We start from the raw sequence: 57,671 nt of genomic DNA, 5'->3' as shown, positions 1-57,671 counted from the left end.
GTGGATCTGCATCTATAAGCAATACCTTTTTCTCTAAAACGCCTAAAGAAGCTGCTAAATTAACTGAGGTTGTTGTTTTCCCAACACCTCCTTTTTGATTGGCAATGGCAATAATTTTACCCATTAAATGATTTGGTTTTATTAGTGAACTTAAAATAAAAAAGTCCAGCGTAAAAATACAACTATTTATGAGTTAATAAAACCGAAGTTGTTAACAGTTGGTTAAACTTTTTTAGTTGCATTTTTAAATTTACGTTAGTCTATATTTAAAAAATGTATTAAGGCATAAATATTGTAATGTTATATTAATGTATAATAGATTAAAGTTTTTATTCGCTATTTTTAAGAAAATTAAATAATATAATGAAGTATTTATCTCAATTAACACTTATGTCTTTTATTTTACTCTTTCTTACACAGTGTTCTGCACAAGATATGGTCACGGCAGATCAAGGAAGTTTTGGAGTTGATAAAAAAAATAAAATTATTGTTTGGCATCAACAGAATTTAGATGCCATACTCTCAAAAAATAAGAATATAGTAAGTATTAATTTTAATGAGGATTTTTCTTTAAAAAACACTTCTAAAAAGTTGTCTTATAACGAAGGTATTAACGTAACTAATGGCGATGATTACACGTTATATATTTCTAAAATACCATTAATTCATATTACCATAGATACAGAAAATATGACTAACGAGTCTAAAATCGCTGGTAATTTTACCTATTATAATAATAAGGAATTTATTGAAAGTGTAATGGGAGTGAGGTATCGAGGTAATTTGTCTTTAAGCTTTCCTAAAAAATCTTTTGATATAGAATTTTGGACAGATAAAACTTCTCAAGAAAAAAAAGATTTAAAATTTAAAGGTATGCGATCTGATGATGATTGGATTCTTGACGGGATGTATAACGAACCTTTGCGTTTACACTCGGATGTGGCGACTAATTTATGGTTAGATATACAAAAACCTTATTATTTAGATAAAGAACCAGAAGCTAAAAATGGTTTTGAAGTTAAGTATGTTGAACTTTTTAAAAATAACGAATATTATGGTATTTATCAATTCTCGGAATCTGTAGATAGAAAGCAATTACAAATTAAAAAAAGTGAGGGCAATGTAGTTAATGGAGAATTGTATAAGGCTAATTCTTACGATGGAGGACCAGATTTTACTAAAGCTCCAGAGAAATTTAATAATCTTTTTCCACATTGGAGTGGTTGGAGAACAGAGTATCCTTTTATAAACTATAAATCGCATTTTGAAAACTTATTCGAACTTCAACAACTTGTTGTTAAAGGTACAGATGAATCATTTTCTAATAATATTGCTAATAAGGTTAATATTGAAAATGTTATAAATTATTATTTATTTGTTAACGCAATGCGAGCAACAGATAATTTAGGTAAAAACTACTATTTAGGAAAGTATAATAAAAATGAACCTTACTTTTTTGTTGCTTGGGATTTAGATGGTGTTTTAGGAATTATACGAGATGGAGAAAGAGAGCATGTTTCAGATTTTGTTTTAGGAAATGGGCTTTTTAATCGTTTAATAAAGTTAAATCCAAACAATTTTAACCAGAAATTAAAAGACAGATGGATAGCATTAAGAGCAAACGAATTTAGTAATGATGCCTTACTATCTAGAATAGATAAAGTTTATAATAAATTTACAAAAGAAAAGATATATGAGAGAGAGCAATTGGTATGGATAAATAAACTTAATGAGAATACAAATAAGGAGCATTACGAGTATTTAAAGACATCTTTAGAAAATAGATTAACCTTTTTAGACAACCACTTTAAATCTTTATAATTAGTTTGCTAATGGTTTTTTTAAGCCAGCATCATCTATTATAAATTCTTGATTATTTTCTATTAATAATCCTTTTGTTTGTCCTGTAAATTTTATGTAACCATGATTAACGTCTGTAATAATAACTTTTCCGTTAAAACCTGTAGTAATAGAATCTACAGGAGTGTGGCCAATAATTATTTTTTTTGCATCGTAAAATTTTAAAACTCTATCAAGCTCTAATGGTGTAATTTTGTCGTATTGAAATCTCCTTTTTACAAGTCCGCGATACCAAAAAGGACCTTTTAAACTATAAAGAAAATTTACTTTTTCATCTATTAAATTTTCTGTGCCAGTAAAATGAGTGCGAACAAGTTTATTTATTTGTTCTAAACTTAATTTATAATCTAAAATTTCTGGGCTTATTCCGGCATGAACAAAAAGATAGTCTCCAATTTTTTCAATTACATTTTTTGTGGCTAACCATTTTCCTATTTCAGAACGTGTAGAATATAAATATTTAATAGCTTCTTTTTTATCTTCTAATTGACTAATTTCTTGTGCAGCTTTTATGTACTTGCCACGGTTATACCTATGGTCGCCAAAAAAATTAAGGATTTCATGATTGCCTAAAATAAAATGTACTTGTCCGTCTTGTTTTTTTGCTTGTTGTTCTAGTTTATAAATAAGCCAAAGTACTTGAGTAACATTTCTGCCTCTGTCCATAAAATCGCCACCTAAAACTAAATGGCCATTTCCAAAAATCCAATTATGGTTTTCATCTATAATTTTATTAGCATATAAAAATCCCGCAAAAGCATTGTATTTTCCTTCAATATCTGAAATAACCACCATTTTCTCAGGTAGATTGTAAACAGTTTCGGGAATATTGTACTCTTTTTGTAATGGCACAAAAAAGGTATCTTTTTCTATATTATCTACTTTAACACGAATTGAATCTCTATTAAAAAAAGGAGTAACTAAAAGTTTACTTTCTGAAGTTACACGATATAAAGTGTCGTTTATAATGTATGGGCCATCGTTACCGCTAAAACGAATTTGTCTTTTCTTTTTTTTTAAAAATGCCTTTTCAACTATACTTTCTTTTTTTTGTGCTTTTGGATATGTAATGTCTTGAGCAAAAACAATAACAGGAAAGGAAACAGTAAAACATAACAATAAACCAATGGCGAATAAGTTTGTATGTTTTAAATGAAAGTATTTCATGATCTACAATAAGTTATCAAATTTTGTTCCATTTGTAATGTACTAAAATGTTTTAAAATAGGTAACTTAACGTTACTTGAACACCGCTTACAGTATAATTTCATTGTTTTTTTAATTAATATGAATAATTAAAGAAATAAAGAATCTAAAGCCATTAAAATATCAGGATTTCCATAGAAAGTATATAGTTTGCCATCGGGTTTTATTATTATATGGTTAATATCGAAAATAGATTTAGAGAAAAAAGTATTTAAAATAAAATTTTCATTGTCTATATAAACCTTTCTTTTTTTCGATTTTACTTCTTTTGAATCTTTTGAGATTACTAAAAAAGATTGATATTTTTCATTGGTTGTATTTGTGTATTTAATATAATCCCAATATTGCTTATTATTTATCGCTTTTTTTAGCGCTTTTCTCTCTTTATTAAATGTATGGATTGCAATATTTTTTTTTGGATTAAATTCATTTCCAATCAAATTTTTTAATTTACTATGTATTATATTTAATTGATTGTTATTTAGCTGTGAGAATCCTAACCTAGGAGTAATTTTATTTGTTATAGTATTATCATTCTCAGTCTTTACAATATAATTTTTTACTTTATCATATTGTAGAAATGTTTCCTCAGAAATTTGAATTCCGTATTTGTCTTGATAGATAATATTTTTTTCTGTTTGCGAAAAACTCAAAAAAGAAAAAAGACAGGTACAAACTATTAAAAATGTTTTTTTCATTTAATCTATAAGTATTTCTAAAATAGTTATTGCTGCCTCACTAATTTTGGTTCCAGGTCCAAATACAGCAACGGCTCCTGCATCAAATAAATATTGATAATCTTGCTTTGGTATAACACCACCTACAATAACCATAATATCTTCTCTGCCATATTTTTTTAGCTCTGCAATTACTTGCGGAACCAATGTTTTATGTCCTGCGGCTAAACTAGAAACTCCTAAAATATGTACATCGTTTTCAACAGCTTGTTTTGCTGCTTCATGAGGTGTTTGAAATAGTGGGCCAATATCTACATCGAAACCAACATCTGCATAACCAGTGGCTACAACTTTAGCGCCACGGTCGTGCCCATCTTGTCCCATTTTAGCAATCATAATACGTGGTCTACGGCCATCTTGTTCTGCAAACTGGTCTGCTAATTGTTTTGCCTTTTCAAAACTTTTATCTTCTTTTATTTCTTTACTATACACACCAGAAAATGATTTTATTTGCGCTTTATACCTACCGTAAACAGCTTCTAAAGCATCACTAATTTCTCCTAAAGTAGCACGTTCTCTTGCTGCTATTACAGCTAAAGCTAATAAATTTTCTTTTTTAGATTGTGCTGCTTGTGTTAAATTTTCGAGAGCATCATTTACTTTTTTAGTGTCTCGATTTGCTTTTGTTTTTTCTAAACGCTCTATTTGTTGCTTTCTAACAGTTTGATTGTCGACTTCTAAAATATGAAGCGGATCTTCTTCGTCTAAAACATATTTATTAACACCAACAATAATATCTTGTCCAGAGTCTATTCTTGCTTGTTTTCTTGCTGCAGCTTCTTCAATCCTTAATTTAGGTATACCAGCTTCTATAGCTTTAGTCATGCCTCCAAGTTCTTCAACCTCTTCAATTAAAGACCATGCTTTTTGCGCGATATCATGTGTTAGTTTTTCTACATAATAACTTCCTGCCCAAGGATCTACAGATTTAGTAATATGTGTTTCTTCTTGTAGAAATATTTGAGTATTTCTTGCAATTCTTGCCGAGAAGTCTGTTGGTAATGCAATTGCTTCATCTAATGCATTGGTATGTAAACTTTGTGTGCCGCCAAAAGCAGCGGCAGCAGCTTCTATGGTAGTACGAGCTACATTGTTAAAAGGATCTTGTTCTGTTAAACTCCAGCCGCTTGTTTGGCAATGAGTACGTAATGCTAATGATTTTTGATTTTTAGGGTTAAATTGCTTTACTAATTTTGCCCATAACATCCTAGCTGCTCTCATTTTAGCAATTTCCATAAAATGATTCATGCCTATAGCCCAAAAGAATGATAGTCTTGGTGCAAAAGTATCTATATCCATACCTGCGGCTAATCCTTTTTTTATGTATTCTAAACCATCAGCTAATGTATATGCTAGTTCTATATCGCAAGTTGCTCCAGCTTCTTGCATGTGATAGCCAGAAATACTAATGCTATTGAATTTTGGCATATTTTTACTGGTGTACTCAAAAATATCCGAAATAATTTGCATTGATGGTGTGGGAGGATAGATGTATGTATTACGCACCATAAACTCCTTTAATATATCATTTTGTATGGTTCCTGCTAATTGTTCAGGTTTAACGCCTTGCTCTTCGGCAGCAACAATATAAAAAGCTAATATTGGTAAAACGGCACCATTCATAGTCATAGAAACGCTCATTTTATCTAGCGGAATCTTATCGAAAAGCACTTTCATGTCTTCTACACTATCTATGGCTACTCCAGCTTTACCAACATCTCCAACTACGCGTTCGTGATCACTATCGTAACCTCTATGTGTAGCTAAATCGAAAGCAACAGATAGACCTTTTTGTCCTGCCGCTAAATTTCTTCTGTAGAAAGCATTACTTTCTTCAGCTGTAGAAAATCCTGCATATTGTCTAATTGTCCAAGGTCTACGAACATACATTGTAGAGTATGGTCCACGTAAATTTGGTGCAATACCAGCTACAAATCCTAAATGCTCTAAATTTTCTAAATCAGACTTAGAATAATTAGATTTAATTAATATATCTTCAGCAGTAGTATAATTATTTACTGTTTTAGAATCCTGACTTTTAATTTCAGGTTTTATGGAAATATGTTGAATATCTTTTCTACTCATTAATCATGATTATGTCCTTCGTGACCTGGTCTTGTAGATGTTTTAACTGGAGCAGTTTTTGAAGGTGTTTTATTTAAGTCTATACCATTAAGAGCTGGTGTTGCTGGTTCAGCTGGAGTTTTTGGATTTGGATTGGTTAATTCTTCTAAATTTACATCAAGTAACTCTGAGTAGAAAAAAGCCATTGCAACATGTGTTTTTAAAGCTCCATCTACTTGAATATGTCTTGAGTTTCCACTTAAAAGAGGTAATATTAAACGCGGCTCAAAGCTGTTGGTAGACAATAGAGCATTATAAGTAGTGTTAATACTCTTGTCTTTTATATTTTTTGCAATACAGTTTATTAAGGTGTTTGAGTTGTTTAAAGAAGTGATGCCATTTTCTGTTACCCACAAATTAGTTTTTTCCTTTAATATTTTAGCAATATTTAAACTATGTTCGCTAGCGATAGTTTTAATGTTTAATCGACCTCTTTGTTTAAAATTTATAAAATTAGAGTATGATTTTGCAATATTTCTGTTTTGCATATCATAAGTATTAACAATATCATTTTCAAAAGAGTAAACAGCTTCTTTTAGTAAATTTTCATCAGGTAAATCGCAAGCTAATAGGTTTGGTTTTTCGGCATATTTGTAATCAATTTGGTTACTGTTATTGCAGTTAAAGCATGTAATTAATGTTACTAAAGTTAAAAGTTTAAAAATTGTTTTCATTTGTAAAATAATTATTCAGTTTTTAATCGATTTTGTTCAATAGTTTCTGCTAATCTTTTTTCTAAAATGGGTTCAATTAACGTTTTCCTTGTATTTGTTTTTAAAAAAGGATAGAGTTCTAGTTCGTTTTTCATTTTATCGTCTTTATTTGGGTGCTTATTTGTACCTAATAATGTAATCTCTCCACAATCAAAACTAGCTTGCTCTTTTGCTGCGCTTTCTTTTATTTTTTTTTGAATTTGCCCATCTTTTAGTTGTTTTAAAAAACCGCCGTTAAGTTCAATATCTTTAAATAGTGTTAAGGCTTTCTCTGCTAGTTGCTGCGTTAAACTTTCTATATAATAAGCACCATCGGATGCATTTTCTACAATATTAAAATAGCTTTCATGCTTTAAAACTAAAAGTTGGTTTCTAGAAATACGCTCGCCAAACTCATTGTTTTTATGATAAATAGCATCGTAAGGAAGGTTGCAAATGGTATTTGCTCCACCAAGAATAGCACTCATACATTCTGTAGTTGTGCGTAACATGTTTGTGTTGTAATCGTATACAGTTTTATTACGTTTTGTAGGAGTTGCTATTATATGGCATTCTTCTAAAACATTATATTCTGTTGCTAGAGTTTTCCATAATACGCGTAATGCGCGAAGCTTTGCTATTTCAAAAAAATAGTTAGTGCCAACCGAAACTTTAAAAGTAATTTTAGAGTTTAAGTTGTTTTTAAAATAATTTAAATATTCGTTAGCATGTGCTAAACTGTAAGCCAATTGCTGTATAATGGTTGCTCCTGCATTTTGGTATAAACTTAAATCTACGCTAAGCGAGTTGTTGTTTGTTGAAATAATATTGCTTAAAATACTAAAATCGTCTTGCAAATTATTAAACCAATTTCCTGATTTAGCAAGATTACCAACGGTGTCTGTTAAAACGGAAACACCTGAAATAGCAGTTAATTTTTTTGTGTATTCTAAATCTAAAAATTGTAACTCAAAGTATAATGGAGTAGTAGAGGAGTCTATGTCTTTTATTAAAAGTTCTATAGATACTTCTCTATTTGGTACAATAAAATATATACTTTCTGCTCCTTTTTTAATTGCATTTAGAGCTTTTTTATTGGATTTTTCGACATCGAAAACAAAAATAGTTTCACAAATAGACCATGTATTTGATGCTACTTCTAAAAAAGGTTGGTCTTCAAAATCATTTATATGATAAAATGGTTTAACATTAATATCTTCACTTGTGTTCCAAATTAAAGTATCGTTATAGTCTGCACCTTTTAAATCTACTTGTATTTTTTGTTTCCAAGCTTTATCAGAAACAGTATCAAATTCATTAAATAACTTTTTACTCATCTGTTTTAAAATTTAAACTGTCTTGATATTCAATAATATAAATGTCTTCATTATCACGCTTCATGTAATACTCTTCGCGAGCAAATTTCTCTAAACCTTCTTCTTTTTTTAGCTCTTTAATTGCCTTGTTGTCTTTAATAATTTCTTTTCTGTAATAATTCTTTTCATTTTCTAACTTCTCAATATCGCTATTAAGTTCATTATGGATTAATAAAGAATTACTGTCCCAAAAAAGCATCCACAAAGCGAATCCTATAAAAATAATTAAAAATTTATTTTTAAAATATTTAAGCATTAATTTAGTTTTTCGTTAATTATTGTACGTACAATATCAACAGCAACAGTATTATATTTATTGTTTGGTATTATTAAGTCTGCATACTCTTTCATTGGCTCAATAAATTGTTGATGCATTGGTTTTAATGTTGTTTGGTAACGTGTTAAAACCTCGTCTATATCTCTACCTCGCTCAGCAATATCTCTTTTTACACGTCTAATTAAACGCTCATCGCTATCTGCATGAACAAATATTTTAATATCGAACATATCTCTAATTTTAGGTTTGCTAAGAATTAGAATACCTTCAACAATCATTACATGTTTTGGGTGTGTAGTAATTGTTTCTTTTGTTCTATTATGATCTACAAAAGAATATACAGGTTGTTCTATACTATTACCAGCTTTTAAGGTGGTAAGATGTTGTCTCAATAACTTAAAATCTATAGACTTTGGGTGGTCAAAATTAATTTTAACACGCTCCTCGTAAGACAAATCTGAAGTGTCTTTGTAATATGAGTCTTGAGATATTATACCAACTTCTCCTTCTGGAAGTTCATTCATTATTTGCTCTACCACAGTGGTTTTACCACATCCAGTACCACCAGCAATTCCTATTATAAGCATGTTTTGTTTTGTTAGATTTAATCAAACAAATTTAGGAATTTGAAACAAAATATTAGCGCTCAATCTTCGAAACTTCTTCTTCAGTTATTAACGAGTTGTTTTTGTTTCCCCAACTGTTTGTAATATAATTCATTACGCTAGCTATTTCTTTATCACTTAAACCTTGTGCAGCCATAGTTGTGTTATACTTTACGCCATTAACTGTAATTTCACCAGAAAGGCCGTATTTAATAGCTTTTATACTTTTTATTCTATTGTTTTTAAGATAATCCGAATTAGCTAAAGGCGGAAAAGTTTTTGGTACACCTTCTCCATTTGGCATGTGACATTGTATACAAAAGTCGTTGTAAATTTCTTTGCCTTCAGAAAAATCTTGTCTAACTGAAATTAAATTTTCTGCGATTTTTTTATCTGAAGAATTGCAAGAGCAAATAAAAATTAAAAGACATAAAATGAAGCTGAAGTTTTTCATACTTAACTTCTTATTAATTTAACTATTCCTAAATTTTCTACACCAACATAAATAAAACCATCAGGTCCTTGTTCTATAGAACGTACTCTACCAATATCGTCAAGAAGTCTTTCCTCTTTAATAACCTTCCCGTTTTTTAATGTGCAACGATCTAAATAGCTAAATTTTAAGGAGCCAACTAAAAGGCTACCTTTCCAATCTCCATATTTATCTGAAGAAATAAAAGCCATACCACTTGGTGCAATAGATGGATCCCAATAATGTAACGGTTGCTCCATTCCTTCTTTTTCTGTTTCGTCTGTTATTGAGGTTCCAGAATAATTTTTACCATAAGTTATAACTGGCCAGCCGTAATTTTTACCTTTTTCAATAATATTTATTTCATCTCCACCTTTAGGACCGTGTTCGTGAGACCAAATAGCTTTAGTTTCAGGATGCAATTCCATACCTTGTGGATTGCGATGTCCATAAGACCAAATGGCTGTTTTAGCATTTTCTGAGTTTACAAACGGATTATCTTCAGGTATTGTGCCATCATCATTCAAGCGGTAAATTTTACCGCCATCTTTAGTAATATCTTGCGGATTTTCATCTCTATTTCCACGCTCACCAATAGAGAAAAATAAATAGCCGTCTTTATCAAAAACAATACGAGATCCAAAATGTTGACCTCTTGTGGTATTTGGTTCTGCTTTGTAGAATAGTTGTTTTTCAATTAAAGAATCGTTTTTAATTTTTGCTCTCATAATCGCAGTATTTCCTCCTTTTTCTTCACCTTTTGGTGAAGCATAAGAAAAATAAACCCAACCGTTATTTTTATAATCTGGATGAATGTTAATATCTAATAAACCTCCTTGGCCTCGAACATAAATATTAGGTAATCCTTTAATTTCTTTTTTTATTTTGTTTTTAAAATGAATAATCTTTCCCTCTTTTTCTGTAATTAAAATAGATGCATCTGGAAGAAACACAAATCCCCAAGGATTAATTAAATCTGGTACAATAATTTCGTGAGAGTTTTTATTATTAACAGGATTTTTGTCTTGAGCACACGAGGAAAGTGAAATAAAAAAAAGTAATATGTAAGTTAATTTTCTTGTTTTCATTTTTTAATTTAAAAGTTTTCTACAATTTACAATAAAAATAGTTTGTTATTTAAATAAGTAAAGTATATTTGCACTTCTAAAATTTAATATTTTAGTTTAATAAATATTTTCGGGGTGTAGCGTAGCCCGGTTATCGCGCCACGTTTGGGACGTGGAGGCCGCAGGTTCGAATCCTGCCACCCCGACAAAAAAAGCTTTGCAATATTGCAAAGCTTTTTTTATTTTAATTTTTTAATGGAATAAAATTACAGTTTTACTTCATTAAAAATTAAGGATTGGTAGACCATAAAGCAGCACTTTTAAGCATTGCTCTTCGAGGAAGTTTTAAACCAGCAACTATTAATTCTGCAAAATCTTCAGGTTGTAAAACACTATCTTCAGAATTTTTATCTGCGATGCCTAAATTTATAGACATGTCTGAGGCTATTGTGCTTGGTGTTAATGTGCAAACTCTAATGTTGTTTTTGCGAACCTCTTTCATTAAAGATTCAGACATTCCTATTACTGCAAATTTAGATGCAGAATATGCCGATGTGCTTGCATTACCATTTAATCCTGCTGTTGAAGAAATGTTTATAATGTCTCCTTGGTTTTTATCTATTAAATAAGGAAGAACTTCTTTTGTAACATAATACATTCCCATAAGATTGGTTTGTATTATTTGGCTCCATTGGTTAACATCCATGTCGTTAAGTGTTCCAAAAGCAGCAATACCTGCATTGTTTACTAGAATATCTATAGTGCCAAGCTCTTTTATTATGGTTTTAATGTTAGATTTCACTTCATCATAATTACTAACATCAAAAACTGAATAAATGGCATTAACTCCATAAGTTTTTAATTCTGTAACGGTTTCTATTAAGACAGCTTCATTTCTTCCTGTTATAGCGATATCAATACCTTCTTTTGCGAAAGCGATAGCTGTAGCTTTGCCTAAACCTCTGCTTCCTCCTGTAATTATTGCTTTTTTGTTTTTTAATGTATTCATTCCTACTTTATAATTGTAATTAGTTATGTTTTTTATTTATTTTATTATATATCTTAATGGTTATTATTGAATGCAGAAGAACTTAATTAAAAGCTTCACGTAATGCTGCTATAAAATCTTCAACACTTTTTATTTTGTTAAATACTTTATCATCAACTTTTAAAAGAGGTATTCGATTTTCGAATAAATTTTCTTTGTCTGCTCTAAACTCTTTAATTATTTTAAGGTAATTTATACTGTCTTTATCTATATTGTATTCTGTAAAAGCAATTTTGTTATTAGTTAAAATACGTTTTGTATCTGGACAAATTAAACAATCATCTTTAGTGAAAATTGTGACCTTTTTGTCTTTAATGGCTTTATCTAGTTTAAAATCAATAGCTTCATGGTCTTTGTTAAATTCTAAAGCATAGGCGACTTCGTTTACAACAAAAACAGAATCATAATTACCTTCTGTTCCATTTAATTGTATTAATGTCATTAATTTAATTTTACTATTTGCAGCAATATTTCTAATAATAGGTCTGTTACTGCTTCTTCTAAAATCTTTAGTATCTACTTTTAAAAAAACATCGTAAGAAATAGAATCTGTATTTGTTGCATAGAGTGTTATGCGTTTACCTTTTTTCTCCTCTGAAAGCTTTACATATTTATGGTTATTTTGTCCAAAACTATTTAATAATATAGATAGGAATATAATAAGCGTAAGGTATGTCTTCATATTTATAATTGATATCAAAGTAAAAATAATATAATACGTCTATATTTGCATAAATCGTACCATAATTTGGTGCTAAATTACAAATATAGATGCAATTAAATCTTACAAAACCAGTTTGCTTTTTCGATTTAGAAACCACAGGAGTTAATATTTCTAAGGATCGAGTAGTTGAAATTTCAATTTTAAAAGTATTTCCAAACGGAAATAAAGAAAGTAAAACTTGGTTGGTAAATCCAGAAATGCCAATTCCTCCCGAGGTTTCAAATATTCACGGAATTACAGATGAGCGTGTAGCAAACGAGCCAACATTTGCGGCCTTAGCAAAAGAAATTAATACTATGATAAAGGATAGTGATCTTGCAGGATTTAATTCAAACCGTTTTGATATACCTTTATTAGCAGAAGAAATGTTAAGGGCAGAGGTAGATTTTGATATGAAAGGACGAGTTGCAATTGATGTGCAGACTATCTTCCATAAAATGGAAAAGCGTACATTAAGTGCTGCTTATAAGTTTTATTGCGATAAGAATTTAGAAAATGCTCACTCTGCTGAAGCAGATACATTGGCAACCTACGAAGTTTTAAAAGCACAATTAGACCGTTACGACGATTTAGAAAATGATACTAAATTTTTAGCAGAATTTAGCGCTCATAAAAAGTTTGCAGATTTTGCAGGATTTATAAATTATAATAAAGAAGGAGAAGAGTGTTTTAGTTTTGGAAAACATAAAAACAAAAGAGTTTTAGATGTTTTAGAAAAAGAACCTGGTTATTTTGGATGGCTTTTAAACGCAGACTTTCCATTGTATACTAAAAAAGTACTTACAGCAATTAAGTTAAGGACCTTTAATAATAAAATATAAAACTTATTATACAATAATAAAGAATACAATTATAAAAATGAAACTAATTTGTATAGGTAGAAACTACACAGATCATATTAAGGAGTTGGAAAATGAAAAACCATTAGATCCTGTAGTTTTTTTAAAACCAGACACAGCTATTTTATTAAAAAAGCAACCTTTTTTTATACCAGAATTTTCTCAAGATGTACACCATGAAGTAGAAGTTTTGGTTAAAATAAATAGAGTTGGTAAGTATATTGATAAAAAATTTGCAAATAAGTATTACAATGAAATTGGTTTAGGTATCGACTTTACAGCAAGAGATTTACAAGCAAAGTTAAAAGAAAAAGGTTTATCGTGGGAAAAAGCAAAATCCTTTGATGGAGCAGCAGTAATAGGTGATTGGTTGCCAAAAACAGAGTTTAAAGATTTAAATAATTTAAATTTTAGTTTAAAAAAGAACGATAAAACTGTCCAGCAAGGAAATACCAATTTAATGTTGTGGAAAATTGATGAAATTATAGAATATGTGTCGAAATATTTTACTTTAAAGATTGGAGACATTATATTTACGGGAACACCAGCTGGTGTTGGCAAGGTAATTGCCAACGATAAACTAAAAGGATACATTGAAGATAAACAACTATTCTCTATAACAGTAAAATAAATGGAACAACATTACAAGCTACATAGATTACGTGAACTCGCAGATAATGATCAAGATTTTATAATAGCTTTAGCAGAAACTTTTCTGGAAGAAGTACCTGCAGATGCTAAAATATTAAAAGAAGCAGTAGAGAATGTAAATTTTCTTCAAAGCTATCAAACAGCTCATAAAATGAAACCAACAATTGATGTTTTCGAACTTGGTGTTTTAGATAAACTAATAGAAATTCAAGATTGGGGAAAATTTGAAATGGCAGACAAAAACGTTTCTTCTCAATTAGCAGACGTTTTAGCTGCAATAGAAAACGCTTCAAACGAAATTAAGTCAGATTTTAATTTATAAGCTATTACATGCAAGCCGAAATCATTACCATTGGAGATGAGATTCTAATTGGGCAAGTTGTAGATACAAACTCGGCATTTATAGGTAAATTATTAAATACCATTGGTATATCCGTTTACCAGATAACTTCCGTTCAAGACGAAAAACAACACATTTTAAAAGCTTTCGCAGAAGCAGAAGAAAATGCAGATATTATTATTGTTACAGGAGGTTTAGGCCCAACAAAAGATGATATTACAAAACATACTATTGCCGAATATTTTAATGATAATCTAGTTAGAAATACTGAGGTTACAAAAAATATAGAGAGACTATGGCGAGACTATGTTAAAAAACCTATACAACAAGTAAATTTAGACCAAGCACTTATACCATCAAAAGCAAAAGTTTTAATGAATATGGTTGGTAGTGCTCCAGGAATGTGGATTGAAAAAGACGAAAAAGTTTTTATATCCATGCCAGGTGTTCCATTCGAAATGATGGCACTAATGCAAGAAGAGGTAATCCCGAAGTTAAAAATAAAATACAAACGACCATATATTGTACATAAAACACTTATTACTTATGGAATAGGAGAAAGTATGCTAGCTGCAAAAATTGAAAGTTGGGAAAACAATTTACCTCACCATATAAAATTAGCATATTTACCCAATTTAGGCAAAGTAAGATTAAGATTATCTGGAAAAGGATTAGATGAAACAGTTTTAAACAACCAAATAAAACAACAAATAGAATACCTTTTACCATTAATAAAAGATGAATTTGTAGGTTTCGAAGAGGACGGAGATATAGAAGTGTTAATAGCAAAAGCATTAACTCAAGACAATAAAACCCTATCTATTGCAGAAAGTTGTACAGGAGGAAAGCTAGCAGAAACATTTACACAACACGCAGGAGCATCCTCTTTTTTTAAAGGTGGTACAGTTACCTATGCAACACAAAGTAAAATAGATATTTTAGGCGTTTCTAAATCTTTAATAAATAAACATTCTGTAGTTAGCGCACAAGTAGCAGAAGCTATGGCAACACAGTGTAGAGTTTTATATAAAAGTGATTATGCAATCTCAACAACCGGAAATGCAGGGCCAAATAAAGGAGACGCAGACGCAGAAATTGGGACTGTTTATATTGCTTTAGCAACAAAAAACAATGTTTTTTCACAAAAACTTGAGTTAGGTAATGATAGGAAAAGAGTAATAAACAAGGCTATAAATAAGGCTTTAGAGCTCTTAAAAAAAGAAATTTTTAAAAATTGATAAAAAACAGATTGTCAATACTAAAAGATTTCATATATTTGCACCTCGAATTTTAATAACAATTTAAAGTTATAAGTAATGTCAAGAGTTTGTGAACTTACAGGAAAGAAAGCAATGGTTGGAAACAACGTTTCGCATGCAAAAAATAAAACAAAGCGTACATTTGGTGCTAATTTAATAAAAAAGCGTTTCTTTATACCTGGAGAAGATAAGTGGGTAACTTTAAAAGTATCTACTTCTGCATTAAAAACAATTAATAAGGTTGGTATTGCAGCAATGTTAAAAGATGCAAAAGCTAAAGGATTTTATAAATAATAGCCAAGCTATAAAGTAATAATAAAATGGCAAAAAAAGGAAACAGAGTACAAGTAATATTAGAGTGCACAGAGCACAAAGAATCTGGACAACCAGGAACTTCTCGTTATATTACAACTAAGAATAAAAAGAACACACCAGATAGAATGGAGATTAAGAAATTTAATCCAATCTTGAAGAAAATGACTGTTCATAAAGAAATTAAATAATTACATAATACTTTATAAGTTATGGCTAAAAAATCAGTAGCATCGTTACAAACAGGATCTAAGAGATTGTCTAAAGCAATCCGTATGGAAAAATCTCCAAAAACTGGAGCTTACATGTTTGTTGAAAAAATTATGTCACCAGACTTAGTAAACGATTTCTTAGACAAGAAATAAACTTTACTTTTAATAATATATTTAAGCTGCTTTCTTAATAGAAAGCGGCTTTTGTTTTATATTTACATTTCATTTTAATGACAAAGTAGCAGTAATACAAAAAAGGCTTGACTATTGTTATTAAAATTTGGGCGTTACCTAAAGGTCGGGCTTTCCGCTATACCTTTTTGCAGAAAAAGCAAAAAGGATGCCGCTGCAATCCCTAACGCACATTATGTAAGGTTTAAGCCTTACAACTCAACAATAAATAACAAGATAGTAATGAGTTTTTTTAAAAAAATATTTTCTTCAGAAAAAAAGGAAACTTTAGACAAAGGTTTAGAGAAAACAAGTACAAGCTTTTTAGGAAAGTTAAGTAAAGCAGTAGCAGGAAAATCAAAAGTCGATGATGACGTTTTAGACAATCTTGAAGAAGTTTTAGTATCTAGTGATGTGGGTGTAAATACAACATTAAAAGTAATTACACGTATAGAAGAACGCGTTGCAAAAGATAAATACTTAGGAACCGATGAGCTTAACAGAATTCTTCGCGAAGAAATTGCAGGCTTATTAAGTGAAACCAATACAGGTAACGAAACAGATTACACTATCCCAAAATTAGAACCACAATCTAACGGCACAAAAACACCTTATGTTTTAATGGTAGTTGGTGTAAATGGTGTTGGTAAAACAACAACAATAGGGAAATTAGCTTACCAATTTAAAAAACAAGGCTTAAATGTAGTATTAGGCGCTGCAGATACCTTTAGAGCTGCTGCAATAGATCAATTACAAGTTTGGGCAGATAGAGTAGATGTGCCAATGATAAGACAAGACATGGGTAGTGATCCTGCAAGTGTAGCCTTCGATGCTTTAGAATCTGGAGTAAAACAAAATGCAGATGTTATTATTATAGATACAGCTGGACGTTTACATAATAAAATTAACTTAATGAATGAGTTAACAAAAGTGAAACGTGTTATGCAAAAAGTAATTGGAGATGCGCCACACGATGTATTGTTAGTTTTAGATGGTTCAACTGGACAAAACGCATTTGAACAAGCCAAACAATTTACTGCAGCAACAGAAGTAACATCTTTAGCGGTTACAAAACTTGATGGAACTGCAAAAGGAGGTGTTGTTATAGGTATTAGTGACCAGTTTCAAATTCCAGTAAAGTATATTGGTGTAGGAGAAGGTATTGAAGATCTGCAGGTTTTTAATAAATATGAATTTGTAGACAGTTTTTTTAAGTAGAAATCATTAGATAAATTTAGAAATAAAAAAATCCTTTAGAAGTTAATTCTAAAGGATTTTTTTATGTTTGTTTAATAAGTTTTTATTGAGCAGTAACCGTTACTGGTCCAACCCAATCACTTAATCCATCTGCTGTACCACAATTAGAGCGTATGTAAAAATCATAAGCTTGACCAGAAGTTACACCATTATAACTTAATCTAACAGGCTGAAAAGATGTAGCTGTTACAATATTAGTATTAAAAGCCGTTCCAACTGGTACTACAGCAATTTCCCAGCTGTTTTGCGAAGCTTCATGATCCCATGAAAAATCAAAGTATTTGCTACCATCAGTATTTGTTCCGGTACCTTGAGAAACAAAATTATATGGATCCACACAATTAGGATTGGCTGGTTCATTTAATGTTGTAATAGTAATTGGTCCAACCCATGCACTGTAACCAGAATTTTCACAAATATTTCTAACGTAAAAGTCGTAAGCAGTACCGGCATTTAAATTTTCAATACGAGTAGAACTTGGATAAATATTATCTGTTACATTTTTTATAGAACCAGAACCTATTGTAAAACCTTGTAAGCCATACTGTATTTGAGAACCATCAAAAGCTCCTTCACTCCATGATAAATCTACATGGTTATGAGTTACAGAATCTGGATAAAATTCTTGAGAAAAACTAGAAGGATCATTACAATAAGGGTTGTCTGCTAATGTTACAAACGAAAAATTAGCCCAATCGCTATAAGTTTGTGTACTGTTGCAAAATACTCTTGTGTAAAAAGTATATTGAGTAGATGGTTGTAAATCTTCAATACTTGTAAACTCATCTGGGACATTTAATTGTGTACCATTACCTTGAGAAAAACCAAACTCACCATACTCAACTTGAAATAAAGCAGCGTTTCCGATTACATTCCAGTTTAGTGTAGCAGTTGTATTAGTTAAATTGTTTACACTTAAATTTATTGGAGATGCACAAGCATTAACAATAGGTAATTCATTAGTGCTATCGTCTTTAGAGCATCCAATAATAAATAAAGACAATGTAAATAATAAAATAATTTTTTTCATAATATAATAACTGTTGGTTTGTTAGTGTGCGAATATATCTAAAGTTATTATAATTTTGAAATAGAAAAAGATCTTTATTGATTATATTTTTATGTGATATTTAGTTAATTATTAAATTAATTTTTTCCCACAATTCGTTATCAAAAGTTGAAAGTGCAAAGTTAGAATCGTCAGCAGCTTCACCCATTCTTATAATTACTAAATCTCTACTAGGAATAATGTATATTTTCTGGTCGTTTTTACCAAGAGCAGCATACATATCATTTGGCGCATTTGGAATTAGTTCTCCATTAAATTCGAATTGACTTTGTGGTAAATGAAAAGAGTTTTTACCATTTAGCCACCATAAATATCCGTAGGATTCATTAATATTTTGAGACGTATTAATTGCATCGTTTATAAAACTTTCCGAAACAATTTGTGTGTCCTCCCATTTTCCATTGTTAGATATCAACAGTCCAAAGCGAGCCATACTTCTAGTGTTACTAAAATACACGTTTAAATCATCTAACATAATCCAAGCTCCAGACATGCCAATTTTATCTTTTAATTTAGTATTAAAATAATTGGTCCATGTTTGGTTACTTGCTTGTGCAACTACATCTTGAAGTTTCACATAAACATTATGGTATGCCCATCTTTGTCCTGCATCTTCAATATATTGTAAATTTTCTGGAGATACAGATTCTCCTAAACTATCATCAAGACCAGAAGTCATGGTAAGTAAATTTTTGCAAGAAATTAAATCTTCCTTTGCTAATGGAGCACTTGTCCAACCTGTGCCTAAATAATTAGAAACTTTATTGTTTATATTAATTAATCCGTCATCTTGTGCAATTCCGGTAAGAGTTGTTGTTAATGTTTTTCCTGCGCTTGCCCAATACCAATTTGTATTTTCAGCATGGCCATTAAAGTAGTGTTCTATTACAATTTTTCCTCTATGTAATACAATAAAACTTTTTGTATTTTTTTCATTTAGGAAATCTAATAACGATTGAACATTGTTTTCGTTCCAGTTTAAATTTGAAATTTCTTTAGTATCCCAAGAAGAAGAATTTAAGGGAGGAAAATACAAATCTGTCTCGTTAGCTGTTGCTTGTGTAGTATTGTTAGTGCTGTTAGAAGAACAACTAAGGATTGTTATTAAAAAAAATATATATAAGTTTTTCATAATATTAAATAAGACAAGCTAAAGATAAAAAGGTTTAATTAAGATTGTATCTTTGCAGTCCAAAATTAAGATATGCGTACTAAATCACTTAAAAAAAACAAAATAAACGTAATAACACTAGGTTGTAGTAAAAATGTTTACGACAGTGAGGTGTTAATGGGACAATTAAAAGCCAACGGTAAAGAGGTTGTACATGAAGAAGAAGGTAATGTTGTAGTAATTAACACATGTGGTTTTATTAATAATGCCAAAGAAGAAAGTGTTAATACTATTCTGGAATACATGAAGAAGAAGGAGGAAGGAGATGTAGATAAAGTTTTTGTTACTGGTTGTCTTTCTGAAAGATATAAACCAGATTTACAAAAAGAAATACCAAACGTAGATCAGTATTTTGGAACTACAGAACTACCAGGGCTTTTAAAAGCTTTAGGAGCCGACTATAAACACGAATTAATTGGTGAACGTTTAACAACAACACCAAAAAATTACGCTTATTTAAAAATTGCCGAAGGTTGCGACAGGCCATGTAGTTTTTGTGCAATTCCTTTAATGCGTGGGAAACACAAAAGTACACCTATTGAAGATTTGGTAACCGAAGCTGAAAAATTAGCAGCAAATGGTGTTAAAGAGTTAATTTTAATAGCTCAAGATTTAACATATTATGGTTTAGATTTATATAAAAAAAGAAACTTAGCAGAGTTACTTGAAAACTTAGTTAAAGTTGAAGGTATCGAGTGGATTAGATTACATTATGCCTTTCCTTCTGGTTTTCCTATGGATGTTCTTGGTGTTATGAATCGAGAACCAAAAATTTGTAATTATTTAGATATCCCTTTACAACATATAAACGACGATATTTTAAAAAGTATGCGTCGTGGAACTACACATAAAAAAACAACTAAATTACTTAAAGAATTTAGAAACGCAGTTCCAGAAATGGCTATTCGTACAACTTTAATTGTTGGATATCCTGGAGAAACACAAGAACAATTTGAGGAATTAAGAGAATGGGTTCGCGAAATGCGTTTTGAACGTTTAGGATGTTTTACTTATTCACACGAAGAAAACACACATGCTTTTAATTTAGAGGATGATGTGCCACAAGAAATAAAACAAGAACGAGCTAACGAAATTATGGAAATTCAGTCTCAAATTTCTTGGGAATTAAATCAAGAAAAAATAGGACAAGAATTTAAAGTGGTTATCGATAGAAAAGAAGGAGAATATTTTGTTGGACGTACCGAATTCGACTCTCCAGATGTAGATAATGAAGTTTTAATTAACGCAACAACAACCTATTTAAAAACTGGAGAATATGCAACTGTAAAAGTTATTGAAGCTGCAGATTTCGATTTATATGCAGAAGTTGTAACTAAATAAAAAAAATAAAAATTATAGCGAAGCTAGAGCACTATAAGCATCTATACTAGAAAAATTACTTTCAGTAGGAAAAACATTATACTCTAATACCTCTACAACTTTTATTAGCTTATCAAATTCTTTTTTCTTGTAAATGTGCTTAAGGTTTTCATCTACTTTAAAATACATTTGAGTTGTATTTGTAACAGGATCTTTGCCAAAGAAAAATAAAATTTCATTTTTCTTTGGTTTAAAATACGTGTAATCTTCAGTAATATTACCTTCTTTTAAATAATAAATTTTAAGATTTATTTTTTTTGCGCTAACATCATTTTGAATGTTTAATTCTTTTGGATGTAATTTGTATCTCGTAACTTTTAGTGAGTTACTGTTGTTGTTTTGTGCAAAAATAATAGAGGTAAATAGAAAACATAGGAGTACAAGGGAATACTTCATTTAAGGGATATCGTTAAGGGTTGCTATTAATCTCTGCTAATTAAATAATAATTGTTGAATTAATCTAATTTTTATTTAAATTTTTAATTAAAAAATTGTCAAAAATAATTTTAGTAGTTTATTTTTTCAATATTTATTTCTAACTAATTATTTATTGTAAGTTATTAACTTTTCAATTAAATTTAAATTCAAAAATTAAAATTTTTATGGCACGAACAGAATCTAATAGTTTCGAAAACGGAACTTTGGCACCAGAATTTTCTTTAGAAGATGTTGTTACAGGCAAAACAATGAATTTGCAACAATTAAAAGGAAAAAATGGAACCGTTATTATGTTTATTTGTAACCACTGTCCTTTTGTTGTTCATGTAAATAAACAGCTAGTTGAAATAGCTAATAATTACTTAAAAAAAGGAATTAGTTTTATTGCAATAAGTAGTAATGATGCTAAAGCATACCCTCAAGATAGACCAGAATTAATGAAACAGGTTGCGGCAAATTTAAAATATCCTTTTCCTTATTTATACGATGAAACACAAGAAGTAGCTAAAGCTTATGATGCCGCTTGTACTCCAGATTTTTATGTATTTAATGCAGACTTAAAAGCAACTTATCATGGCCAATTAGATAACTCTAGACCAGAAAATGGTATTACTGTAAACGGAGAAGATTTAAGAAAAGCTATAGATGCTATTTTAAATAACGAACCGCCTTTAGAGAACCAAAAACCTAGCCTTGGCTGTAATATAAAATGGAAGTAAAAAATGATATTACTTATAGAAATTTAAAGTACTTTTGCGTAAAATTTAAAAAAATGCGCCAAACAACAAACACTATATTAATGATTCGTCCAGTCGCTTTTAGAATGAACGAACAAACAGCAGTAAATAACTATTTTCAGGAAGATATACAGTTAAAAAATGCCGAAATTAATGCAAAAGCACAAGAAGAATTTGATGCGTTTGTAGAAAAATTAACGGCTGTTGGTGTTAATGTAATTGTTGAAGATGACGATATTTTAATGGACACTCCAGATTCTATTTTTCCTAATAATTGGGTGAGTTTTCATGAAAACGGTAACGTAGGTTTGTATCCTATGTTTGCAGAAAATAGAAGGAGAGAACGAAGAGAAGAGGTTTTTGCACGTTTAGAAAAAGAAGGTTTCAAAATTAATGATATAATAGATTACACAACAGCTGAAAATGAAAATGTATTTTTAGAAGGAACTGGAAGTTTATTATTAGATCGTGTAAATGATAAAGCTTATTGCGCGCTTTCTCCAAGAGCAGATGAAGGTTTGTTTATAGAATTTTGTGAGGATTTTGAATATACACCAGTTGTATTTACAGCAAACCAAACAGTAGATGGTAAACGTTTACCTATTTACCATACAAATGTAATGATGTGTTTAGCAGAAACTTTTTCTGTAATTTGTTTAGATAGTATCGATGATAAAAAGGAACGCAAAAACGTTATAAAAAATCTTAAAGCAGACGGAAAAGAAATAATTAATATTACAGAAGAGCAAATGGCTAATTTTGCTGGTAATATGTTACAAGTAAGAGGGAAAGATAATAAGCTTTATTTAGTTATGAGCCAAGCAGCTCATAATTCCCTATCTCAAGCACAAATAAATATTATAGAAAGACATTGTGAAATTTTATCAAGCTCTTTAGAAACTATTGAGACTTGTGGTGGTGGAAGTGCTCGTTGTATGATGGCCGAGGTATTTCTATCAAAGGTGTAGTTCAAGTGTTTATTGGGTTTTCTATTCTAGTTTTAGGTAGTTCTATAAAAAATGTACTACCTATATTTACTTCGCTATCTACCCAAATTCTGCCTTGATTTAGTTCTACTAATTCTCTGCAAATAGTTAACCCTAAACCTGTTCCTTTTTCGTTTTCAGTACCAATAGTTGTAAATGTGTTGTTACCAAATAATTTATGTTGGTTTTCAACAGAAATACCAATACCAGAATCGGCAACACTAATTATAGCATTGCCATTTTCTATTTTATTAGATATTGTAATTGTATCATTTTTTACGCAAAATTTTACAGCATTTGCTAATAGATTTTGAATAATAATTTCTACCATACTTCTATCTGCATACACAAAATCACGCATAGTATTATCTATTAAAATAATACTTTTCTTTTGAGTTTTTTGTTCAATTAATTTAATTTTTTCATGAAACACTTGTTGTATATCAAATAAAGAAGGCTTAGGTTTTAAAGACTGCATTTGCGACTTAGACCAGTTTAATAAATTAAATAATAGAAGTGAAGCATTGTTGGCATTTTCACTTAACTCTGGTAATAAACTATGAAATTCATCTTGCGATAATTGACCATCTTTAAGCAAGTCTATAAAGCCTTTTGTAGAGGTTAGCGAATCTTTTAAATCGTGAGAAACAATAGAGAAAAGCTTATCTTTAACATTATTTATACTTTCTAAATGTTTACTTTGCTCTAAAATTGCCTCATTTTGTAATTCTATTTTTTGGTTTTTAACTTCTAATTCTCGAGTATATTTTGCTCTATTATTTCGTTTTAAAAAGAATAATATAAAGAATACTAATACTACTGCAAAAGCTGCTAAAACAGCGTAGAATATAAGCTTTAAACGATCGAGCTTTTGCTTACTATCTACATCTTGGGTTTCTATAGGAACGATAGTTTGTGCTTGTAAAATAGTATCGTTTTCAGCCTCATTATTAGTAGCTTCATCTAAAACTATTTCCTCAAAATTTGTTTTTTCGGCATCAAGACTAGATTTAATTTTAAAATATTCTCTTTGCCAACCAAAAGCACTTTCAAATCTACCTTTTGTAGAATCCAACGTTTTCATAAGTTTGTAGTTTTTTAATAACTCTAACTTATTATTTTGTTGTCTTCCTAAATTTCCAGCTTCAAGAAACTGTTGCTCAGCTATTTTGTAATTTTTCTTAATTAAATTTAATTCGCCTAAATTATTTAAGGTTTTTAAAATGCCACTTTCATTTTTTAATTCCCTGTTTAGTTTTATACTTTCAACTAAATAATCTCCAGCAGTTTTTAAATCTTCACTTTTTAAATATGCACCTCCTAAATCTGCAAGTATATTTGCTTTTAATTCATTGTCATTAGACTCAATGTAATTAAGAGCATTTTCATAATAGCGTATAGTTCTTTTATAGTCGTTTTTTTCTAGATATAACTTAGCTAAATCTACATTGTTTTCAATAATTCCGTCAACATTATTTATACGTTCTTGTACCTCTAGACTCTGTAAATAGTAATCAATTGCTTTTTCTGTAACATGAGTTTTGTTGTAAGCTTTAGCAATGCTTTTATAAGCAATTGCTAAATCTTCAAATAATGCTCTTTTTTCAAGTTCATTAATACCATCGTGAGCATATTTTAAGCCTTTTTTGTAATTACCACGTTCAATTTCTAAAACGCCCAATTGGTTTTTTACTTTAGCTAAAGCCAGTGTGTCTTGTAATGTTTCAAATATTTGTTTTGCTTTATGGAATTCGCTAGATGCATTAATATAATCGTCTTTACTATTATAAATTAACGCTTTGTAATACGTAATATCAGCAAGACCTTTTTGGTAATTTAAATTTTCAGATAGCATTTGCGCGCCTTTAATATATTTTAAAGCGCTATCATAATCTTTACTTTTATAAAGTAAATTTATAATTTTTAAAGACGTTTTTACTTTTGTAGTATCTGGATTTTGAAAAGTTAACTCTATACGTAAGCTTTCTAGCTCTTCTTCTTGCGAAAAACTTGAAAACGAAAACAAAATAAAAAAGAGAACAATTAGTCTTCTCATAATACCTGCGGCAAAGCAACAAAAGTTAACTAAGAGTTTTTATGCCTTTTGTATGTGCTGTTTACAAAATGCATAAACAGTTGTTAATAGTTAGTTATTAATTCTTTAATATTAAAGTAATATTGTGTCTCAAAAGTTGCAAAAAGCTTCTAGTTATACTAATTTATTGGTTTTAAAGTCAAAATATTAGTTGAAATGATTGTGCTAAATTCGTATAATGTAATATACCGATAAATAGAGAAAGCTATATAAAATCATTCGGTTTTTTTTAAATAATGTTTCATCTATTTTTGGGTTGCTATATCTAATAATTTATATCAATTAATACTATATTTGTTGCTTTAAAAATTAAACAAAATGAACCTTCAAGCAACATTAACAAGAGTAGTAAAACAAGCTGTACATTCTATATTTAACGCTAATTTAGAAAGTGTAGAATTTCAAGCAACACGTAAAGAATTTGCAGGCGATATTACAATAGTAGTATTTCCTATGCTACGAGTAGTTAAAGGTAATCCTGTAAAGATTGGAGAATCTATAGGAGAGTATCTAGTTGAAAATGTTGAAGAAGTAAAAGCATATAATGTCGTTAAAGGTTTTTTAAATGTTGAGATAGTAGATGCATATTATGTTGATTTTTTTAATACAATAAAAGATAATAACTCCTTTGGCTTTACATCTCCTAAAAAAGATGAAAAAGCAATAATGGTAGAATATTCTTCGCCAAATACTAACAAACCGTTGCATTTAGGTCATATTCGTAATAATTTATTAGGATATAGTGTAGCCGAAATAATTAAAGCTTCAGGAAAGAATGTATATAAAACACAGATTATAAACGATCGTGGTATTCATATATGCAAAAGTATGCTAGCTTGGCAACGTTTTGGAGAAGGTGAGACACCAGAATCAACAGGTTTAAAAGGCGATAAATTAGTTGGTAATTACTACGTAAAATTCGATAAGGAATATAAAAAAGAAATAGAGGCTTTAATTGCTGAAGGTAAAACCAATGAAGAGGCAAAAAAACAAGCTCCTATATTAATAGAAGCTCAACAAATGCTTCAAAAATGGGAGTCTGGAGATAAAGATGTTGTTGCTCTTTGGGAAAAAATGAATCAATGGGTTTACGATGGATTTAGTATTACCTATAAAAATCTTGGAGTAGATTTCGATAAATTATATTACGAAAGTGAAACCTATTTATTAGGAAAAGAATTTGTAGATGAAGGTTTAAAAACCGGAGTTTTTTATAAAAAAGAAGATGGGTCTGTATGGTGTGACTTAACAGAAGATGGACTTGACGAAAAAATAGTATTACGAAGTGATGGTACAGCGGTATACATGACGCAAGATATTGGTACAGCTATACAGCGAATAAAAGATTTTCCAGATGTAGGTGGTATGGTTTATACCGTAGGAAACGAGCAAGATTACCATTTTCAAGTGTTGTTTTTAATCTTAAAGAAATTAGGATTCGATTGGGCTAAAAACCTATATCACTTAAGTTATGGTATGGTAGATTTACCTAGCGGAAAAATGAAGAGTAGAGAAGGAACTGTTGTAGATGCAGACGATCTAATTACAGATATGGCAAGTACAGCACAAGAAATCTCAGAAGATTTAGGTAAACTAGATGGATATAGTGATGAAGAAAAAGCAAACCTGTATAAAACCATTGGTTTAGGTGCTTTAAAATATTATATTTTAAAAGTAGATCCTAAAAAACGTATTCTTTTCGATCCAAAAGAGTCTATAGATTTTCAAGGAAATACAGGACCATTTATACAGTATACTTACGCTAGAATACAATCTATTTTACGTAAGGCAGAGGCAACTAATGGAGTTTCTTCAAGTGAAATTGAAAAAACCTTTGCTTTACAGGATAAAGAAAAGGCAGTACTTAAACAACTACAACTTTTTCCAGAGGTAATACAAAATGCAGCGCAAAACCACAGTCCTGCTTTAATTGCAAATTATATTTACGAATTAGTAAAGGAATATAATTCGTTTTTTCAAAATTTACCTATAGTAATGGGTAACGATGATAAAGCATCTGTAGTATTTAGAGTGCAATTATCTAAAACGGTAGGAAATACAATTAAAAACGCTTTTAAGTTATTAGGTATTAGTGTTCCAGAAAGAATGTAGATTTATAAATGTTTAGTTTAGTTTTTTTGAGTTAAACTAATAGTATAACAAAGCAACGTATTAATTGTTTAAGTTGTTAATTTGTGGCTAAAAATTAATAATGGTTTTTATTACTTGCTTATTTTTTGGATTTATAATTGCGGCTTCTGGTAGTATTGTACCAAGTTTTTTAAATCTTACAGTTGTTAAATTTAGTTTAAAGAGTGGAGTTAAATCTGCTTTATATCTAATAGGCGGTTATGCAACGGTACTATTTTTTCAAGCTAATATTGGTGCATATTTATCTAATATTTTAATGGAAAATTCCCAGTACATTACTATAATACAAAAAATAGGCACTGGTATTTTAATTTTATTATCAATTAACTTTTTTAGATTACACTATACCATAAAGAAAAAAGTAAAAAAAGAAGAAATTGATAAATCTAAAGCCTATTTGCACGGTATAGGTATGTCGCTTTTAAATACTACAGCAATACCATTCTATTTTACATCTATTTCGTTTTTAATAGGATTAGATTATTTTGAGTATTCTTTTATAAATAGCTTGTTTTTTTCAATTGGTTCTACGGCAGGTTCCTTTTCTTTATATGCTTTGTATGCTACTGTAGCTTATAAAATAGAACATAAACTTACTTATATAGCAACTAAAATGGACTTTATTTTAGGTTGTTTAACTGGAACCATAGGTATTGGTAACATAGTTTATATGTTGTTTTTTAACTAAACTAAGTTTTTAATCCTAATAAATATTCTGCAGCAACAAAAGGAGTGGTTTTATTGTTTTCAATAAGTTCAAGTTGTTGTTCTAGTTCTTTTTTAATCTTAGAGTTAGTAAAAAAGTCGTTTTTAAGTTGCTCTTCAATAGTCTGAATTAACCAAAATTTATTTTGCTGGTTTCGTTTAGAATAAAAATAGTTGTTATCGATAGTTAGTTTTTTATACTCTAAAATCATAGAGTAAATGGCTTCAATGCCTTCATTTTCAATGGCACTACAAGTCATAACTTTTGGTTGCCAATTAGAAGTTTTTACAGGATATAAATGTAGAGCACGGTTAAATTCAACTTTAGCTAATTTTGCTTGCTTTAAATTCTTACCATCTGCTTTGTTAATAGCAATAGCATCTGCCATTTCAATTATACCACGTTTTATACCTTGTAATTCGTCTCCAGCACCAGCAAGTTTTAATAATAAAAAGAAATCTACCATACTATGTACAGCGGTTTCACTTTGTCCAACACCAACAGTTTCAATTATAATAGTATTAAAGCCTGCGGCTTCGCACAAAATTATAGATTCTCTCGTTTTTCTTGCCACACCTCCTAGCGAAGTACCAGAAGGACTAGGACGAATAAAAGCATTTTTATCTTTCACCAAATCTTCCATTCGTGTTTTATCACCTAGAATGCTTCCTTTAGTTATCGAGCTACTAGGATCTACTGCTAAAACCGCTACTTTTTTACCAATATTAGTTAAATAACTTCCAAAGGATTCAATAAAAGTGCTTTTACCTACACCAGGAACTCCAGTAATTCCAATTCTAATAGATTTATTTGCATGTGGTAAACACGCTTTTATAATAGCATTAGCTTGCTCTAAGTGTTCACTATTTTTACTTTCAACTAATGTAATTGCTTGACTTAAGGCTGTAATATTTCCATTTAATATGGCTTTAACTAAATCTGAGGTAGATTTTTTTTGTCGTCTCTTTTCTTTAATTTTAGAAATAGCAGCAATGCTGGTTGTTTCTGGAGCAGAAATTCCATCATTCTCTTTTAATGCAGATTTTTTAAATTTAGCCACGAATTTATTAATGTTAATGTAAAAATACTAAAAAGCTCTCGACTGGAGTATGTTGATAAAAAGTATTGTTTAATAGCTTAACATCTTTGCTAATTTAAAAGTAAGACTGTTTGCAAAATACTATTTTAATGGTACAACAACTTTAGCTTTGTCCCAAGCCATAGTTAAAGATAAATTATCTGTAGAGTTATCAAAAGCAATGGTAAACTGTTCTACAGGATTTTCTAAATGTTGAACAGGAGTGGTATAAGTAATAACATCAAATTCTGGAATACGCATAGGTTTCATAGTCTCATCGACTCCCCATTTATATTGTTTAGTATTAAACATTACTTGCCAAGCAGTATCGTTTGGGATTGTCCATAATGTATATTTACCTTTAGGTAAAGAGTTATTACCAATTTTTAAAGCCTTATTAGTTTCAAACGTAGTAGCCTCGTTTGCTCCTGTTCTCCATACTTCGTTAAAAGGAACTAAAGCACCAAAAACTTCACGATTTCTTTTAGATGGCCTATTATAGAATACTTCTAATTTTAAATCGTCAACAGCAAACACTACTGTTTTTTTTGGACTCTTTCTTTCTTCAAAAATACCAGTTTTAGTAAAATAGAAATACCCAAGTATTCCAAAAATAACGATTAATAAAAAAACGATAAATCGTTTCATAGGGACTTTTTATTTAGATTAATTAAGATGATAAAGATACTGTAAAACTGAAGGCTGGTCAATATCTTAACGCTATTTTAATAATATTTGTTGCTATATTTATAAAAAAAAAAATAAACTTTTTTGCAACATCCCAAAAATTGTATCGTCTTTATAATGAGTTCGAAATAAACTAACCAAAAACCAATAAGTGAAAATCGTTCAATCAAGTATTATTGATTTATGTAAACAAAACAATCGCAAAGCGCAATTGCAATTGTACAACCAGTATTGCGATGGTATGTACTGCGTGGCTAAACGTTTTGTTAATCATACAGCAGAGGCAGAAGATATTGTACAAGAGTCTTTTATAAAAGCCTTCTCAAAACTGCAGCAGTTTAAAGGCGATGTAACTTTTGGAGCTTGGTTAAAACGAATTGTTATTAATAAAAGTATCGATTATCTCAAACTAAAAAAGCAGCGTTTAGTTGAGCTTGAAGACGTTCATTTAAAAGTAATCGATAACTCCAATAATAACAATTGGATTGTAGAAGATGCTACAAGTCTAGACGACATAAAAAAGGCAATTAATATGTTACCGGATAAGTACAAATTTGTTGTTATGTTGTTTTTAATTGAAGGTTATGATCACGAAGAAATTTCCGAAATATTAAATATAACGCAAGTAGCATCACGAACACAATTGTCTAGAGGAAGAGTTAAATTACAAGAATTACTAAAACATAAAAATTATGGCTAAAGATATTAGAGACATGTTTAAAGCAGATAATAGACTGCAAAACGATAGTATGCCAAACGGTCATGAAGCAAGATTTTTAAGCAAGCTAGAAACTGCAATGCCAGAAAAGAAAACTAAAAAAATAAACTGGTTGTCTATTGCTGCTAGTGTTATTGTACTTTTAGGTTTAAGTTTTGGAGCGATTCAGTTTTTTAATTCTCAAAACCCTCAAAATACAACTGTTGTAGAAGTAGACCCAATAGAAACAAAAACAATTGGTGATATATCTCCAGATTTAAAAAAAGTTGAAGATTATTACCTGGCTAATATTAATTTAGAATTATCTAAAGTAAAACTAACACCAGAAAACAAAGATTTATTCGATGGTTACATAAAGCGATTAGACGAGCTTAAAGCAGAATATAACAGGCTAAACGTGGAATTAACAAAACAAGGTCCAGATGAGTTAACTGTAGATGCTCTTATTAGTAACTTAAAGTTAAGGTTAAACCTAATGCATCGTTTAAAAGAACAATTAAAAGACTTGAATTCGGTTAATGAAAATCAAATTTAAATTATATACTAAAACCATTAGTATTAAAAAACTAAAAAAATGAAACTAAAATATATATACTTAACATTACTTTTTTTGTTAGTTACTAGTGCAGCTTTTGCTCAAAATACACTACAAAAAAATAAAAAAACTATAAAGGTTAATAAAAACGCTATAATAAATTTAGAATCCAGTCATACCAACATAGAGGTAGATACTTGGAGTAAAGATTATGTAGAAATTGTAGCCTATATAGAAAGTAAAAAACACAGTAAAGAAGATCTTAAAAAAGTTTTAGACGCTTGGGATTTAGAAATAAACGGCAACCAAAACGAAGTAACAATTCGTTCTAAAGGCTCGCAAGGTTTATGGTCTAAAGAAATTAGTTTAAATATTTTAGATGAAGAATCTATAGAGGCTCTATCTAACTTAAAAATCGATTTAAATTTAGAACCATTATTAGATGGTTTAAGCAATTTAGAATCTTTAAAAAACTTACCAGAAGCCTTAAGTGTGTTGCGTATACCCAAATCTCCAGACGGAAATTATAATCTTGATTTCGATTTCGATAAATACCAGGATGAAGGAGAAGCATATTTAGATTCTTGGAGTAAAAAATACAGAAAAGAATATGGTGAAGAATACGAACAAGAAATGCGTGAATGGGCAAAAAGTATTAAACAATCAGATTTAGATCAATTTGAAAAGGAGATGGAAGATTGGGGAGAAAACTTCGGAAAAGAGTTTGAAAAGGCTTTTGAGGATGGTTTTGGTAAAGATTTCGAAAAGAAAATGGAAGCTTGGGGAGAAAACTTTGGTAAACAATTTGAAGAAAAATTTGCTCCAGCAATGGAAAAATGGGGAGAAGAATTTGGAAAAGCTTTCGAAGAAAAAATGGAAGAAGCCTTTGGCGATTCAAAATCTAAAAATCTATTTGATGATGTCTCTAAAAAAACATTAGATGTTATTAAAACCATAAAAATTAAAATGCCCAAAAAAGCAAAATTAAACCTCAATGTTAAACATGGAGAGCTTAAAATGGCATCTGTAATTAGTGATCCAAAAATCACTGTTTCTCATGGTAAATTTTTAGCAAATAATATTAATGGAAGCAATGCTTCCATTAATATTTCTTATGCTAATGCGTCTATAGAATCTTGGAATGAAGGTGCTTTAAAACTAAACTATGTGTCTAAAGCAAAAATAAATAACGCTAAAGATTTAATTTTAAATGCTGTGTCGTCTAATATAGATGTTAAGAATTTAAGTGGAAACTCACTTATAGATGGTAGTTTTGGCGATTTGTATGTTGATAATATTTTAGAAGACTTTAATAATCTTAACATCGTTTTAGAAAATAGCGATGCACTTTTAAACCTGCCAAAAACTATAGATTATAACTTATATTTTAAAGGCAATCATTCAAAATTTAATAAACAACAAACAAATAATAAAACAGTTAAGCATAATCCTAACAATAGTAATAGCAGTAAAACTATTGTAATAAATGCAAAGTATAGTAACGTTATTGCCGAATAAATTTTATTTTTGAATTTATAATAGATTGCACGTTTGTGCGGAATTAATAATGAATTCAAAAAAAATAAAAACCATTTTTAGAGAACTAGCTTTAGAAAACATATTTGTTATCGATGCTAGTATACCTAAAAACCTTTATACTTCCATAGATTTATCTGAAACTAATAACGCACTTCAAAGTTTCGATAATTCGTCTTCCACAGCTTGGGAAATTTATATTACCAACTACTTAAGACTTAAAAATAAAAAAGTTGCCTTTGGAGGTTACTTAGAGAAACGCAATATTTATAATCGTAGCTCTTATTTTAATAATCAAAATCCAGAAACCGAACGTAATATCCATATAGGTTTAGATTTATGGGTAGAGGCAGAAACACCTGTTTTATCTGCTTTTAATGGAGAAATACATAGCTATAAAGATAACACCAATTTTGGAGACTATGGTCCAACCATTATTCTGCAACATGAGTTAAACGGTTTTGTATTTTATACACTTTATGGGCATTTATCTCGCGAATCTTTAATAGGTTTAAAAGTAGGAGCAAAGGTTAGACAAGGTGATGTTATAGCAAAATTAGGAGACGCTGAGGTTAATGGAGATTATGCACCACATTTACATTTTCAAATAATAATAGATTTACAAGATAATGAAGGTGACTATCCTGGTGTTTGCTCTTTAAAGGATTTAGATTTTTATAAAGAGAATACTATTAATCCTGAAATTGTTTTAGGATTGTGATTTTATAAATTTTTTAATTTGTTCAGTTTAATCAAAGTTTTAAATATGCGTTTTAAAGTTTAAATAGAATTGAGAAACGTTCTATAAAATTTAGTTATACATATTTATCTTTTTTAAGCAACTTTTCCATTTTTAACTCGAAGAATTTTAAAAATTTCAATCCAATATTTTCCATTGTTTGCTTTTTTATTATTTTTTCTTACTAAATCGCCAACTGAATAGCCATAAGAAGTTTTTTGCCAAACCTCAATTTTTCTTTTTTTAATTAATGTTTTCCTATATGAAATATGAAATCTTTTTTCAATAGTATTATCTAAAATTTCTATACCTATAATATATTTAATTTTATATCGTCCATTTATTACTTCTTTGTTGGATGAAACAATTGTATCTCCAATACTTATTTCTTTCCATTTTTGTTTTATAATTATTTCATTATCATAAATCTTATATTTTTTTTTTATGAAAATGTTTGAAATTTTTCCGTTAATTAACTCATAATAATAGTACTTGGTTTCAATTAGTTTTTTTTTTGATATTTCACCTCCAATTAAAACTGTATTTCCTTTAATTATTCCTTTTTGGTTTGGTTTTCTAATTATTTCTGCCTTTGTATTATCAATTAATGTTATTTGTTTAATATTCAAATCTTTTTTTCTTGAATTCTCTATATATATTAAAAACTCATTTTTAGAAAATTTTGAGTTATCATAAAAAGCAAAAAAAGTTGAATCATCTGAATCTTTTTTCAATAACAAAATATCATTAAAAATAAAACTTTGATTTAGTAATATTTTTTTATTAGAGAATTCAATTATTAAATATTCATTTAAGAATTCATAACTACCATCTACAATATTTCCATTAATGGATAAGGTTAAAACCCTATTTTTTCGAAAAAACCATTTTTCGTCGAAACCGTTGGGTGATATTCGGATCCAAGTTTTGTCTTGAAGAAAAGCGATATTATTCAATTTTCTATCTAAAGATTTAACTTTTCTAAACAAAAACTTTAAATATTCAAGCATTATTTTTGTTATTTATTTCTAAATTCATCTGTTTACGCATAATATTTAATTAATATAAAATCATTTTAATACTGAAACAACTTTAGCATAAGTGTTATATATTATACGATAATTGGATTTATCTTAATTTTCTTATTAAAGTCAAGTTGTAATTATAATAATTAATTAAAAACATTGCGTTGCGCAGCAGTTTTACCAAAATAAAAGCCAGCAAAAACAGCTACAATTTCAGCTAATATAAACCATGTTTCTTTAGGTAGTCCAAACGTAACTAAAGCAGTTGCTATAATCATTATTCCTGCAACTATATATGCGGGAACCATACTTGTTTTAGAAATTAAGCCTGCTACAAACATGCCAACCACAATACCCATAAAATGTCCTAAAGCAACAAATATCTTTGCGCCAATAGGTATGCTAGCCATGTTATTTTTTATCCATTCCATATCGCTTGGGTTTGCACCTTCGGGTAGTGGGAAAAGGTTGTGGCCAAGAACGCTTTCAAAAAGATGAACAGTTACTCCGGCAACTATAAAACCTACAATTGTTGCTAATATGTTTCTAAGCATAATGTTTTTTGTTTGTATAATAAAATTACAAAATATTATTTAATTTGTATTGGTAATAAGGTTGAATTACTGCTGTATAAAAAATCCCGAAGTAATTAACTTCGGGACTTTTTATTTAAATCCATATGGATTTTATATTTAGTATGTAATCGTAAAAGAAATACAGTTTGTTATTCGTTAACTAAAACCCATTCGCCTTTAGCAATTAAAGGTTCGGCTTGTTTATATTTAACTGTTTTGTTTTCACCACTCATAACATGCTTAATAGTAACACGATCATTACGTCCAATTTTTGGTTGGTCGCGCACAATAGTTTCTACTACTTGTTGCTGTTGTTGTGTGTTTCCTGCTTGTCTATTTTGAGCAGAGCGCTCATCTAGATTAGGAATTTCTTCTTTTTGTGTTTGTAAATTTTCTTTCTTTTTTACTTCTCTAGCTTCACTAATAGCGTTTGTATTTTCGCTTGGTAATTCGCCTTTAAATAAGAAAGAAATAACATCTTTATTAACCTGATCAATCATGACCTTAAAAAGTTCGAATGCCTCAAACTTATAAATTAATAATGGATCTTTTTGTTCATGTACAGCTAATTGTACAGATTGCTTTAACTCATCCATTTTACGTAAATGTGTTTTCCAAGCATCGTCAATAATAGCAAGTGTAATATTTTTTTCGAAATCTGTAACTAATTCTTTTCCTTGAGACTCGTATGCGCGTTCTAAGTCTGTTACAACTTGTAACGTTTTTGTACCATCTGAAAACGGTACAACAATACGTTTGTATTTATCGCCTTGTGTTTCGTAAACATCTTTAATTACTGGAAAAGCAACTTCTGCATTACGAGCCATTTTTGTTTTGTAATGCTCAAAAGCAGCATTGTAAATACGTTTTGCTAATTCTGTTGCAGAGAATTTATTAAACTCGTCTTCTGTAACAGGAGATGCCATTGAGAAATAACGAATTAATTCGAATTCGAAATTTTTAAAATCGTTAGCACCTTTATTAGTTTCTGCAATACCTTCAGACGTGTCAAAAATCATGTTTGCTAAATCTACACGTAAACGTTCTCCATTTAAGGCATTAAAACGACGTTTGTAAACAACCTCACGTTGCGAGTTCATAACATCATCATATTCTAATAAACGCTTACGAACACCAAAGTTATTTTCTTCAACTTTTTTCTGTGCACGTTCAATAGATTTAGAAATCATAGAATGCTGAATAACTTCACCTTCCTGTAATCCCATTTTATCCATCATTTTGGCAATACGTTCGCTACCAAAAAGACGCATTAAATTATCTTCAAGAGAAACATAAAACTGAGAGCTTCCTGGATCTCCTTGACGACCAGCACGACCACGTAACTGTCTATCTACACGACGAGAATCGTGACGTTCTGTACCAACAATGGCTAATCCACCTGCGGCTTTTACCTCGTCACTTAATTTAATATCTGTACCACGACCTGCCATGTTTGTTGCAATAGTTACCTGTCCAGCATTTCCTGCTTGTGCTACAATATCTGCTTCTTTTTTGTGCTGCTTTGCATTTAATACGTTGTGATTAATTTTACGAATACTAAGCATTTTACCAAGCAACTCTGAAATTTCAACATTGGTTGTACCAATTAAAACTGGTCTTCCTGCTTGAGATAGGCTTGTTACTTCGTCAATAACTGCGTTGTATTTTTCACGTTTAGTTTTATATACTAAATCTTCTTTATCTTTTCTGGCAATTGGTCTGTTAGTAGGAATTTCTACAACATCTAATTTGTAGATTTCCCAAAGTTCTCCAGCTTCTGTTACCGCAGTACCTGTCATACCAGACAGTTTACGATACATTCTAAAGTAATTTTGAAGCGTTACTGTTGCAAATGTTTGTGTAGCATCTTCAATTTTTACATTTTCTTTTGCTTCAATCGCTTGGTGTAAACCATCGCTATAACGACGACCATCCATAATACGACCTGTTTGTTCATCTACAATCATTACTTTATTATCCATAACAACGTATTGGTTGTCTTTTTCAAATAAAGCGTATGCTTTTAATAACTGATTTAAAGTATGAATACGTTCAGATTTTATTCCAAACTCTCTAAAAAGATCTTCTTTCTCGTTAGCTTCCTCTTCTGTAGATAATCCTTTTGCTTCAATTTTAGCAATCTCAATTCCAATTTCTGGCATGATAAAGAAATCTGGATTGTCTTTACCAGATATGTATTCTACTCCTTTATCGGTTAATTCAATTTGATTATTCTTTTCTTCAATTACGTAGTATAGAGCTTCGTCAACCTTTGGCATTTCACGGTTGTTATCTGCCATGTATTGGTTTTCTGTTTTTTGAAGAATTTGTTTAACACCTTCTTCACTTAAAAACTTAATTAAGGCTTTGTTTTTTGGTATACCTCTGTATACGCGTAGTAATTGAAAACCACCTTCTTTAGTATCACCTTCTGCAATTAGCTTTTTAGCTTCAACTAAGGTTTGTGTTAATTGTTTACGCTGTACTGAAACAATATCTTCTACTTTTGGTTTTAATGCATCAAATTCGTGTTGATCTCCTTTTGGTATTGGGCCAGAAATAATTAAAGGTGTTCTGGCATCATCTACTAATACAGAATCTACCTCATCCACAATGGCGAAGTGATGTGGACGTTGTACTAAGTCGTTTGGCGAGTTTGCCATGTTATCACGAAGGTAGTCGAAACCAAATTCGTTATTTGTACCATATGTAATATCTGCATTATAAGCTTTTCTACGACCATCACTATTTGGTCTATGATAATCGATACAGTCTATTGTCATGCCATGGAATTGAAAAATTGGTGCCATCCATGCCATATCTCGTTTTGCTAAGTAGTCGTTTACGGTTACTAAATGCACACCTTTTTGTGCTAAAGCATTTAAGTATACTGGTAAAGTTGCTACTAATGTTTTTCCTTCTCCTGTTTGCATTTCTGCAATTTTTCCTTGGTGCATAGCAATACCACCTATAAGTTGCACGTCGTAATGGATCATGTCCCAAGTAATGGCTTTACCTACGGCATCCCAAGAGTTTGACCATGTTGCTTTATCACCATCTAAAGTTACATAATCTCCCATTCCAGAAACTTCTCTATCAAAAGCATTAGCGGTAACTGTAATCTCGCTATTGTTTGTAAAACGTTTTGCGGTTTCTTTTACAACAGCAAAAGCTTCTGGTAAAATATCGTTTAATGTTTTTTCTACTGCTAGGTAAGATTCGTCTTCAATTTTATCAATTTCTTGGTAAATGTCTTCACGTCTATCTATATCTTCAGTAGCTTCAGCTTCTGTTCTAAGCGCTTCTTTACGTTCGTTAAAAGGTTTGCGTGTTTCGGCAATAATAGCTTTAAATTCTACTGTTTTAGCCCTTAAATCGTCGTGAGATAAAGCTTCTAAAGTACTTTCAAAGGATTTAATTTTATCTACTAAAGGTAATATAGCTTTTACATCTTGTTTGGATTTATCTCCAACAAATAGCTTTAGTACGGAATCTAAAAAACTCATAGTTTTATATTTTATATTTTGGTTGTTTTATTTTTAAGAAAAAACAAAACATTGTTTTTGTTATTATTTGTGATATTCTTTTTTGAAATTAAGAATAACACAGTTGTTATTTTTACCTTTTTTTAAAAAGGGCTTAAATATACGTTTTTAGCTATGGTTAGCTAAATTTTAAAGCACAAAAAAAGCCTCTAATAGAGACTTTTTTCTTTAATTTTTATTGAATATGATTTAATCTAATCATATTTTAATACTCGTCCTCATTCCAGAGGTAGTCTTCGTCTGTTGGGTAGTCCGGCCAGATTTCTTCGATAGAATCGTAAGAATCTCCTTCATCTTCAATTGCTTGTAAATTTTCAGTAACTTCTAAAGGCGCTCCGGTTCTAATAGCGTAATCGATAAGTTCGTCTTTAGTTGCTGGCCAAGGCGCATCACTTAAATGAGATGCTAATTCTAATGTCCAATACATTTCTTAATGGTTTTATTTTTTGCAAAAATAAATTTTTAGTTTAAATAGTCAAGAAAAAAGTGAATTATTTTTCAGTAATAAAAAAGAACGTCATTTTTCACTGAAACTATTTGAACCTAAATATTTTGCAGTGTTATTTAATATTAGCTTTTAAAGTTTGTTTTCCTGTGTAACTTTAATGTTTCTCTGGAATCCATTTTACCTCATCTGCTTGCAAGTCTTGAGTCAACTTTCGTGCCAATACAAAAAGATAGTCAGAAAGACGGTTTAAATAGGTGAGTGCTTCTGGTAAAAATGGTTCTATATCATTTAAGGCAGACGCTAGTCTTTCCGCTCGACGGCAAACACAACGTGCTACGTGACAGAATGACACTGTTTGGTGACCTCCAGGTAATACAAAATGCGTCATTTGTGGTAGTTCCTCATTCATATTGTCCATTTCACGCTCTAATAGCTCGATATCTTCAGTAGTAATTTTATTTATATTTAAACGTTCTTTCCCGTTTTTTAAAACCATTTTATCAGGATCTGTTGCTAGTATAGCGCCAACCGTAAAAAGTTTATTTTGTATTGTTATAAGAATGTTTTTGTAAAGCTGGTTTATTTCTTGATCACGTATTAAGCCTATGTAAGAGTTTAATTCGTCTACGGTACCATAACTGTCTATTCTTATGTGATGTTTTGGTACGCGCGTACCACCAAATAATGCTGTGGTGCCTTTATCTCCTGTTTTTGTATATACTTTCATGTTTTTTAATTTATGGAAAGTTTCATTCTTTTCAAAGTTAAAATTTAAATTTACAAACGTATTGTAAAGTGTTCTTTGGCTTGTTCTTTTCTAAAAAATACAATGCCCCAAAAAAAAGTGTCTATTGTAACGGTTACTTGGGGATGTTGTTTTATAATTTCCCAAGCTTCGGTCATTTGTTTTGACCAATAAATATCGTCAAAAATAAAAACGGAATCGTTTGTTGCTGTTGGTAATAAGGTTTCAAAATAATTTAAAGTGGCTTCTTTTTGGTGGTTACCATCAAAATAAATTAAGTTGTATTTGTTTTCTGTTAGTGGCTCAATTACTTTTTTAAAATCTCCTGTAAGTACTTTTATGTTTTTTAAATTGAAGTTTTTAAAACTTTGTTTTGTAAATGCTGAAATGTTTGGGCAGCCTTCAATTGTGGTAATTTGTGCATTGGGATTACCTAGGTGCATGGCATGTGTTGCAATACCCATAGATGTACCTAACTCTAAAATATTTTGAAATTGAAAGTAGTTTACTAAACGGTAAAATAATTTGGCACGATGGTTTGTTGTGCCTGCATTTTTTGCAATTTTAGATATAATACGTGTATTGCTTTTTGTGGTTTGCGATCCTGCACCTAAATCTGTAACCTCAATAGTTTGCTGGTTTTGTAATAGTGTTTTTTTATAGTTTTTTAACTTACTATAGGCATTATGCTCTTTTTTACTGTAAAAGCATTTTGTTACTAAGCTATAAACAAAAGGAGATTGTACGCCGTGTTGGTTTGTAGAGCGTAGCCAAAATTTTATGTAGGCAATAATAAGTTTTCGCATGGTTTACTCTTCCATTTTTTCTGCTAGTTCTAGCCAGCGCATTTCTTTTTCTTCAATGCTATCTAATATTACTTGGAGTTTGTTTGATAACTCGTTAATTTCATCTGTAGATAAGTCTGGGTTTAAGAATTTTTTTTCTAATTCTATTTTATCAAACTCTAAAGATTTTATTTTGCTCTCTAAGTTTTTATATTCTTTTTGTTCGTTATAAGATAGTTTTACATTACTGTCTTTTTTCCAGTTTTTCTTTTCTTTTTTCTCCTCGTCTGTGGTTTCAGAAACAACAGGTTTGCTGTCTTCATATGCTCTAAAATCGCTATAATTACCAGGGAAATCTTCTACAATACCTTCCCCACGAAATACAAAAAGATGATCTACAATTTTGTCCATAAAATAACGATCGTGAGATACTACAAGTAAACAACCAGGAAAGTCTAACAAGAAACTTTCTAATACGTTAAGGGTAACAATATCTAAATCGTTAGTTGGTTCATCCAGAATTAAAAAGTTAGGATTTTGTATTAAAACAGTACAGAGGTATAAGCGTTTACGTTCGCCACCACTTAATTTCTCCACAAAATCATACTGTTTTTTTCTATCGAATAGAAAGCGTTCTAATAATTGCTGAGCACTAATTTGGCGTCCTTTTTTTAATGGTATATAATCACCAAATTCCCTTACAACATCTATAACTTTTTGTTGCGGTTTTGGTGTAATACCACCTTGCGTATAGTAACCAAATTTTACAGTTTCACCAATAATAATTTTTCCAGAATCTGGCTCTGCCGTTTGAGTAAGTATGTTTAAAAATGTAGATTTACCTGTGCCGTTTTTACCAATAATACCAACTCGTTCACCTTTTTGAAACATATAATTAAAGCCGTCTAAAATAACTTTGTCTTTGTAAGATTTGGATATTTTTTTTAGCTCTACAATTTTACTTCCCAAGCGCTCCATATTTAATTCTAATTGAATTTCATGGTCTTTTCTACGTTGGCTTGCTTTATGTTTAATTTCGGTAAAGTCGTCTATTCTAGATTTAGACTTTGTAGTACGTGCTTTTGGCTGGCGACGCATCCAGGTTAATTCTTTTTTAAAAAGTTGTTTGGCTTTGCCTACTTCTACATTATGTTGTTCTATTCTAGCTTCTTTTTTTTCTAGATAATAAGAATAGTTTCCTTTATAAGAATATAATTCACCATGATCAAGTTCTATTATTTCATTACAAACACGTTCTAAAAAATAACGGTCGTGCGTTACCATAAAAAGCGTGATATTTTCTTTTGCAAAAAACTCTTCTAGCCATTCTATCATTTCTAAATCTAAATGGTTGGTAGGCTCATCTAGAATTAAAAGGTCTGGTTTGCTTAAAAGAGCGTTGGCAAGCGAGAGACGTTTTTTTTGTCCGCCAGACATACTACTTACTTTTTGTTGTAGATTTTCTAGTTTTAGTTTAAAGAGAATTTGTTTGTATTGCGTTTCAAAATCCCATGCATTTTTAATATCCATTTGCTCGAAAGCAGCTTGATATGTTTCTGTATCTTCAGGGTTTAAAAGTGCTTTTTCGTAATTTTTAATAACATCTAAAATAGGATTATCGCTATTAAAAATGGTGTCTTGAACAGTTAGATTAGAATCTAAATACGGTTCTTGAGGTAAAAAAGAGACTTTAATATCTTTTCTAAAAATAACATTACCAGTATCTGGTTCGTCGGTTTTTTCAAGAATATTTAGAATAGATGTTTTACCTGTACCATTTTTTGCAACAAATGCTACTTTTTGGTCTTTATGGATACTAAAAGAAATGTCTTTAAAAAGCGTTAACTCTCCATAAGACTTCGATATATTTTCAACGGTTAAATAGTTCAATGGTCAATTTTTTTACAAAGAACGGATAAAAAACCAAAAAATCCGACAAAAGTTTTGTTATTCACGATGAAAAGCTATATTTGTGTCAATTAAAAGCACCCAAAAATGAATAAATTTATAGTGGCTATTGCTATACTATTCAGTGTATTATGTTCTTCATGTATCACTAACAAAGATGTGGTTTATCTTCAGGATAAAGGTACGGTTGTTAATGATTCTTTACATTTAAAAGATATGGGAAAACCATATCGCGTTCAAATTAACGATATTCTTAGCATAAATATTAAATCTACAGACTCAGAATTGGCTAAATTAGTAGCTATTTTTAATCCTACCGAAAGAATAGGAAATGTTAATGGTCAAGAAACTTTGTATTATGATGGCTTTACGGTAGATTTACACGGTAATATTGAGTTTCCCATTTTAGGAAAAATTAATGTTCTAGGCTATACTACAAATGAAATTAATGCAAAAGTAAAACAAGCTTTATTAGATAAATATTTAAAAGATGTTTCTCAAATTTTTATAACTGTAAAACTTGCAGGATTACGTTATACTGTTTCTGGTGAAGTAGAAAGCACAGGAGTTTTAACCTTATATCAAGATCGTGTTAATATAATTGAAGCTTTAGCAAACGCAGGAGATATAAAAGATACAGGAGATAGAACAGATATTTTAGTAGTAAGGCAATATCCACAAGGTCAAAAAATTCATCATATAGATTTAACAGATATGGCAGCAATGCAATCTCCATATTACTATATACAATCTAATGATATGATTTTGGTAAAACCATTAAAGAGAAAATCTTTAGGAGCTGGACAAACTGCGACACAGACTTTAACTACTATAGCTTCAATATTTTCTGTTTTAGTGTCTACTTATTTTTTAGCTAAAAACCTTTAAAAGGAATTATTTTATGAATGATGAATTTGAACTTTTAGAGTCCCAAGCACAATCACCTTTTGATGTAAAGGCTTTTTTAATACGTGCCTTAAGTTATTGGAAATGGTTTGTGTTGTGTATTGGCTTAGGTATTTTTATTGTATATCAACAAAACATTAGAAAACAACAATCATATAGATTAAGTACTCAAATTTCTATTGAAGACGATAAGAATCCACTTTTTACATCAAACACAAGCTTAACATTTAATTGGGGAGGCGTTTCTGGTAAAGTAAAAACAATTATGACAACTTTACAGTCTAGATCTCATCACGAAAAAGTTGTAGATACTTTAGCATTTTATAAAAAATATTTAAAGCAATCACGTTTTAGAAAAGACGATATTTATAAAGCTGCACCATTTGAAATTTCTTTAACACCAAATACTTACCAGGTATTAAACCATCCAATAAAAGTTACTTTTTTGGGAGGTGATAAATTAGAAATTCAAACAGAATTTGAATCTCCTACTTTAAGAACTCAGAATTTTGATACTAAAGAACATGAAACTATTAGTGCTACTAATGGTGTTAAAACATATCCAGCAACTTTAGGTGAGCCAATTAATTTGCCGTTTTTAAAAGGAACGATTACAAAAAGGGATAAACGCGATTTTAATGCTGGCGATGAGTATTATATTGAATTTAGTGATTTTGATGCTGTAGTTCGTAACTATAAAAATAAACTTAAAATAGATAACCCTATTAATTCCGCAATACTTAATTTAAGTATGACGGATGTAAATACAGCTAAAATTGTAGACTATTTAAATAAAACAGTTGATATTTTAAGAAAAGACCAATTAGATAAGAAAAATCTTTTTGTAACTAATACTATAGCATTTATAGATAAACAATTAGCTCGAGAAAAAGAAAATTTAATTTCTAGAACCGATTCTTTAAATAATTACCGCGAAAAAAATAAGATTTTTAATCTAGATGAAGAAAGTATTCAAATAAATGAAAAGCTTTCTGAATTAGAAACTGAAAGCGATAATATTAACCGAAAAATAGCTTATTATAGAAGCTTAAAAACATATTTAGAGACAAGTAATAGTTTTACCGAGTTGCCTGCTCCATCTATAGCAGGAATTGATGATACTAATATTTTAAATAATATAGCAAAAATAAATGCACTATCTGTACAGAAATCAAAATATGAAAGTACAGTAAGAAGTGACGCTTCAGTTTTTGTAGATTTAGATAATCAAATTGAAGCATTAAAATCTGTATTGTTAGAGAATATAAGCTCGGCTACTTCAGGTTTACGTCGCGAACTTAATTTTGTAAATGGTAAAATAGGACAGAGTACAAGTAAAATAAAAAAACTACCAAAAGACCAACAGCAATTGTTAACTATACAACGTCAATACGCATTAAGTGAACAAACATATAATATGTTTTTAGCTAAGCGTGGTGAGGCAGATATTATAAAGTCGGCTAGCGTAAGTGATGTTCAGGTTGTAGATCCTGCAAAAGATACAGGAGCAATACCTATAGATTTAAAATTAAGTGCACGTTATATTTTTGCTTTTTTAGGAGGTTTAATTATCCCACTATTAGTCGCGTTTTTAGTTACTTTTTTTGATAATAAATTACATAACCCACAGAGTTTAGAAAAATTATCAAAAATTCCATTATTGGGTGTTATAGGTAAAAATACAACAGTAAATAACTTAGCTGTACACTTAAAACCAAAATCTACTGTTGCAGAAGCATTTAGAGGTTTAAGATCTAGTTTGCAATACATGTATAAAAAACAAGCAAATGAAAGTTCTAAAACTATAATGCTAACCTCTTCGGTAAGTGGAGAAGGTAAAACATTTTGTTCTATTAATTTAGCTACAGTTTTTGCATTAAGCGGAAAGAAAACAATTTTAGTAGGCCTAGATTTAAGAAAGCCAAAAATATTTGATGATTTTGAGATTAAAAATAATATTGGCTCAGTAAACTATCTTATTGGTCAAAAAAGCTTAGAAGAGATTACTCAACAAACAAAAATCGAGAATTTAGATTTAATTGTATCTGGACCAGTACCGCCAAATCCATCAGAGTTACTAATGGGTGATATTATGGATCAATTTATAGCAGAATTAAAAGAAAAATACGATTACATTATTTTAGATACGCCACCAATTGGGCTAGTTGCAGACGCTATAGAATTAGTAGAATATGTAGATGCAACACTATACGTGGTAAGACAAGATTATACAAAAAAAGGTATGTTAAGTCTTATAAACGATAAATTTAAACGTAAAGAATTAAGTAATATAAGCTTTATCTATAATTTCTATAACCAAAAAGGAAAATATGGTTATGGGTACGGGTATGGTTACGGTTACGGTTATGGGTATGGTACCTATGGTAACGGTTATCATGAGGATGAAGAGAAAAATAGAGGGTTGTTAAACAGAATAACTAATATTTTTAAATTTAAAAAGTAGTGTTAGAAAGCAACTATAAATATCATACAAAAGACCTCTCTCAATATCAGTTTTTAATTACTGGAGGTGCCGGATTTATAGGCTCTAATATTGTTAACTATTTATTGAAAAATAATGCAAAACACGTGCGTGTTTTAGATAATTTATCTAATGGCTACAAAGCCAATATCGAATCTTTTTTAAACTTGCCAAATTTTGAATTTATAGAAGGAGATATACGCGATTTAGAGACTTGTAAACAAGCGATGATAGATATAGATTATGTTAGTCACCAAGCAGCATTAGGTTCTGTACCACGTTCTATAAACGATCCTATAACAAGTAACAATGTTAATGTGTCTGGTTTTTTAAACATGTTAGTTGCTTTAAAAGAGAGTAAAACAGTAAAACGTATGGTTTATGCTGCATCAAGTTCTACATATGGTGATAGTAAAACTTTACCCAAAGTAGAAGATACCATTGGTAAGCCTTTATCTCCTTATGCAGTTACTAAATATGTAAACGAGTTGTATGCAGATGTTTTTGGAAAAACATATAATACAGATGTAGTGGGCTTGCGTTATTTTAATGTATTTGGACCAAAACAAAGCCCAAATGGTGCCTACGCAGCAGTTATTCCACTATTTATGGAAGCTGTAAATAAAAATAAAGCAGCAACAATTAATGGTGACGGTAAACAAACTCGAGATTTTACATATGTAGATAATGCTGTTCAGGCAAATGTTAAAAGTTTTTTCGCCTCAGATAAAGCAAAAAATGAAGTTTTTAATATAGCATGTAGCGAAAGAATAAGTGTTAATAAACTTTGGAATACAATAAATGTTTCAGCAAAAAAAAATATCAAAGCAAAATTTGGCCCAACCAGAGCAGGCGATGTAAAAGACTCTTTAGCAGATATTAGTAAAGCTAAAGAATTGTTAGATTATCACCCACAGTTTTCTGTAAAAGAAGGTTTAAAACTTACTTGGGACTATTTTAAAAATAATGAAAGTGAATAAACCCGAAATAGTACAAGATTGGCTATATACCATTTCTCCAAAACGGAAATTAATAGATCTAAATTTTAAAGAAATTTGGAGATATCGCGATTTACTATTTTTATTTGTAAAGCGCGATATCATTACTCAATATAAGCAAACTATTTTAGGACCATTATGGTATTTTATTCAGCCTTTATTTACTTCGGTAATATTTACCTTAATTTTTAATAATTTAGCCTCTATACCAACAGGATCTGGTATACCATCGTTTTTATTTAATTTAGCAGGTATTACCTCATGGAATTATTTTAGTGCCTGTTTAACAGGAACGAGTGATACTTTTAAAGCGAACCAAAATATTTTTGGAAAAGTGTATTTCCCAAGAGTTATCACACCACTATCTGTAGTATTTTCTAATCTCTTAAAATTCGGAATTCAGCTATTAGTATTTATAAGCTTCTATATTTATTTTGTTTTTTTTACAAATCAAGCTGCTAATGCAATACCTCAAAGTGCTTTAGTCTTATTACCTTTTCTAATAATTTTTATGGGCTTATTTGGTTTAGGTTTCGGGATGATTTTATCGTCTATGACAACCAAGTATCGCGATCTAACTTTTTTAATAAGTTTTGGTGTACAGTTGCTTATGTATGGCTCTGCAGTAATGTACCCATTATCTTACTTTAAAGAAAAAGTGCCAGAATATTCATGGTTGGTAGAATATAACCCAATGACCACTATTATAGAATTGTTTAGATATATGACTTTAGGTGTTGGTGCGTTTTCACTAAACAATTTTTTATATGCCGGAATAATTAGTGTTGTTATTTTTTTAGTTGGGTTGATTATTTTTAATAAAACCGAGAAGAGTTTTATAGATACCGTTTAATATGGTGGTGAGGTGTTTTTTTAGTGAGAAATGAGTTGTGAGAATGAGAGGTTAGTGGTGAAGGAATGTTTCTTACATTCCATTATTTACAAATAAAAAAAATAAAGGATTGAGTAAGTAAACTATTTACAAATAAAGAGAAAAAAAATATCATATTAAAAGTCGAAAACATTTGTAAGTATTTATATGTTTAAGTTTTTTTTTTGATATCGATACTATTAATCCTAAAGTTTTAATTAATAAAAAATATGAGTAGTAATAAAACGGTTTTGATTTGTATTGGTACGAGACCAGAAGCTATAAAAATGGCTCCAGTTTATTTTGAATTTCAAAAAGCGGGATACAATACAAAATTATGTGTTACTGCTCAGCATAGAGATTTGTTAGATCAAGTACTGCAATTTTTTAAAATTGTTCCAGATTTTGATTTTGATTTAATGACGCCTAATCAATCATTAAATATATTAAGTTCAAGAATTCTAAATGGTATTGATGCTTTATTTTTAAGAGAACAAATAGATTTAGTTCTTGTTCATGGCGATACGACAACATCAAGTGTTATCGCATTGGCTGCGTTTAATAGAAAAATAAAAATAGGACATATAGAAGCAGGATTAAGGACTTATAATAGGTATTCTCCTTTTCCAGAAGAGATGAATAGACAATTAACAGGACGGCTTGCCGATTATCATTTTGCACCTAGTGAAAAAGCAAAGCAAAATTTAATTAATGAAGGTGTTTTAGAACAAAACATTTTAGTAACTGGTAATACCGTTATAGATGCCTTATACACAGCAGATACTATTTTAAATGCTGGTTATGAGTCTGAAATGATAGCGGAATTAAATAAAAACATTGATTTTACTAAAAAAGTAATTCTTGTAACAGGCCACAGAAGAGAGAATTTTGGTTTAGGATTTGAGTCTATTTGTAATGCATTAGTCGAATTGTCTCAAGACGACAAAATAGAAATTGTTTTTCCTGTACATTTAAATCCTAATGTACAAGAGGTTGTGTATAAGAGACTCTCTAATTTAAATAATGTGCATTTAATAGCTCCGTTAGATTATCCAACGTTTATTTGGTTAATGAAACAATCGGAAATTATAATCTCGGACTCTGGAGGTGTGCAAGAAGAAGCTCCAACTTTTGGTGTTCCTGTTTTAGTAACACGAACAGTTACAGAACGCCAAGAAGGTGTTGCTGCAGGTTGCTCTGTACTAGTAGGAACAGATCAAGATTTAATAGTATCTAAGGTTAAAGGCATTTTGTTAAACACTAAGGAAACAATTGTAAAGCATAATCCTTATGGAGATGGTAATGCATCAAGAAAAATTGTAGGTTATTTTGAAAATAGGTATGATAGAGCATAGTGACATTATATTAAAAGCCGAAAACATTTCTAAACAATACCGTTTAGGGCTTGTAGGTACAGGTACGATTTCTCACGATTTAAATCGTTGGTGGCATCGCATACGAGGCAAACAGGATCCTTATTTAAAAGTAGGAGAAAGTAACGACCGTAGTACTAAAGGACAAAGTGAGTATGTATGGGCTTTACAGGATATTAATTTTGAAGTAAAGCGAGGTGAAGTATTAGGTATTATAGGTAAAAACGGAGCAGGAAAATCTACATTACTAAAAATACTCTCAAAAGTAACAGGACCAACAACTGGAGAAATTAAAACACGAGGTCGTATAGCCTCTCTTTTAGAAGTTGGTACAGGTTTTCATGGCGAAATGACCGGACGTGAAAACATCTATTTAAATGGAGCAATTCTGGGAATGACAAAAAAAGAAATTGCCTCTAAAATAGACGAGATTATAGATTTTTCTGGGTGTGAACGTTATATTGATACACCTGTAAAACGCTATAGTTCTGGTATGACAGTGCGTTTAGCCTTTGCAGTGGCAGCTTTTTTAGAACCAGAGATATTAGTTATTGATGAGGTTTTGGCGGTTGGAGATGCCGAGTTTCAGAAAAAAGCAATAGGAAAAATGCAAGATATTAGTCGTGGTGATGGTAGAACGGTTTTATTTGTGAGTCATAATATGGCGGCGGTTAAGAGTTTATGTACTAGAGGAGTGGTATTGGAACATGGTAAAGTTGTTTTTGAAGGAAATCAAATTGAAAGTGTAAACTTTTATCTTTCAAATTCTAAAAAAATTGAACGAAGGGAATCAATTTTAAAACCATCACATAGACAAAGAAAAACATCTGGATTAGTAGAGTTAATAAAAATTTCTTCCAAGGAACCCATTGTTTGTGTTAGATCCAATTTAAATTTTGAAATTTTAATCAAAAGACATAAAAAAATAAAAGGATTATTAAATTTAAGTGGTACAATTTGTAATCAAAATGAAGAAGCTATAGGTTCTTTTTTTACAAAACCTTTTGAAATTATTGATGATAAGATGATTATTAATCTAAGTATAAATAATCATAATTTAACATTTGGAGAATATTTTATAAATATATCTTTATCTAAAGGGAGTTTGGCTGATTCTAATTTAGAAGATTTAGACCATGCTTATGAAGCTATTGGTTTTGAAGTTTTAAGTGAAACCAAAGATAAGAACTCTATAATAAAATGGAATAAAATTTGGGGAGATGTCTTTTTTGAGTCTAATATTGAAATTGTTCAGTAATTCAATATTTTAATTATATAAATTAATGAAAGCGTATCTAAAAAGAATATTAAATACTTACAGAGTTTCTAAAGAAATTTCAAAACACAAAGATTATAAAACAATATTTGACTTAGGTAAGACTTATATTAAGGATTCTTTTCATGTAGAAGGACAAAGTAAAACAAAAAAAGAAACGGCTAAATCACCTAAAAGATTTGATGTAATAAATTATCTACTTGATACTTTCTCACGTGACACTAATTATTTAGAAATAGGAGTGCGTTATCCAGAGCATAATTTTAATAAAATTAAAGCGAATAAAAAATATAGTGTAGATCCGGGTTTTGAGAATGAAACTAATCCTGTAGATTTTAAACTTACAAGTGATATTTTTTTTAATAAATTAAGTAAAAGTGAGGTGCTTTCAAATGATATTAAATTTGATGTCATATTTATTGATGGTTTGCATTTAGCAGAACAAGTTGAAAAAGACATAGAAAACGCTTTAAAATTTATTAAAGAAGATGGTTATATTGTTTTACATGATTGTAATCCTCCAACATTTTTTCACGCTAGCGAATTATACGAATATAGATTGTCTCCTGCATTAGGTAACTGGAATGGTACTACATGGAAAGCTTTTTATAAATACAGATTACAAGAGAATTTATACTCATGTTGTATTGATACAGATTGGGGAATCGGAATTATTAGTAAAACCAAAAGAATAGGCGATTTTTCAACAGTTAAAAATCCATATTTTGAATATGAAATTTTTAATAAAAATAGAAAGGAAAGTTTAAATTTAATCTCTTTTAAAGATTTAAAAAGGTCACTATCTAAATAAGATAAAGACTTGTGCAAAATGATAGCAATTGTTATTCCATATTATAAATTATCTTATTTTGAAGACACTTTAATTTCTTTAGCAAACCAAACGAATACTAATTTTAAAGTTTACATTGGAAATGATTCTAGTCCAGAAAATCCAGAATCACTAATAGATAAATATACTTCAAAATTAGACATTAACTATAAGAGGTTTGATACGAATTTAGGAGGTCAATTTTTAATTAAGCAATGGGAAAGATGTCTAAATATGGTAATTGATGAAGAATGGATTATGATACTTGGAGATGATGATTATATAGCTAATAATCTGATAGAATCTTTCTATGAGGAAATAACAAAATTTAAAGGAAAAAGTAATTTAATCAGGTTTTCTAGTTGCGTTGTCGGTGAGGATTCAAATGCAATTAACTCTAAAATTTATACGCATCCTATTTGGGAAACAGCCCAAGAATCTCTATGTAGAAAAATTACAGGAGCAACAAGAAGTTCGCTATCAGAGTATATTTTTTCGAAAGCTTTATATTTACAAAAAGGCTTTACGCATTATCCTCTTGCTTTTTATAGTGATGACAAAGCTTGGCTTGATTTCTCAAATAATAAACCTATTTATACTATAAATCAAGCTATTGTTAATATTAGGATTTCGAGTTTAAGTATTTCTGGTCGAACAGATAATTTAGACCTTAAAATTAAAGCGGAACAAAATTTTTATTCAGATTTATATTTTAATCAATTAAAAGAATTTAGCAAATCATGTAGATTACATATTATTCGTAAATATGAAATAGCTTTATTAAAGAGTAAAAAGCTCAACGTTTCTCAATGGATAAGTTTATATATATGCTATCTAAAAAATTATGATAAAAAACAGTTTTTTAAATTTAACAAAAGACTTATAAAAAGTTTAATTTTAAGGAAAAAGATAATGCATTAATCTGTTATAACTAAATTGAAAAACTCACTACTCATAACAACACCATATCTAAGTAATATTGGCGGAACAGAAATAGAAGCTGTTACAACAGCAGTGTTCCTTTATGACGCAAAACAATATAAGAGAATTTCAATTTTTACGCCAAAAAATATAAACAATAACCTATTCAAGACTATGGTTAATAATCGAGATATTCATTTTTTTAATTACCCAAAAGGTCTCGAAAGTTCGTTTATAACATTAATCGATAGATTGTTCTTCAAATTAAATTTTCGAATACGTTTTTCAGAATTTATATATTGGAAATATAAAAGTCTGTTTTATTCATCATTATATGTATTGGCTTATCCCAAAAGTGTTTATTTCTTTCCTATACTTAAAGCATTTTCAAAGCAAAAAAATAGAACAGCTAAGATAACACTATGGCATTTTAAAATTTTGGTAAAACAACATCTTAAATATTATAAAAAGTTTAATTCAATTGTTGTATTTAATACAAAGCAAAGCGATTTTTGGAAAGACAAATATAAATTAAACAACCTTTTTGTAAGTGATATTATTATTCCTAACGAAGAAAAATTATTAAATGTTGCACCTGTTAATTTTGATCTAGTTGATACTTTGAAATTCGGTTATTTAGGAAGGATTGCTAAAGAAAAAAATATTGAAGCTATGATTAAATTAATAGCTTTTTTAAATAATTCTAAAAATAAAAAAGTAACCTTGTTAATTCAAGGTGTTGGAGAAGAGGAGTACATTAAATCTTTAGTAGATTTGGCTGCAAGTTTGAATGTGTTAAAAAATATTTCGTTTAGCCAAAATGTAATATTACCAACGCAAATACACACATTTTACAAACAAATACATGTTTTTTTAGTAACCTCTTTACACGAAGGCGGTCCTATTACAGCGCTAGAAGCTGCTGCTGCAGGAAGGATGTTATTAAGTTATAATGTTGGTGCAATGCAGGATAGGTTTAGTACAATACCTTGTGTAGTTAATAATTCGTTTGAAGCATTATGCGACTCTGCTATGAATTTTATTAATCTAGATTATCAAGAAAAGAATGATATTATATTTAAATTAAAAGAATTATATAAATCAAAATTATCTAACACAAATAAAGGTCAAGAACTATCAAAAATATTAAGAAATGCATTCAAACAGTAGACCTTTAGTATCTTTTGTAATTCCGTGTTACAACGATTTTGAGTATATTGAAGAAGCAGTAGATTCAGCATTAAACCAAACTTATAATAATATAGAAATTATTGTTATAGATGATGGTTCTAATAGCAAGACAAAATCTATACTAAAAGAAATTGAACCTAAAATTTCTAAGCTTATTACTCAAGAAAATAAAGGACAAAGTACAGCTAGAAATGTGGGTATTGAAAATGCTAACGGACAGTATATTGTTGTTTTAGATAGTGATGATTATTTTGAACCTACATTTTGTGAGAAAGCTATTGAAATAATTACCAATAATAGCTCAGTTAAATTAGTAACATGTTTTGTAAATATTTTAGACCCAAATGGAAAAATATCTTTTTTTAAACCCAAAGGTGGTAATGTTTCAAATTTTTTAACCAGCAATAGTGCTTTAGGTTCTCTTATGTTTAGAAAATTAGATTGGAAAATATCACATGGTTATGATGAATCAATGCGTTTCGGTTTTGAGGATTGGGAGTTTTATTTAAGACTTTTAGAAAATGGAGGAGAAACATTTGTTATAAGAGAATATTTATTTAACTATAGAAGGAGGGCTAATTCTACAACAAATAGTGCGAATAAAGTAAAATATGACTTAACTAAGTTTATTCATTTAAAAAATAAGAAAATATATATAAAGTATATCGAAGACTATATTAATCAGGTATATAAAAAAATCGAATTAGAAGAAAGAGAAAAAATAAAACAAAAAGAAAAATTAGAGTTTAGGATTGGATATTATTTTTTAAAACCTTTGAGATTTTTTAAATCATTTTTTTATTAATTATGAAACCAACAGTTACTATATTATTAGCAACATATAATAGAGCGCATTTAATTGGTGAAACCTTAAACTCTATAATTAACCAAACTTATGAAAATTGGAAATGTATAATTATTGATGATAACTCAAAAGATAATACAAAGACGTTTGTAGAAGAAGAATTTATCGAAAAAGATACAAGATTCAAGTTTTATACTAAGGATAACTCTAAATATCCTCAAGGATTAGGTGGCTCTAGAAATATGAGTCTTGATATAGCAGAAGAGATTAATGCAGAATACATTCATTTTTTTGATGATGATGACTTAATGCATCCAAGAAAATTAGAATTACAGATGGATATGCTGTTATCTAATTTAAATTATTCTTTTGTAACCTGTGAATATGAACATTTGGACACTAATAAAGTTCTTAGTAAAGAGTTGAAAAGCTCTAATTTACCATTGTTCTCAAATAATATTCTAGAAGATTTTATTACTAGAAGTAATAAAGTTTTTTTAAACTCCTGTGGCCCAATCTGGAGATTAAAAGTTTGGAAAAATATTAGATTTAATGAGTCGTTAAAAATAGCTGAAGAGTTTGAGGTGTATTCAAGATTGTTTATTGCGATAGAAAATATTAAATATGGAGCAGTTCAAAATATTTTATTTTTTTACAGAAAACATGAATTATCTAATACAAAAAACCGATACAAGGATTGGCAAATTAAAGATTCTTTGTATTCTACAGATTTAAGCATTTTTGATGAGTTATTGGATAAAAATAAAATGTCTAAGACTCTACTTAATTACTATATTAAAAAATATGTTTTCACTTCGTTTGATAATACTTTTAATAATAAAATAGAGGAATACATTAAAGAAAATAAATTAAATTACTTGAAACTGGTAATCAAGGGTTTTAATATAATGAAAAAAATCTTTAGTAAAATTTTATAATGAGAACAGGAGTAAATCCAGAAAAATATAAAGATTTAGAGAATAAGCGCTATGCTCATAGGATAATAATACCTGTTTATATCCCGAATCTAGAAGATGAGTATTATAAAAACTCATTAGTAGTTTTTAAAACGTGTTTAGAAAACTTAGTGAATACTATAGACCATTTAAAAACCGCAATTACAGTAATTAATAATAATAGTTGTGCAGAAGTTGGTGAATTAATAAATAGTTATTCTAGTTTTATAGAAAAAGTCGTAATCTATAAAGAAAATAAGGGAAAAGTTTACGGTATAATAGATGAAGTAAGAGGTGTTTTCGAGCCGTATGTTACAATATGTGATGCAGACGTTTTATTTCTTAAAGGATGGGAAGAAAACGTTTTTAAAATTTTTAATACATATAAAAAAGCTGGTGTTGTTGCTCCTTTGCCATGTCAAGGTTTAGCATTTAAGAATAATAGTGCTGTTTTTTTTGATAGTTTTTTTACAAATTCTTTAAAGTATGGTAAAATTGTTTCAGAGGATGATAATAAACTATATATCGAAGGATTAGGAAATGAGGCTATTTTAAATAGAAATAATCGAGAGTTTCATTGGTATGAAAAACAGTATTACTTAAAAAAGGACGATGTAGTAGCAATAATTGGTTCAGGTCATTTTGTTGCAACTTACAAAAGCGAAATTTTTAAAAATGAAAATTCATTTCCAGAAATCAAATTTATTAATGGTTACGAAGACAAATTTATTGATATTCTAGCAGATAAAAATAATATGTATAGATTATCTACAGCTAAAGCGTATGCCTATCATATAGGAAATCAATTAGATAATAATATTGATAAATTAATAAAAAGAAGCTTAGAATTTAAAGTGGAAAATACTTACCAATATAAAGATGTTCCTAATAGTAAAAGATTAAATGCGCCTTTTGGTTTGAGAAAATTATTTTTTAGAGTTTTAAAGAAGTATAAAAAATTATAATAGTAGAATTTAAGACCGAATTTTGTAATGTAGTAAGCTTATGAGGCTAAAAAAAATAATATTAAAATTTGTAAAACACTTACCAACCTCTAATGTTAAAGTAATGCTATTAAAAACCTTTAAAGGTTATAATATAGGCAAGAATGTAACAATAGGAAAAGCATATTTTAACTGCGAAACCTTAAACATTGGAGACAATGTAAAAATAGCTAATGGAAACAATTTTACATGTAATACTTTAATAATTGGAGATAATACTGTATTTCATTCCAATAATAACATTGTTGGCAGTGGTGTTTTTAAAATTGGAAATAATTCTAGAGTTATAAATAATCACTATTTCGATGTTTGGAATAACATAACTATTGGAAATGATTCATGGATTGCAGGAAAAAATTCTGAATTTTGGACGCACGGTTCAATACATACAAAGACAGGTAAGAATTTAGACATAGAAATTGGTGATAATAATTATATAGGTTCATCTTGTAAGTTTGCGCCAGGCGTAAAAATAGGTTCAATAAATATAGTAGGATTAGGAAGTGTTGTAACTAATAGTTTTAATACTAATAATAATATTATTGCAGGAAATCCTGCAAAAATTGTAAAAAATAATATCGATTGGAGAGTCAATTGGTAAGTGTATGAATACTAAAAACAATATATTAGTTATAGCAGAATCTATAGATGTCAATGCAACAAGTGGTGCCAAAGCCAATGTCGCATTAATTAATGCTTTACTGTTATGTAATTATACTGTAACAGTATTGCATTATACACGCAAAGCAATACTGCTGCCTGATGTAAACTGTATTAATATTAAAGAAAATAAAAGTAGTCTGTATTATTTTTTAAGTCGTGCACAGCGTGTATTTCAAAGAGTAACAAAAATTAATATTTCTAGAAACTTAGAGCGTATATTCGGTCATTCCTTTACCTTTTATAACGATTCTAAAAGTATTACAAAGGCTATAAGTAAACATTATAACAATCACGATTTAATAATAACTTTAAGTCAAGGCGCTAGTTTTAGACCGCATCATGCTCTATTAAGTTTGCCAGAACTTTATAATAAGTGGTTGGCTTATGTGCATGATCCTTATCCGTTTCATTTGTATCCAAAGCCTTATAATTGGGTCGAATCAGGATATAAACAAAAAGAGCAGTTTTTTAGAACAGTTTCAGAGTCTGCCAAATACTCAGCGTTTCCAAGTCAATTATTAAAAGAATGGATGGGACAATTTTTTCCTAAGTTTTTAGACACAGGATTAATAATACCGCATCAGCAGTTAAAAATAGATGTTTTACAAGATTTAGGAGAGTATAATTCACTTTTAGATGAAAATACATTCACTTTATTGCATGCAGGAAATTTAATGAAGCAACGCCCACCATTTGTATTAATTAATGCTTTTAAAAAATTTTTAGAAGCGAACCCAAAAGCTAAACAACACTCTAGATTGTTATTAATTGGGCCAGCAAGTTATCATAAAAAAAACCTCGAAAAAGAGTCAGTATTACTACCGCAATTAAAATTACATTTACAAAGTGTGCCTTTTGAAATAGTTAATACATTACAGCATAATGTTTCGGTAAATATTATTTTAGAATCAAATTCAGAAATTAGTCCTTTTTTACCAGGTAAATTTCCACATTGTGTTTATGCTAATAGACCTATTTTAGCCTTAAGTCCAAAGCAAAGTGAAACGAGAAGGTTACTAGGAGAAAAATATAAATTTCAAACAGAAGTGCATAAAGTTGAGGAAATTATATCACATATAACAGAGCTTTATCAAAACTGGAAAGATTCAA

General features: G+C 29.6%; 57 protein-coding genes and 1 tRNA gene (2 of these 58 running past the window's edge). 33 read left to right on the top strand and 25 right to left on the bottom strand.

The window, feature by feature from the left end:
• A protein-coding gene (locus CLV86_RS07650; RefSeq protein ID WP_076733686.1) for a ParA family protein crosses the window boundary here: on the bottom strand, nucleotides 1-124 show its beginning. Its footprint begins 641 nt before the window's first position; 124 of the gene's 765 nt are visible here — the first part of the coding sequence; it begins with the start codon at nucleotides 122-124; its stop codon lies off the left edge, out of view.
• A gap of 239 nt (nucleotides 125-363) precedes the next feature.
• On the opposite strand from CLV86_RS07650, the gene CLV86_RS07645 reads away from it, so the two are divergent.
• On the top strand, nucleotides 364-1,821 hold the full coding sequence (locus CLV86_RS07645; protein ID WP_121051358.1) for a CotH kinase family protein: 1,458 nt from the start codon (nucleotides 364-366) through the stop codon (nucleotides 1,819-1,821).
• On the opposite strand, the gene CLV86_RS07640 is transcribed toward CLV86_RS07645, so the two are convergent.
• From CLV86_RS07640 to CLV86_RS07600, 9 genes are all read right to left on the bottom strand, one after another.
• Nucleotides 1,822-3,027 (bottom strand): metallophosphoesterase, encoded by a 1,206-nt coding sequence (locus CLV86_RS07640; RefSeq protein WP_121051356.1) that lies wholly within the window; start codon nucleotides 3,025-3,027, stop codon nucleotides 1,822-1,824. It abuts the gene before it with no gap.
• Nucleotides 3,028-3,155: 128 nt separating this feature from the next.
• Nucleotides 3,156-3,764 carry a hypothetical protein gene (locus CLV86_RS07635; RefSeq protein ID WP_121051354.1) on the bottom strand — a complete coding sequence of 203 codons (609 nt, stop codon included), beginning with the start codon at nucleotides 3,762-3,764 and terminating at the stop codon, nucleotides 3,156-3,158.
• The gene (scpA, locus tag CLV86_RS07630; protein ID WP_121051352.1) at nucleotides 3,765-5,888 is read right to left on the bottom strand and encodes a methylmalonyl-CoA mutase; all 2,124 of its coding nucleotides are present in this window, start codon (nucleotides 5,886-5,888) and stop codon (nucleotides 3,765-3,767) included. It abuts the gene before it with no gap.
• Nucleotides 5,888-6,601 (bottom strand): hypothetical protein, encoded by a 714-nt coding sequence (locus CLV86_RS07625; protein ID WP_121051350.1) that lies wholly within the window; start codon nucleotides 6,599-6,601, stop codon nucleotides 5,888-5,890. Before CLV86_RS07625 ends, scpA begins: the two co-directional genes overlap by 1 nt.
• Before the next feature lie 11 nt (nucleotides 6,602-6,612).
• Nucleotides 6,613-7,956, bottom strand: a complete 1,344-nt coding sequence (locus CLV86_RS07620) for a methylmalonyl-CoA mutase subunit beta (protein ID WP_121051348.1) — start codon at nucleotides 7,954-7,956, stop codon at nucleotides 6,613-6,615.
• A complete protein-coding gene (locus CLV86_RS07615) occupies nucleotides 7,949-8,251 on the bottom strand; it encodes an FtsB family cell division protein (RefSeq protein ID WP_076733679.1) in 303 nt (100 codons plus the stop codon). Before CLV86_RS07615 ends, CLV86_RS07620 begins: the two co-directional genes overlap by 8 nt.
• Nucleotides 8,251-8,859, bottom strand: a complete 609-nt coding sequence (udk, locus tag CLV86_RS07610) for a uridine kinase (protein WP_076733678.1) — start codon at nucleotides 8,857-8,859, stop codon at nucleotides 8,251-8,253. Before udk ends, CLV86_RS07615 begins: the two co-directional genes overlap by 1 nt.
• 52 nt (nucleotides 8,860-8,911) lie before the next feature.
• Nucleotides 8,912-9,331, bottom strand: coding sequence for a c-type cytochrome (locus CLV86_RS07605; RefSeq protein WP_121051346.1), 420 nt, complete (start codon nucleotides 9,329-9,331; stop codon nucleotides 8,912-8,914).
• A gap of 2 nt (nucleotides 9,332-9,333) precedes the next feature.
• Nucleotides 9,334-10,437: a PQQ-dependent sugar dehydrogenase gene (locus CLV86_RS07600; RefSeq protein WP_121051344.1), complete on the bottom strand. Its 1,104-nt coding sequence runs from the start codon at nucleotides 10,435-10,437 to the stop codon at nucleotides 9,334-9,336.
• A gap of 110 nt (nucleotides 10,438-10,547) precedes the next feature.
• Here CLV86_RS07600 and CLV86_RS07595 point away from each other — a divergent pair.
• A tRNA-Pro gene (locus CLV86_RS07595) sits at nucleotides 10,548-10,622 on the top strand.
• A gap of 83 nt (nucleotides 10,623-10,705) precedes the next feature.
• Here CLV86_RS07595 and CLV86_RS07590 read toward each other — a convergent pair.
• Both CLV86_RS07590 and CLV86_RS07585 read right to left on the bottom strand, forming a co-directional pair.
• Complete coding sequence (locus CLV86_RS07590; protein WP_121051342.1) at nucleotides 10,706-11,425, bottom strand: 3-ketoacyl-ACP reductase; 720 nt, start codon at nucleotides 11,423-11,425, stop codon at nucleotides 10,706-10,708.
• A gap of 82 nt (nucleotides 11,426-11,507) precedes the next feature.
• Nucleotides 11,508-12,146: a glutaredoxin family protein gene (locus CLV86_RS07585; RefSeq protein WP_076733674.1), complete on the bottom strand. Its 639-nt coding sequence runs from the start codon at nucleotides 12,144-12,146 to the stop codon at nucleotides 11,508-11,510.
• An 89-nt stretch (nucleotides 12,147-12,235) separates the two neighbouring features.
• Here CLV86_RS07585 and CLV86_RS07580 point away from each other — a divergent pair, with 89 nt between their 5' ends.
• The 8 genes from CLV86_RS07580 to ftsY all read left to right on the top strand — a co-directional run bounded on the left by CLV86_RS07580 (nucleotide 12,236) and on the right by ftsY (nucleotide 17,190).
• Nucleotides 12,236-13,009 carry a 3'-5' exonuclease gene (locus CLV86_RS07580; RefSeq protein ID WP_121051340.1) on the top strand — a complete coding sequence of 258 codons (774 nt, stop codon included), beginning with the start codon at nucleotides 12,236-12,238 and terminating at the stop codon, nucleotides 13,007-13,009.
• A gap of 37 nt (nucleotides 13,010-13,046) precedes the next feature.
• Nucleotides 13,047-13,658: a fumarylacetoacetate hydrolase family protein gene (locus CLV86_RS07575; RefSeq protein WP_121051338.1), complete on the top strand. Its 612-nt coding sequence runs from the start codon at nucleotides 13,047-13,049 to the stop codon at nucleotides 13,656-13,658.
• A complete protein-coding gene (locus CLV86_RS07570; RefSeq protein ID WP_121051336.1) occupies nucleotides 13,659-14,000 on the top strand; it encodes an Hpt domain-containing protein in 342 nt (113 codons plus the stop codon).
• 8 nt (nucleotides 14,001-14,008) lie between these two features.
• Complete coding sequence (locus tag CLV86_RS07565; protein WP_121051334.1) at nucleotides 14,009-15,256, top strand: competence/damage-inducible protein A; 1,248 nt, start codon at nucleotides 14,009-14,011, stop codon at nucleotides 15,254-15,256.
• Between the two features lie 78 nt (nucleotides 15,257-15,334).
• Complete coding sequence (gene rpmB / locus CLV86_RS07560) at nucleotides 15,335-15,571, top strand: 50S ribosomal protein L28 (protein WP_076733669.1); 237 nt, start codon at nucleotides 15,335-15,337, stop codon at nucleotides 15,569-15,571.
• Nucleotides 15,572-15,597: 26 nt separating this feature from the next.
• Entirely contained in the window at nucleotides 15,598-15,780 is a 183-nt protein-coding gene (rpmG, locus tag CLV86_RS07555; RefSeq protein ID WP_076733668.1) for a 50S ribosomal protein L33, read from the top strand.
• A 21-nt stretch (nucleotides 15,781-15,801) separates the two neighbouring features.
• Nucleotides 15,802-15,954, top strand: a complete 153-nt coding sequence (locus CLV86_RS07550) for a DUF4295 domain-containing protein (RefSeq protein ID WP_076733667.1) — start codon at nucleotides 15,802-15,804, stop codon at nucleotides 15,952-15,954.
• Nucleotides 15,955-16,215: 261 nt separating this feature from the next.
• Nucleotides 16,216-17,190, top strand: a complete 975-nt coding sequence (ftsY, locus tag CLV86_RS07545) for a signal recognition particle-docking protein FtsY (RefSeq protein WP_121051332.1) — start codon at nucleotides 16,216-16,218, stop codon at nucleotides 17,188-17,190.
• An 82-nt stretch (nucleotides 17,191-17,272) separates the two neighbouring features.
• On the opposite strand, the gene CLV86_RS07540 is transcribed toward ftsY, so the two are convergent.
• Together CLV86_RS07540 and CLV86_RS07535 are read right to left on the bottom strand one after the other, a co-directional pair.
• The gene (locus CLV86_RS07540; protein ID WP_121051330.1) at nucleotides 17,273-18,259 is read right to left on the bottom strand and encodes a fibronectin type III domain-containing protein; all 987 of its coding nucleotides are present in this window, start codon (nucleotides 18,257-18,259) and stop codon (nucleotides 17,273-17,275) included.
• A 100-nt stretch (nucleotides 18,260-18,359) separates the two neighbouring features.
• The gene (locus tag CLV86_RS07535; protein ID WP_121051328.1) at nucleotides 18,360-19,430 is read right to left on the bottom strand and encodes a serine hydrolase domain-containing protein; all 1,071 of its coding nucleotides are present in this window, start codon (nucleotides 19,428-19,430) and stop codon (nucleotides 18,360-18,362) included.
• A gap of 72 nt (nucleotides 19,431-19,502) precedes the next feature.
• Here CLV86_RS07535 and rimO point away from each other — a divergent pair, with 72 nt between their 5' ends.
• Entirely contained in the window at nucleotides 19,503-20,810 is a 1,308-nt protein-coding gene (rimO, locus tag CLV86_RS07530; RefSeq protein WP_121051326.1) for a 30S ribosomal protein S12 methylthiotransferase RimO, read from the top strand.
• Between the two features lie 12 nt (nucleotides 20,811-20,822).
• Here rimO and CLV86_RS07525 read toward each other — a convergent pair whose 3' ends face one another.
• On the bottom strand, nucleotides 20,823-21,245 hold the full coding sequence (locus CLV86_RS07525; protein ID WP_076733662.1) for a hypothetical protein: 423 nt from the start codon (nucleotides 21,243-21,245) through the stop codon (nucleotides 20,823-20,825).
• Nucleotides 21,246-21,451: 206 nt separating this feature from the next.
• On the opposite strand from CLV86_RS07525, the gene CLV86_RS07520 reads away from it, so the two are divergent.
• Nucleotides 21,452-22,006 (top strand): thioredoxin family protein, encoded by a 555-nt coding sequence (locus CLV86_RS07520; protein WP_121051324.1) that lies wholly within the window; start codon nucleotides 21,452-21,454, stop codon nucleotides 22,004-22,006.
• A 53-nt stretch (nucleotides 22,007-22,059) separates the two neighbouring features.
• Entirely contained in the window at nucleotides 22,060-22,992 is a 933-nt protein-coding gene (gene ctlX / locus CLV86_RS07515) for a citrulline utilization hydrolase CtlX (RefSeq protein ID WP_121051530.1), read from the top strand.
• Between the two features lies 1 nt (nucleotide 22,993).
• Here ctlX and CLV86_RS07510 read toward each other — a convergent pair whose 3' ends face one another.
• The gene (locus CLV86_RS07510) at nucleotides 22,994-25,066 is read right to left on the bottom strand and encodes a tetratricopeptide repeat-containing sensor histidine kinase (RefSeq protein ID WP_121051322.1); all 2,073 of its coding nucleotides are present in this window, start codon (nucleotides 25,064-25,066) and stop codon (nucleotides 22,994-22,996) included.
• A gap of 357 nt (nucleotides 25,067-25,423) precedes the next feature.
• Here CLV86_RS07510 and argS point away from each other — a divergent pair, with 357 nt between their 5' ends.
• Both argS and CLV86_RS07500 read left to right on the top strand, forming a co-directional pair.
• Nucleotides 25,424-27,217, top strand: coding sequence for an arginine--tRNA ligase (gene argS, locus CLV86_RS07505; RefSeq protein ID WP_121051320.1), 1,794 nt, complete (start codon nucleotides 25,424-25,426; stop codon nucleotides 27,215-27,217).
• A 100-nt stretch (nucleotides 27,218-27,317) separates the two neighbouring features.
• Nucleotides 27,318-27,944, top strand: a complete 627-nt coding sequence (locus tag CLV86_RS07500; protein WP_121051318.1) for a LysE family transporter — start codon at nucleotides 27,318-27,320, stop codon at nucleotides 27,942-27,944.
• A gap of 1 nt (nucleotide 27,945) precedes the next feature.
• On the opposite strand, the gene meaB is transcribed toward CLV86_RS07500, so the two are convergent.
• Nucleotides 27,946-29,022: a methylmalonyl Co-A mutase-associated GTPase MeaB gene (gene meaB, locus CLV86_RS07495; protein WP_121051316.1), complete on the bottom strand. Its 1,077-nt coding sequence runs from the start codon at nucleotides 29,020-29,022 to the stop codon at nucleotides 27,946-27,948.
• A gap of 120 nt (nucleotides 29,023-29,142) precedes the next feature.
• A complete protein-coding gene (locus tag CLV86_RS07490) occupies nucleotides 29,143-29,688 on the bottom strand; it encodes a DUF2911 domain-containing protein (RefSeq protein ID WP_121051314.1) in 546 nt (181 codons plus the stop codon).
• 196 nt (nucleotides 29,689-29,884) lie between these two features.
• On the opposite strand from CLV86_RS07490, the gene CLV86_RS07485 reads away from it, so the two are divergent.
• Genes CLV86_RS07485 through CLV86_RS07470 form a run of 4 tightly spaced genes read left to right on the top strand, consistent with a single transcriptional unit; the run spans nucleotide 29,885 to nucleotide 33,237 of the window.
• Nucleotides 29,885-30,427: an RNA polymerase sigma factor gene (locus CLV86_RS07485; RefSeq protein ID WP_170148521.1), complete on the top strand. Its 543-nt coding sequence runs from the start codon at nucleotides 29,885-29,887 to the stop codon at nucleotides 30,425-30,427.
• Nucleotides 30,420-30,980, top strand: a complete 561-nt coding sequence (locus tag CLV86_RS07480; RefSeq protein WP_121051310.1) for a hypothetical protein — start codon at nucleotides 30,420-30,422, stop codon at nucleotides 30,978-30,980. The genes CLV86_RS07485 and CLV86_RS07480 overlap by 8 nt, the downstream gene beginning before the upstream one ends.
• Before the next feature lie 39 nt (nucleotides 30,981-31,019).
• A complete protein-coding gene (locus CLV86_RS07475; protein ID WP_121051308.1) occupies nucleotides 31,020-32,498 on the top strand; it encodes a hypothetical protein in 1,479 nt (492 codons plus the stop codon).
• A 49-nt stretch (nucleotides 32,499-32,547) separates the two neighbouring features.
• Entirely contained in the window at nucleotides 32,548-33,237 is a 690-nt protein-coding gene (locus CLV86_RS07470; RefSeq protein WP_121051306.1) for a peptidoglycan DD-metalloendopeptidase family protein, read from the top strand.
• 113 nt (nucleotides 33,238-33,350) lie between these two features.
• On the opposite strand, the gene CLV86_RS07465 is transcribed toward CLV86_RS07470, so the two are convergent.
• The 7 genes from CLV86_RS07465 to CLV86_RS07435 all read right to left on the bottom strand — a co-directional run bounded on the left by CLV86_RS07465 (nucleotide 33,351) and on the right by CLV86_RS07435 (nucleotide 42,268).
• The gene (locus tag CLV86_RS07465) at nucleotides 33,351-34,265 is read right to left on the bottom strand and encodes a hypothetical protein (RefSeq protein WP_121051304.1); all 915 of its coding nucleotides are present in this window, start codon (nucleotides 34,263-34,265) and stop codon (nucleotides 33,351-33,353) included.
• A 161-nt stretch (nucleotides 34,266-34,426) separates the two neighbouring features.
• A complete protein-coding gene (locus tag CLV86_RS07460; RefSeq protein WP_121051302.1) occupies nucleotides 34,427-34,834 on the bottom strand; it encodes a hypothetical protein in 408 nt (135 codons plus the stop codon).
• 170 nt (nucleotides 34,835-35,004) lie between these two features.
• Nucleotides 35,005-38,361, bottom strand: coding sequence for a preprotein translocase subunit SecA (gene secA, locus CLV86_RS07455; RefSeq protein ID WP_121051300.1), 3,357 nt, complete (start codon nucleotides 38,359-38,361; stop codon nucleotides 35,005-35,007).
• Nucleotides 38,362-38,605: 244 nt separating this feature from the next.
• Complete coding sequence (locus tag CLV86_RS07450; RefSeq protein ID WP_034057512.1) at nucleotides 38,606-38,827, bottom strand: DUF2795 domain-containing protein; 222 nt, start codon at nucleotides 38,825-38,827, stop codon at nucleotides 38,606-38,608.
• Between the two features lie 175 nt (nucleotides 38,828-39,002).
• On the bottom strand, nucleotides 39,003-39,575 hold the full coding sequence (locus CLV86_RS07445; protein WP_076733650.1) for a cob(I)yrinic acid a,c-diamide adenosyltransferase: 573 nt from the start codon (nucleotides 39,573-39,575) through the stop codon (nucleotides 39,003-39,005).
• A 50-nt stretch (nucleotides 39,576-39,625) separates the two neighbouring features.
• A complete protein-coding gene (locus tag CLV86_RS07440) occupies nucleotides 39,626-40,399 on the bottom strand; it encodes an O-methyltransferase (protein WP_121051298.1) in 774 nt (257 codons plus the stop codon).
• A 3-nt stretch (nucleotides 40,400-40,402) separates the two neighbouring features.
• Complete coding sequence (locus CLV86_RS07435; RefSeq protein WP_121051296.1) at nucleotides 40,403-42,268, bottom strand: ABC-F family ATP-binding cassette domain-containing protein; 1,866 nt, start codon at nucleotides 42,266-42,268, stop codon at nucleotides 40,403-40,405.
• 105 nt (nucleotides 42,269-42,373) lie between these two features.
• Here CLV86_RS07435 and CLV86_RS07430 point away from each other — a divergent pair, with 105 nt between their 5' ends.
• The 14 genes from CLV86_RS07430 to CLV86_RS07365 all read left to right on the top strand — a co-directional run.
• Nucleotides 42,374-43,174, top strand: coding sequence for a polysaccharide biosynthesis/export family protein (locus tag CLV86_RS07430; RefSeq protein WP_121051294.1), 801 nt, complete (start codon nucleotides 42,374-42,376; stop codon nucleotides 43,172-43,174).
• Between the two features lie 13 nt (nucleotides 43,175-43,187).
• Nucleotides 43,188-45,656 carry an exopolysaccharide transport family protein gene (locus CLV86_RS07425; RefSeq protein ID WP_076733646.1) on the top strand — a complete coding sequence of 823 codons (2,469 nt, stop codon included), beginning with the start codon at nucleotides 43,188-43,190 and terminating at the stop codon, nucleotides 45,654-45,656.
• The gene (locus tag CLV86_RS07420) at nucleotides 45,656-46,654 is read left to right on the top strand and encodes an SDR family oxidoreductase (protein ID WP_121051292.1); all 999 of its coding nucleotides are present in this window, start codon (nucleotides 45,656-45,658) and stop codon (nucleotides 46,652-46,654) included. The genes CLV86_RS07425 and CLV86_RS07420 overlap by 1 nt, the downstream gene beginning before the upstream one ends.
• Entirely contained in the window at nucleotides 46,641-47,525 is an 885-nt protein-coding gene (locus tag CLV86_RS07415; RefSeq protein WP_121051290.1) for an ABC transporter permease, read from the top strand. Before CLV86_RS07420 ends, CLV86_RS07415 begins: the two co-directional genes overlap by 14 nt.
• 248 nt (nucleotides 47,526-47,773) lie before the next feature.
• Nucleotides 47,774-48,898: a non-hydrolyzing UDP-N-acetylglucosamine 2-epimerase gene (wecB, locus tag CLV86_RS07410; RefSeq protein WP_121051288.1), complete on the top strand. Its 1,125-nt coding sequence runs from the start codon at nucleotides 47,774-47,776 to the stop codon at nucleotides 48,896-48,898.
• Entirely contained in the window at nucleotides 48,885-50,174 is a 1,290-nt protein-coding gene (locus CLV86_RS07405; RefSeq protein WP_121051286.1) for an ABC transporter ATP-binding protein, read from the top strand. Before wecB ends, CLV86_RS07405 begins: the two co-directional genes overlap by 14 nt.
• A gap of 25 nt (nucleotides 50,175-50,199) precedes the next feature.
• Nucleotides 50,200-51,003, top strand: coding sequence for a class I SAM-dependent methyltransferase (locus tag CLV86_RS07400; RefSeq protein WP_121051285.1), 804 nt, complete (start codon nucleotides 50,200-50,202; stop codon nucleotides 51,001-51,003).
• Nucleotides 51,004-51,021: 18 nt separating this feature from the next.
• Nucleotides 51,022-51,942 carry a glycosyltransferase gene (locus CLV86_RS07395; RefSeq protein WP_121051283.1) on the top strand — a complete coding sequence of 307 codons (921 nt, stop codon included), beginning with the start codon at nucleotides 51,022-51,024 and terminating at the stop codon, nucleotides 51,940-51,942.
• Between the two features lie 15 nt (nucleotides 51,943-51,957).
• The gene (locus tag CLV86_RS07390) at nucleotides 51,958-53,112 is read left to right on the top strand and encodes a glycosyltransferase family 4 protein (protein WP_147427019.1); all 1,155 of its coding nucleotides are present in this window, start codon (nucleotides 51,958-51,960) and stop codon (nucleotides 53,110-53,112) included.
• Nucleotides 53,096-53,938 carry a glycosyltransferase family 2 protein gene (locus CLV86_RS07385; protein WP_121051279.1) on the top strand — a complete coding sequence of 281 codons (843 nt, stop codon included), beginning with the start codon at nucleotides 53,096-53,098 and terminating at the stop codon, nucleotides 53,936-53,938. Before CLV86_RS07390 ends, CLV86_RS07385 begins: the two co-directional genes overlap by 17 nt.
• A gap of 2 nt (nucleotides 53,939-53,940) precedes the next feature.
• The gene (locus CLV86_RS07380) at nucleotides 53,941-54,876 is read left to right on the top strand and encodes a glycosyltransferase family 2 protein (RefSeq protein WP_121051277.1); all 936 of its coding nucleotides are present in this window, start codon (nucleotides 53,941-53,943) and stop codon (nucleotides 54,874-54,876) included.
• Complete coding sequence (locus CLV86_RS07375) at nucleotides 54,876-55,859, top strand: glycosyltransferase (RefSeq protein ID WP_121051275.1); 984 nt, start codon at nucleotides 54,876-54,878, stop codon at nucleotides 55,857-55,859. The genes CLV86_RS07380 and CLV86_RS07375 overlap by 1 nt, the downstream gene beginning before the upstream one ends.
• A gap of 40 nt (nucleotides 55,860-55,899) precedes the next feature.
• Nucleotides 55,900-56,499: an acyltransferase gene (locus tag CLV86_RS07370; protein WP_121051273.1), complete on the top strand. Its 600-nt coding sequence runs from the start codon at nucleotides 55,900-55,902 to the stop codon at nucleotides 56,497-56,499.
• 4 nt (nucleotides 56,500-56,503) lie between these two features.
• Nucleotides 56,504-57,671: the 5' portion of a glycosyltransferase family protein gene (locus CLV86_RS07365; protein WP_121051271.1), read on the top strand. It continues 89 nt past the right edge of the window; the window shows 1,168 of its 1,257 coding nt (coding positions 1-1,168); it begins with the start codon at nucleotides 56,504-56,506; its stop codon lies beyond the right edge, outside the window.

Source organism: Lacinutrix venerupis (assembly GCF_003663945.1).
In the GTDB taxonomy this organism is placed as follows: domain Bacteria; phylum Bacteroidota; class Bacteroidia; order Flavobacteriales; family Flavobacteriaceae; genus Lacinutrix; species Lacinutrix venerupis.
Note: the sequence above shows the minus strand (reverse complement) of the source record. Positions and strands in the feature narration are given on the sequence as shown.

Excerpts from the sequence above, each read along its gene's own strand:
- CLV86_RS07645 (WP_121051358.1), top strand. The coding sequence starts at position 364 with ATGAAGTATTTATCTCAATTAACACTTATGTCTTTTATTTTACTCTTT.
- CLV86_RS07640 (WP_121051356.1), bottom strand. The coding sequence starts at position 3,027 with ATGAAATACTTTCATTTAAAACATACAAACTTATTCGCCATTGGTTTA.
- CLV86_RS07635 (WP_121051354.1), bottom strand. The coding sequence starts at position 3,764 with ATGAAAAAAACATTTTTAATAGTTTGTACCTGTCTTTTTTCTTTTTTG.
- scpA (WP_121051352.1), bottom strand. The coding sequence starts at position 5,888 with ATGAGTAGAAAAGATATTCAACATATTTCCATAAAACCTGAAATTAAA.
- CLV86_RS07625 (WP_121051350.1), bottom strand. The coding sequence starts at position 6,601 with ATGAAAACAATTTTTAAACTTTTAACTTTAGTAACATTAATTACATGC.
- CLV86_RS07620 (WP_121051348.1), bottom strand. The coding sequence starts at position 7,956 with ATGAGTAAAAAGTTATTTAATGAATTTGATACTGTTTCTGATAAAGCT.
- CLV86_RS07615 (WP_076733679.1), bottom strand. The coding sequence starts at position 8,251 with ATGCTTAAATATTTTAAAAATAAATTTTTAATTATTTTTATAGGATTC.
- udk (WP_076733678.1), bottom strand. The coding sequence starts at position 8,859 with ATGCTTATAATAGGAATTGCTGGTGGTACTGGATGTGGTAAAACCACT.
- CLV86_RS07605 (WP_121051346.1), bottom strand. The coding sequence starts at position 9,331 with ATGAAAAACTTCAGCTTCATTTTATGTCTTTTAATTTTTATTTGCTCT.
- CLV86_RS07600 (WP_121051344.1), bottom strand. The coding sequence starts at position 10,437 with ATGAAAACAAGAAAATTAACTTACATATTACTTTTTTTTATTTCACTT.
- CLV86_RS07590 (WP_121051342.1), bottom strand. The coding sequence starts at position 11,425 with ATGAATACATTAAAAAACAAAAAAGCAATAATTACAGGAGGAAGCAGA.
- CLV86_RS07585 (WP_076733674.1), bottom strand. The coding sequence starts at position 12,146 with ATGAAGACATACCTTACGCTTATTATATTCCTATCTATATTATTAAAT.
- CLV86_RS07580 (WP_121051340.1), top strand. The coding sequence starts at position 12,236 with ATGCAATTAAATCTTACAAAACCAGTTTGCTTTTTCGATTTAGAAACC.
- CLV86_RS07575 (WP_121051338.1), top strand. The coding sequence starts at position 13,047 with ATGAAACTAATTTGTATAGGTAGAAACTACACAGATCATATTAAGGAG.
- CLV86_RS07570 (WP_121051336.1), top strand. The coding sequence starts at position 13,659 with ATGGAACAACATTACAAGCTACATAGATTACGTGAACTCGCAGATAAT.
- CLV86_RS07565 (WP_121051334.1), top strand. The coding sequence starts at position 14,009 with ATGCAAGCCGAAATCATTACCATTGGAGATGAGATTCTAATTGGGCAA.
- rpmB (WP_076733669.1), top strand. The coding sequence starts at position 15,335 with ATGTCAAGAGTTTGTGAACTTACAGGAAAGAAAGCAATGGTTGGAAAC.
- rpmG (WP_076733668.1), top strand. The coding sequence starts at position 15,598 with ATGGCAAAAAAAGGAAACAGAGTACAAGTAATATTAGAGTGCACAGAG.
- CLV86_RS07550 (WP_076733667.1), top strand. The coding sequence starts at position 15,802 with ATGGCTAAAAAATCAGTAGCATCGTTACAAACAGGATCTAAGAGATTG.
- ftsY (WP_121051332.1), top strand. The coding sequence starts at position 16,216 with ATGAGTTTTTTTAAAAAAATATTTTCTTCAGAAAAAAAGGAAACTTTA.
- CLV86_RS07540 (WP_121051330.1), bottom strand. The coding sequence starts at position 18,259 with ATGAAAAAAATTATTTTATTATTTACATTGTCTTTATTTATTATTGGA.
- CLV86_RS07535 (WP_121051328.1), bottom strand. The coding sequence starts at position 19,430 with ATGAAAAACTTATATATATTTTTTTTAATAACAATCCTTAGTTGTTCT.
- rimO (WP_121051326.1), top strand. The coding sequence starts at position 19,503 with ATGCGTACTAAATCACTTAAAAAAAACAAAATAAACGTAATAACACTA.
- CLV86_RS07525 (WP_076733662.1), bottom strand. The coding sequence starts at position 21,245 with ATGAAGTATTCCCTTGTACTCCTATGTTTTCTATTTACCTCTATTATT.
- CLV86_RS07520 (WP_121051324.1), top strand. The coding sequence starts at position 21,452 with ATGGCACGAACAGAATCTAATAGTTTCGAAAACGGAACTTTGGCACCA.
- ctlX (WP_121051530.1), top strand. The coding sequence starts at position 22,060 with ATGCGCCAAACAACAAACACTATATTAATGATTCGTCCAGTCGCTTTT.
- CLV86_RS07510 (WP_121051322.1), bottom strand. The coding sequence starts at position 25,066 with ATGAGAAGACTAATTGTTCTCTTTTTTATTTTGTTTTCGTTTTCAAGT.
- argS (WP_121051320.1), top strand. The coding sequence starts at position 25,424 with ATGAACCTTCAAGCAACATTAACAAGAGTAGTAAAACAAGCTGTACAT.
- CLV86_RS07500 (WP_121051318.1), top strand. The coding sequence starts at position 27,318 with ATGGTTTTTATTACTTGCTTATTTTTTGGATTTATAATTGCGGCTTCT.
- CLV86_RS07490 (WP_121051314.1), bottom strand. The coding sequence starts at position 29,688 with ATGAAACGATTTATCGTTTTTTTATTAATCGTTATTTTTGGAATACTT.
- CLV86_RS07480 (WP_121051310.1), top strand. The coding sequence starts at position 30,420 with ATGGCTAAAGATATTAGAGACATGTTTAAAGCAGATAATAGACTGCAA.
- CLV86_RS07475 (WP_121051308.1), top strand. The coding sequence starts at position 31,020 with ATGAAACTAAAATATATATACTTAACATTACTTTTTTTGTTAGTTACT.
- CLV86_RS07470 (WP_121051306.1), top strand. The coding sequence starts at position 32,548 with ATGAATTCAAAAAAAATAAAAACCATTTTTAGAGAACTAGCTTTAGAA.
- CLV86_RS07465 (WP_121051304.1), bottom strand. The coding sequence starts at position 34,265 with ATGCTTGAATATTTAAAGTTTTTGTTTAGAAAAGTTAAATCTTTAGAT.
- CLV86_RS07460 (WP_121051302.1), bottom strand. The coding sequence starts at position 34,834 with ATGCTTAGAAACATATTAGCAACAATTGTAGGTTTTATAGTTGCCGGA.
- secA (WP_121051300.1), bottom strand. The coding sequence starts at position 38,361 with ATGAGTTTTTTAGATTCCGTACTAAAGCTATTTGTTGGAGATAAATCC.
- CLV86_RS07450 (WP_034057512.1), bottom strand. The coding sequence starts at position 38,827 with ATGTATTGGACATTAGAATTAGCATCTCATTTAAGTGATGCGCCTTGG.
- CLV86_RS07445 (WP_076733650.1), bottom strand. The coding sequence starts at position 39,575 with ATGAAAGTATATACAAAAACAGGAGATAAAGGCACCACAGCATTATTT.
- CLV86_RS07440 (WP_121051298.1), bottom strand. The coding sequence starts at position 40,399 with ATGCGAAAACTTATTATTGCCTACATAAAATTTTGGCTACGCTCTACA.
- CLV86_RS07430 (WP_121051294.1), top strand. The coding sequence starts at position 42,374 with ATGAATAAATTTATAGTGGCTATTGCTATACTATTCAGTGTATTATGT.
- CLV86_RS07425 (WP_076733646.1), top strand. The coding sequence starts at position 43,188 with ATGAATGATGAATTTGAACTTTTAGAGTCCCAAGCACAATCACCTTTT.
- CLV86_RS07415 (WP_121051290.1), top strand. The coding sequence starts at position 46,641 with ATGAAAGTGAATAAACCCGAAATAGTACAAGATTGGCTATATACCATT.
- wecB (WP_121051288.1), top strand. The coding sequence starts at position 47,774 with ATGAGTAGTAATAAAACGGTTTTGATTTGTATTGGTACGAGACCAGAA.
- CLV86_RS07405 (WP_121051286.1), top strand. The coding sequence starts at position 48,885 with ATGATAGAGCATAGTGACATTATATTAAAAGCCGAAAACATTTCTAAA.
- CLV86_RS07400 (WP_121051285.1), top strand. The coding sequence starts at position 50,200 with ATGAAAGCGTATCTAAAAAGAATATTAAATACTTACAGAGTTTCTAAA.
- CLV86_RS07395 (WP_121051283.1), top strand. The coding sequence starts at position 51,022 with ATGATAGCAATTGTTATTCCATATTATAAATTATCTTATTTTGAAGAC.
- CLV86_RS07385 (WP_121051279.1), top strand. The coding sequence starts at position 53,096 with ATGCATTCAAACAGTAGACCTTTAGTATCTTTTGTAATTCCGTGTTAC.
- CLV86_RS07380 (WP_121051277.1), top strand. The coding sequence starts at position 53,941 with ATGAAACCAACAGTTACTATATTATTAGCAACATATAATAGAGCGCAT.
- CLV86_RS07375 (WP_121051275.1), top strand. The coding sequence starts at position 54,876 with ATGAGAACAGGAGTAAATCCAGAAAAATATAAAGATTTAGAGAATAAG.
- CLV86_RS07370 (WP_121051273.1), top strand. The coding sequence starts at position 55,900 with ATGAGGCTAAAAAAAATAATATTAAAATTTGTAAAACACTTACCAACC.